Annotated in this window: 58 protein-coding genes (2 of these 58 cut by a window edge); 26 read left to right on the top strand and 32 right to left on the bottom strand. The window is 34.3% G+C overall.

Annotated elements, in window-relative coordinates; translation table 11 throughout:
• Positions 1-115, bottom strand: the beginning of a protein-coding gene (locus tag J8M14_RS08970; RefSeq protein ID WP_211074247.1) for a hypothetical protein. 260 nt of this gene lie to the left of the window's left edge; 115 of the gene's 375 nt are visible here — the first part of the coding sequence; the start codon lies at positions 113-115; its stop codon lies off the left edge, out of view.
• A gap of 77 nt (positions 116-192) precedes the next feature.
• On the opposite strand from J8M14_RS08970, the gene J8M14_RS08965 reads away from it, so the two are divergent.
• The 7 genes from J8M14_RS08965 (at position 193) to J8M14_RS08935 (ending at position 7,505) form a co-directional block, all read left to right on the top strand.
• A complete protein-coding gene (locus tag J8M14_RS08965; protein WP_211074246.1) occupies positions 193-534 on the top strand; it encodes a MerR family transcriptional regulator in 342 nt (113 codons plus the stop codon).
• A gap of 178 nt (positions 535-712) precedes the next feature.
• Positions 713-979, top strand: a complete 267-nt coding sequence (locus J8M14_RS08960) for a hypothetical protein (RefSeq protein ID WP_211074245.1) — start codon at positions 713-715, stop codon at positions 977-979.
• A 25-nt stretch (positions 980-1,004) separates the two neighbouring features.
• The gene (locus J8M14_RS08955) at positions 1,005-1,289 is read left to right on the top strand and encodes an ADP-ribosylglycohydrolase family protein (protein ID WP_211074289.1); all 285 of its coding nucleotides are present in this window, start codon (positions 1,005-1,007) and stop codon (positions 1,287-1,289) included.
• 26 nt (positions 1,290-1,315) lie between these two features.
• Entirely contained in the window at positions 1,316-2,425 is a 1,110-nt protein-coding gene (locus J8M14_RS08950) for a Gfo/Idh/MocA family oxidoreductase (RefSeq protein WP_247672594.1), read from the top strand.
• Between the two features lie 9 nt (positions 2,426-2,434).
• Positions 2,435-5,053 carry a glycoside hydrolase family 31 protein gene (locus tag J8M14_RS08945; RefSeq protein ID WP_211074244.1) on the top strand — a complete coding sequence of 873 codons (2,619 nt, stop codon included), beginning with the start codon at positions 2,435-2,437 and terminating at the stop codon, positions 5,051-5,053.
• A 72-nt stretch (positions 5,054-5,125) separates the two neighbouring features.
• Positions 5,126-6,916, top strand: coding sequence for a S41 family peptidase (locus J8M14_RS08940; protein WP_211074243.1), 1,791 nt, complete (start codon positions 5,126-5,128; stop codon positions 6,914-6,916).
• A gap of 67 nt (positions 6,917-6,983) precedes the next feature.
• On the top strand, positions 6,984-7,505 hold the full coding sequence (locus J8M14_RS08935; protein WP_211074242.1) for a CvpA family protein: 522 nt from the start codon (positions 6,984-6,986) through the stop codon (positions 7,503-7,505).
• 14 nt (positions 7,506-7,519) lie between these two features.
• Here J8M14_RS08935 and J8M14_RS08930 read toward each other — a convergent pair whose 3' ends face one another.
• The 4 genes from J8M14_RS08930 to J8M14_RS08915 form a co-directional block, all read right to left on the bottom strand.
• Positions 7,520-9,373, bottom strand: coding sequence for a SulP family inorganic anion transporter (locus J8M14_RS08930; protein ID WP_211074241.1), 1,854 nt, complete (start codon positions 9,371-9,373; stop codon positions 7,520-7,522).
• 111 nt (positions 9,374-9,484) lie between these two features.
• Entirely contained in the window at positions 9,485-10,117 is a 633-nt protein-coding gene (locus J8M14_RS08925) for a carbonic anhydrase family protein (protein WP_211074240.1), read from the bottom strand.
• A 20-nt stretch (positions 10,118-10,137) separates the two neighbouring features.
• Positions 10,138-11,703, bottom strand: coding sequence for a SulP family inorganic anion transporter (locus J8M14_RS08920; RefSeq protein ID WP_247672593.1), 1,566 nt, complete (start codon positions 11,701-11,703; stop codon positions 10,138-10,140).
• A 156-nt stretch (positions 11,704-11,859) separates the two neighbouring features.
• Positions 11,860-12,120 carry a hypothetical protein gene (locus tag J8M14_RS08915; RefSeq protein WP_211074238.1) on the bottom strand — a complete coding sequence of 87 codons (261 nt, stop codon included), beginning with the start codon at positions 12,118-12,120 and terminating at the stop codon, positions 11,860-11,862.
• A 234-nt stretch (positions 12,121-12,354) separates the two neighbouring features.
• Here J8M14_RS08915 and J8M14_RS08910 point away from each other — a divergent pair, with 234 nt between their 5' ends.
• The gene (locus J8M14_RS08910) at positions 12,355-13,560 is read left to right on the top strand and encodes a DUF418 domain-containing protein (RefSeq protein ID WP_211074237.1); all 1,206 of its coding nucleotides are present in this window, start codon (positions 12,355-12,357) and stop codon (positions 13,558-13,560) included.
• A gap of 2 nt (positions 13,561-13,562) precedes the next feature.
• Here the strand turns inward: J8M14_RS08910 and J8M14_RS08905 are convergent, their stop codons facing one another.
• The 9 genes from J8M14_RS08905 to J8M14_RS08865 form a co-directional block, all read right to left on the bottom strand.
• The gene (locus tag J8M14_RS08905) at positions 13,563-14,312 is read right to left on the bottom strand and encodes an SH3 domain-containing protein (RefSeq protein WP_348772836.1); all 750 of its coding nucleotides are present in this window, start codon (positions 14,310-14,312) and stop codon (positions 13,563-13,565) included.
• Positions 14,313-14,324: 12 nt separating this feature from the next.
• A complete protein-coding gene (locus J8M14_RS08900) occupies positions 14,325-16,091 on the bottom strand; it encodes a BatD family protein (RefSeq protein WP_211074235.1) in 1,767 nt (588 codons plus the stop codon).
• A gap of 87 nt (positions 16,092-16,178) precedes the next feature.
• Positions 16,179-17,075 carry a tetratricopeptide repeat protein gene (locus J8M14_RS08895; protein ID WP_211074234.1) on the bottom strand — a complete coding sequence of 299 codons (897 nt, stop codon included), beginning with the start codon at positions 17,073-17,075 and terminating at the stop codon, positions 16,179-16,181.
• A gap of 1 nt (position 17,076) precedes the next feature.
• Positions 17,077-18,111 (bottom strand): VWA domain-containing protein, encoded by a 1,035-nt coding sequence (locus tag J8M14_RS08890; RefSeq protein WP_211074233.1) that lies wholly within the window; start codon positions 18,109-18,111, stop codon positions 17,077-17,079.
• A gap of 7 nt (positions 18,112-18,118) precedes the next feature.
• Positions 18,119-18,640, bottom strand: a complete 522-nt coding sequence (locus J8M14_RS08885) for an NAD(P)H-dependent oxidoreductase (protein ID WP_211074232.1) — start codon at positions 18,638-18,640, stop codon at positions 18,119-18,121.
• Positions 18,641-18,642: 2 nt separating this feature from the next.
• On the bottom strand, positions 18,643-19,647 hold the full coding sequence (locus J8M14_RS08880; protein WP_211074231.1) for a VWA domain-containing protein: 1,005 nt from the start codon (positions 19,645-19,647) through the stop codon (positions 18,643-18,645).
• Between the two features lie 2 nt (positions 19,648-19,649).
• A complete protein-coding gene (locus J8M14_RS08875) occupies positions 19,650-21,311 on the bottom strand; it encodes an LPXTG cell wall anchor domain-containing protein (protein WP_211074230.1) in 1,662 nt (553 codons plus the stop codon).
• Positions 21,312-21,324: 13 nt separating this feature from the next.
• Positions 21,325-22,191 carry a DUF58 domain-containing protein gene (locus J8M14_RS08870; protein ID WP_211074287.1) on the bottom strand — a complete coding sequence of 289 codons (867 nt, stop codon included), beginning with the start codon at positions 22,189-22,191 and terminating at the stop codon, positions 21,325-21,327.
• Between the two features lie 90 nt (positions 22,192-22,281).
• Complete coding sequence (locus tag J8M14_RS08865; RefSeq protein ID WP_211074229.1) at positions 22,282-23,283, bottom strand: MoxR family ATPase; 1,002 nt, start codon at positions 23,281-23,283, stop codon at positions 22,282-22,284.
• A 258-nt stretch (positions 23,284-23,541) separates the two neighbouring features.
• On the opposite strand from J8M14_RS08865, the gene J8M14_RS08860 reads away from it, so the two are divergent.
• The 7 genes from J8M14_RS08860 (at position 23,542) to J8M14_RS08830 (ending at position 30,270) form a co-directional block, all read left to right on the top strand.
• Positions 23,542-24,294 carry an SDR family NAD(P)-dependent oxidoreductase gene (locus J8M14_RS08860; protein ID WP_211074228.1) on the top strand — a complete coding sequence of 251 codons (753 nt, stop codon included), beginning with the start codon at positions 23,542-23,544 and terminating at the stop codon, positions 24,292-24,294.
• Between the two features lie 85 nt (positions 24,295-24,379).
• Positions 24,380-25,516: an ATP-binding protein gene (locus J8M14_RS08855; protein WP_211074227.1), complete on the top strand. Its 1,137-nt coding sequence runs from the start codon at positions 24,380-24,382 to the stop codon at positions 25,514-25,516.
• 2 nt (positions 25,517-25,518) lie between these two features.
• Complete coding sequence (locus J8M14_RS08850) at positions 25,519-26,247, top strand: metallophosphoesterase family protein (protein WP_211074226.1); 729 nt, start codon at positions 25,519-25,521, stop codon at positions 26,245-26,247.
• 138 nt (positions 26,248-26,385) lie between these two features.
• Positions 26,386-26,919 (top strand): hypothetical protein, encoded by a 534-nt coding sequence (locus J8M14_RS08845; RefSeq protein WP_211074225.1) that lies wholly within the window; start codon positions 26,386-26,388, stop codon positions 26,917-26,919.
• A gap of 220 nt (positions 26,920-27,139) precedes the next feature.
• Positions 27,140-27,862, top strand: a complete 723-nt coding sequence (locus J8M14_RS08840) for a hypothetical protein (protein WP_211074224.1) — start codon at positions 27,140-27,142, stop codon at positions 27,860-27,862.
• 105 nt (positions 27,863-27,967) lie between these two features.
• Positions 27,968-29,104, top strand: a complete 1,137-nt coding sequence (locus tag J8M14_RS08835) for an SPFH domain-containing protein (RefSeq protein WP_211074223.1) — start codon at positions 27,968-27,970, stop codon at positions 29,102-29,104.
• 59 nt (positions 29,105-29,163) lie between these two features.
• The gene (locus tag J8M14_RS08830) at positions 29,164-30,270 is read left to right on the top strand and encodes a DNA helicase PriA (RefSeq protein WP_211074222.1); all 1,107 of its coding nucleotides are present in this window, start codon (positions 29,164-29,166) and stop codon (positions 30,268-30,270) included.
• Positions 30,271-30,279: 9 nt separating this feature from the next.
• Here J8M14_RS08830 and J8M14_RS08825 read toward each other — a convergent pair whose 3' ends face one another.
• The 7 genes from J8M14_RS08825 to J8M14_RS08795 all read right to left on the bottom strand — a co-directional run bounded on the left by J8M14_RS08825 (position 30,280) and on the right by J8M14_RS08795 (position 39,059).
• Positions 30,280-30,804 (bottom strand): hypothetical protein, encoded by a 525-nt coding sequence (locus J8M14_RS08825; RefSeq protein WP_211074221.1) that lies wholly within the window; start codon positions 30,802-30,804, stop codon positions 30,280-30,282.
• A 67-nt stretch (positions 30,805-30,871) separates the two neighbouring features.
• Entirely contained in the window at positions 30,872-34,576 is a 3,705-nt protein-coding gene (locus J8M14_RS08820; protein WP_211074220.1) for a T9SS type A sorting domain-containing protein, read from the bottom strand.
• Between the two features lie 76 nt (positions 34,577-34,652).
• Positions 34,653-35,024 (bottom strand): hypothetical protein, encoded by a 372-nt coding sequence (locus tag J8M14_RS08815; RefSeq protein ID WP_211074219.1) that lies wholly within the window; start codon positions 35,022-35,024, stop codon positions 34,653-34,655.
• 146 nt (positions 35,025-35,170) lie between these two features.
• A complete protein-coding gene (locus J8M14_RS08810) occupies positions 35,171-36,724 on the bottom strand; it encodes an aldehyde dehydrogenase family protein (RefSeq protein WP_211074218.1) in 1,554 nt (517 codons plus the stop codon).
• Between the two features lie 136 nt (positions 36,725-36,860).
• The gene (locus J8M14_RS08805) at positions 36,861-37,400 is read right to left on the bottom strand and encodes a 3-hydroxyanthranilate 3,4-dioxygenase (RefSeq protein WP_211074217.1); all 540 of its coding nucleotides are present in this window, start codon (positions 37,398-37,400) and stop codon (positions 36,861-36,863) included.
• A gap of 134 nt (positions 37,401-37,534) precedes the next feature.
• Positions 37,535-37,747 (bottom strand): hypothetical protein, encoded by a 213-nt coding sequence (locus J8M14_RS08800; protein ID WP_211074216.1) that lies wholly within the window; start codon positions 37,745-37,747, stop codon positions 37,535-37,537.
• Between the two features lie 382 nt (positions 37,748-38,129).
• Complete coding sequence (locus tag J8M14_RS08795) at positions 38,130-39,059, bottom strand: nicotinic acid mononucleotide adenyltransferase (RefSeq protein WP_211074215.1); 930 nt, start codon at positions 39,057-39,059, stop codon at positions 38,130-38,132.
• Positions 39,060-39,183: 124 nt separating this feature from the next.
• Between J8M14_RS08795 and J8M14_RS08790 the strand changes: the two genes are divergently transcribed.
• The 9 genes from J8M14_RS08790 to J8M14_RS08750 all read left to right on the top strand — a co-directional run bounded on the left by J8M14_RS08790 (position 39,184) and on the right by J8M14_RS08750 (position 45,889).
• Positions 39,184-40,179, top strand: coding sequence for an NAD(P)H-dependent glycerol-3-phosphate dehydrogenase (locus tag J8M14_RS08790; protein ID WP_211074214.1), 996 nt, complete (start codon positions 39,184-39,186; stop codon positions 40,177-40,179).
• A gap of 39 nt (positions 40,180-40,218) precedes the next feature.
• Positions 40,219-40,674: a nuclear transport factor 2 family protein gene (locus tag J8M14_RS08785; RefSeq protein ID WP_211074213.1), complete on the top strand. Its 456-nt coding sequence runs from the start codon at positions 40,219-40,221 to the stop codon at positions 40,672-40,674.
• A gap of 16 nt (positions 40,675-40,690) precedes the next feature.
• Complete coding sequence (locus J8M14_RS08780; protein ID WP_211074212.1) at positions 40,691-41,542, top strand: sulfurtransferase; 852 nt, start codon at positions 40,691-40,693, stop codon at positions 41,540-41,542.
• 29 nt (positions 41,543-41,571) lie between these two features.
• Entirely contained in the window at positions 41,572-42,672 is a 1,101-nt protein-coding gene (locus tag J8M14_RS08775; protein ID WP_211074211.1) for a glycoside hydrolase family 3 N-terminal domain-containing protein, read from the top strand.
• Between the two features lie 119 nt (positions 42,673-42,791).
• Positions 42,792-43,160 carry a hypothetical protein gene (locus tag J8M14_RS08770; protein WP_247672592.1) on the top strand — a complete coding sequence of 123 codons (369 nt, stop codon included), beginning with the start codon at positions 42,792-42,794 and terminating at the stop codon, positions 43,158-43,160.
• Positions 43,161-43,191: 31 nt separating this feature from the next.
• Positions 43,192-44,049 carry an alpha/beta hydrolase gene (locus tag J8M14_RS08765; RefSeq protein ID WP_211074210.1) on the top strand — a complete coding sequence of 286 codons (858 nt, stop codon included), beginning with the start codon at positions 43,192-43,194 and terminating at the stop codon, positions 44,047-44,049.
• A gap of 240 nt (positions 44,050-44,289) precedes the next feature.
• Positions 44,290-44,724, top strand: a complete 435-nt coding sequence (locus tag J8M14_RS08760; protein WP_211074209.1) for a nuclear transport factor 2 family protein — start codon at positions 44,290-44,292, stop codon at positions 44,722-44,724.
• A 40-nt stretch (positions 44,725-44,764) separates the two neighbouring features.
• On the top strand, positions 44,765-45,157 hold the full coding sequence (locus J8M14_RS08755; protein WP_211074208.1) for a nuclear transport factor 2 family protein: 393 nt from the start codon (positions 44,765-44,767) through the stop codon (positions 45,155-45,157).
• A gap of 24 nt (positions 45,158-45,181) precedes the next feature.
• Complete coding sequence (locus J8M14_RS08750; RefSeq protein ID WP_211074207.1) at positions 45,182-45,889, top strand: SGNH/GDSL hydrolase family protein; 708 nt, start codon at positions 45,182-45,184, stop codon at positions 45,887-45,889.
• 16 nt (positions 45,890-45,905) lie between these two features.
• Here J8M14_RS08750 and dprA read toward each other — a convergent pair whose 3' ends face one another.
• Positions 45,906-47,009 (bottom strand): DNA-processing protein DprA, encoded by a 1,104-nt coding sequence (dprA, locus tag J8M14_RS08745; protein ID WP_211074206.1) that lies wholly within the window; start codon positions 47,007-47,009, stop codon positions 45,906-45,908.
• 143 nt (positions 47,010-47,152) lie between these two features.
• Here dprA and J8M14_RS08740 point away from each other — a divergent pair, with 143 nt between their 5' ends.
• Both J8M14_RS08740 and J8M14_RS08735 read left to right on the top strand, forming a co-directional pair.
• Complete coding sequence (locus tag J8M14_RS08740; RefSeq protein WP_211074205.1) at positions 47,153-48,139, top strand: SPOR domain-containing protein; 987 nt, start codon at positions 47,153-47,155, stop codon at positions 48,137-48,139.
• A 187-nt stretch (positions 48,140-48,326) separates the two neighbouring features.
• Positions 48,327-48,836, top strand: coding sequence for an acyl-CoA thioesterase (locus tag J8M14_RS08735; RefSeq protein ID WP_211074204.1), 510 nt, complete (start codon positions 48,327-48,329; stop codon positions 48,834-48,836).
• On the opposite strand, the gene J8M14_RS08730 is transcribed toward J8M14_RS08735, so the two are convergent.
• The 10 genes from J8M14_RS08730 to J8M14_RS08685 form a co-directional block, all read right to left on the bottom strand.
• Positions 48,833-50,551 (bottom strand): NAD(P)/FAD-dependent oxidoreductase, encoded by a 1,719-nt coding sequence (locus J8M14_RS08730; protein WP_211074203.1) that lies wholly within the window; start codon positions 50,549-50,551, stop codon positions 48,833-48,835. The two genes, J8M14_RS08735 and J8M14_RS08730, sit on opposite strands and share 4 nt — an antisense overlap.
• Before the next feature lie 5 nt (positions 50,552-50,556).
• Positions 50,557-51,147, bottom strand: a complete 591-nt coding sequence (locus tag J8M14_RS08725) for a hypothetical protein (protein WP_211074202.1) — start codon at positions 51,145-51,147, stop codon at positions 50,557-50,559.
• 133 nt (positions 51,148-51,280) lie between these two features.
• On the bottom strand, positions 51,281-52,054 hold the full coding sequence (locus tag J8M14_RS08720) for a sulfite exporter TauE/SafE family protein (RefSeq protein ID WP_211074201.1): 774 nt from the start codon (positions 52,052-52,054) through the stop codon (positions 51,281-51,283).
• A 1-nt stretch (position 52,055) separates the two neighbouring features.
• A complete protein-coding gene (locus J8M14_RS08715; protein ID WP_211074200.1) occupies positions 52,056-52,928 on the bottom strand; it encodes a hypothetical protein in 873 nt (290 codons plus the stop codon).
• On the bottom strand, positions 52,900-53,448 hold the full coding sequence (locus J8M14_RS08710) for a hypothetical protein (RefSeq protein WP_211074199.1): 549 nt from the start codon (positions 53,446-53,448) through the stop codon (positions 52,900-52,902). The genes J8M14_RS08715 and J8M14_RS08710 overlap by 29 nt, the downstream gene beginning before the upstream one ends.
• Positions 53,449-53,457: 9 nt before the next feature.
• Positions 53,458-54,177, bottom strand: coding sequence for a phytanoyl-CoA dioxygenase family protein (locus J8M14_RS08705; protein WP_211074198.1), 720 nt, complete (start codon positions 54,175-54,177; stop codon positions 53,458-53,460).
• Between the two features lie 19 nt (positions 54,178-54,196).
• A complete protein-coding gene (locus J8M14_RS08700; RefSeq protein ID WP_211074197.1) occupies positions 54,197-55,426 on the bottom strand; it encodes a peptidoglycan DD-metalloendopeptidase family protein in 1,230 nt (409 codons plus the stop codon).
• On the bottom strand, positions 55,423-56,196 hold the full coding sequence (locus J8M14_RS08695; protein WP_247672591.1) for a DUF4292 domain-containing protein: 774 nt from the start codon (positions 56,194-56,196) through the stop codon (positions 55,423-55,425). Before J8M14_RS08695 ends, J8M14_RS08700 begins: the two co-directional genes overlap by 4 nt.
• 6 nt (positions 56,197-56,202) lie before the next feature.
• A complete protein-coding gene (locus tag J8M14_RS08690) occupies positions 56,203-57,486 on the bottom strand; it encodes a tetratricopeptide repeat protein (RefSeq protein ID WP_211074196.1) in 1,284 nt (427 codons plus the stop codon).
• Between the two features lie 109 nt (positions 57,487-57,595).
• Positions 57,596-57,671, bottom strand: the final stretch of a protein-coding gene (locus J8M14_RS08685; RefSeq protein ID WP_211074195.1) for a sugar phosphate nucleotidyltransferase. It continues 941 nt past the right edge of the window; 76 of the gene's 1,017 nt are visible here — the last part of the coding sequence; the start codon falls outside the window, past its right edge — the gene reads right to left on this strand; it ends in the stop codon at positions 57,596-57,598.

The raw sequence follows: 57,671 nt of genomic DNA, 5'->3' as shown, positions 1-57,671 counted from the left end.
CCATAAATTCTAATCCAATTACTTTTGGGATAGCAGTAACAATCAATAATAAAATCGGTATTACCCAAATAAACCTTAGACGATTTCTTCTTGCATTTGTGTCCTTTGTATTCATAATATCCATTTTAATTATTATTTTGGACAAATATAAACAGTGGACTATAGTCAATGGTCAAATAAAAATGTGGGAAAATGAAAATTGGCGAATTATCTAAGCAGACTGGAGTGTCGAGAGACACGATTCGTTTCTACGAAGGAAAGGAAATGCTAACGAATATTACTCGGCCATTCGAGTGGAATGATTACAAGGATTATAGCGAAGAAAATGTGAAACGGATTCAAATAATAAAGTATCTTCAACGCTTTTCATTCAAGTTAAAAGAAATTAAGGAGCTACTCGACCAAAAAGATGCAAACCCAAATAAGTGCATTGATAAAAGCAAGATTTTTAGGAGTAAACTTCAAATTATAGAAAAGGAGATTGACGAATTAAAAAAAACACGAGACGCACTATTGGAGATTATTAATGATTAAAGAAAAACAAGAGATAACACGGTGTATAATTAATTACGGCGGAATTTTCCAATCAGAAATTCACTTGCATTAATTATCTTTAGCAACAACAGAAAGTACCTGCGCACTTTCTCCCGACTAATCATACACAAAACTGTTAACTTTAATGCTGAGACAGAAACTTTATAAAAAATCATTAATGAAAAAAAATAAACTGTCTGAATTGACTAACGAAGAGTTGCTATTTGAAAAAAAGAAATTGAAAAAGAGGAAAATAGTAAATGCAACATTGATTGGATTTCTTGCAGGAATATTCTTCATTGGAATTGCAGCATTGGTTAGCAAACCAAATGCTTTAGGAATAATTCCAATGTTAATTCCAATATTTTTAATTTATAAACTGGTAAATAATTCTAAAAAAGATAAGAATCTAGAAGAATTACTAAAAGAACGTAATTTGAATTAAGTAATAAGAGAAATCTTAGAAGGAAATTGGGAGTCTGGGAAATGATGGATATGTTGTAAATTCTGTTCCGTTAGCAATTGCAGTCGCCAATAAAATTCAAGAAATCGGAATTGAAGAAATGTATTCTCAGTTAATTAAAATTGGAGGAGATACAGATTCGAATTGCACCATTGCAGGCCAAATAGCTGGATCATTAATTGGCAGAAAAGGAATACCGGAAAAATTGATCAATAAGTTAAGTCATTTGAATGAATATGATTGGATTGAAATGACAATTAAAAGTTTAATAAAAAAAGAAGACTGGGTATAACAGTTGAGCTACATAAAAATCAAATAATGATGCAATATAAAATTCTGTTTATCTTATTAACACAGTTATTAATTACAAAAGTTTATAGTCAAAAAGAACCATTAAAGGTAGGTGTAGTTGGTCTTACCCATACCCATGTTCATTGGATTTTTGGCAGTGAACCAAGAGGTGATATAAAAATTGTTGGAATCGTAGAACCTAATACAGAACTGGCCCGGCAATATGCCGATCAATACAAATTCTCGATGACTCTTGTTTATAATTCTATTGAAGAAATGTTAGCTAAAACCAAGCCAGAGGCAGTAACTGCTTTTGGAACCATATTCGAGCATTTAGAAGTAGTACAGGCAGCAGCACCCAAGGGAATTCATGTAATGGTTGAGAAACCGCTGGCAGTCAATATGGAACACGCCGTAAAAATGAAAGAATTAGCAAAAAAACATAATATTCATTTGCTAACCAATTACGAAACCACCTGGTATCCAACCACCCATAAAGCGTATGAGCTAGCTAAAAAACAAAACGCCATTGGCGATATTAGAAAAATAATGGTACACGACGGTCACAAAGGTCCTAAAAAGATTGGGGTAAATAAAGAATTTTTAGATTGGCTAACAGATCCTGTTCAAAATGGTGGTGGAGCCGAAATAGATTTTGGTTGCTATGGTGCTAATTTATTAACTTGGTTTATGAATGGGAAACGACCGAATAGTGTAACAGCAATCTCGCAGCAGTTACAACCAGAAAACAATCCAAAAGTTAATGATGAATCCATAATCTTATTACAATACGATAAGACTGTAGCTGTTATACAAGGTTCCTGGAACTGGCCTATTGGTAGAAAAGATATGGAAATTTATGGTGTAAAAGGTGTCATCTATGCAGATAATAGACATGACTTACGCATGCGTATTTCAGAAGGTTATGATGGATTTGATGAACAAGCTATGAAATTAGAAGAAAGAGAAGCACCCTTTGACGATCCCTTCGCACTTTTGGCTGCGGTTGTTAAAAATAACGTACAACTTGAAGCGTATGATTTAAATGCGCTAGATAATAATATGATTGTTGTTGAAATTCTAGATGCTGCAAGGAAAAGTGCTGAGCTAAATAAAACTATTCATCTAAAAAAATAATAAAATATTATGACCCTGAAGAGTTTTCCACTTATTTTGATACTAATCCTAATACATATCAAAGCTTTTTCTTTTCAAGATCCAAAAGCCAATACTAGTGCCGTAGTCATTTCTGATAAAGCTCGTTTTACAGTATTAACTCCAGGTGTTATAAGAATGGAGTGGGATAATGAGAAAAAATTCGAAGATAGAGCTTCTTTTACTATAATTAATCGGCATACTGAAGTTCCAAAATTTAATGTTGCACATGAAAATGAATGGTTAGTCATAAAGACTCATATAATTGAACTTCGTTATAAAAAGGGTTCTGGACAGTTTTCTGAATCTAATATTAAAGTTTCATTTGCTATAAATGAAAAAGAATTGACTTGGACACCAGGTATGAAAAATAGTGGAAACCTTTTCGGAACAACCCGTACTTTAGATGGTTGTGATGGAGGTAATACATGGGATGGAGAGCCAATTGCTCTTGAAGATGGTATTATTTCACGAGATGGATGGTATGTATTAGATGACTCTTCTAATTTTCACTTTGACAATTCTGAATGGAATTGGGTTTCAGAAACAAAAAATGCCTCTGAACAAGATTGGTATTTTTTTGCCTATGGATATGACTTTAAAAAAGCACTAAAAAATTATACCACAATTGCCGGAAAAATCCCTTTACCGCCTCGATATGCATTCGGATATTGGTGGTCTCGTTACTGGGCTTATTCTGATAGAGAATTTAAAGAACTGCTAGCTGACTTCAGAAGATATGATATACCAATCGATGTCTTGATTATAGATATGGATTGGCATCTTACTCACGGAGGGTTAAAAAATATTAAGAATCCTAAAAAAGATCCTTTTGGAGAATTGCTGGGATGGACAGGTTATACCTGGAATAAAGCTTTATTTCCGGAACCTAAAAAATTTATTGAATGGACCAATAAAGAAAAGCTAAAGACTGCTCTCAACCTTCACCCGGCTTCTGGTATAGCGGCTTTAGAATCGCAATATGAAGAATTTGCCAAGAATTACGAATTCGACACCTCTAATAAAGAGTGGATTCCTTATAAAATGGCAGAAAAAAAATGGGCCGAGACCTATTTTAATACAATATTGAAACCTTATGAAGATTGGGGAGTAGATTTTTGGTGGCTGGATTGGCAACAGTACCCTACCAGTAAAGTTGTGAAAGACTTAAACAATACTTGGTGGTTAAACTACACTTTTTTTTCTAGTATGGCAGATAGAACAAGTAAACGCCCTTTACTTTTTCATCGTTGGGGGGGCTTAGGTAACCACCGTTATCAAATAGGGTTTTCTGGTGATTATAAAATTTCGTGGGAGTCCCTAAAATATCAACCTTATTTTACTCATACTGCATCTAATGTAGGATATGGCTATTGGAGTCACGATATAGGCGGACATGCCTCTGGTGATCTGGATAGCGATGCTGAGTTATATACGCGTTGGCTGCAATTTGGGATTTTCAGCCCTATCCTGAGGACGCATAGCGCTAAAATATCTTCAATAGAGCGAAGATTTTGGATGTATCCTAATGAACTTCAACACATGCGTGAACTTATTAATCTTAGGTATGCTTTAGCACCTTACACATATACAATGGCCAGAAAAACGTATGATGATGGTATATCGCTCTGCAGACCAATGTACTACGAACATTCAAAAAATGAGAATGCCTATACATTCAAATATCAATATATGTATGGAGACCAAATGCTTTTTTCACCAATCTATGAACCTGTTGGAGATGATTTAATTGTGGAGCAAGAAGTGTGGTTGCCTAAAGGAACATGGTATCAGTGGTCTACCGGACAAAGAATTGAAGGAGGAAAAGTTGTCAAGAAAAATTATACATTAAAAGAATTACCGCTTTATGTAAAAGAAGGCTCTATTATACCTATGTATCCAAAAATATCTAATCTACAAGAAATACCAAATCATCTAGTATTAAAGGTATTTCCCGGAGAAAAAGGTTCGTTTAATTTATATGAAGATCAAGGAGAAAATGAAAATTATAAATCAAATTCCTTTTCATTGACAAAGATTACTCAATCCGAAAATGAAAACCTAAAAACGATAACTATTGAACCGCCTAAAGGAAGTTATCAAGGTATGCCAGAATCCAGAAGCTATGAACTTAAATTACCAATAAGTTTCCCTCCTGCTATAGTTAAAGTAAATGAAGAAGAATATAAGTATTCAGAGAACAAATCATTCAAAAGTTGGACTTATGACGGTCAAGAACTAACCACTAGTATTTTAATCCCTGAGCAATCCATCTCAGGTAAGGTAGAGATTCAAATTACGTACGCAAAAGAGTATATGGATAAAAAAGGGTTACTCTATGGAAAAAAAGGAGCCTTTAAAAGACTTCAGGAAACTATAAGTTTGATGAAAATTGAAATAGCTCGCGAAAATTGGTGGGCTCTACTTTCTGATAGAGTTTTTGGCGCGGAACAGGTTCCAGTCAAAATTAATTACAACCCTCATACCATAATAAACGAGTTAGAAACATTTGAAAAAATTCAGAAAGAAATCTTGAAGGATATGCGCAATCATCGTGATGCAAGAAAAAAAATTACAGATAAAATTCTAGCGCCTTTAGAAAAATATTGATAACTATAATTTTAAATAGAAATTGATGGAATAACTAATGCTAGCAAAGAATTGTTCCAAAAAGTAATAAAAATGAGAAATGTATTATTTTACCTTCTAACAATATTATTAGCAAATGTTTTTGGGTATAGTCAAACTACGGTAACTTTTACCGTAGAGGATTTACCCCAAATTACAAATCAAAAAGTGGGAATAAGAGGAAATATACCACCACTCGATTGGTCAAAATCCATTGTCCTAAAAAAAGAAGGTAAAGCCTACACGATTGACATCAATTTTCCTGCTTCTGAAAAGGAACTGGAGTTTAAATTTGTGTTATTCAACAATGACAAAAAACCCACCTGGGAGAATACACAAAACAGGACATTAACACTAGAAGGAGATCAGGCTAATCAAATATCTCATCACAAATGGAATAGAGAGCAAATCATTGATATAAGCACATTAGGTAAAATTGATATACAAGGACTTAAAAAAGATTTTGAGTTCATTAAAACAATGGTTCTTAATGTTCATCCGGGAACATATCGATATAATAGCAAAGATCAAATTTTAAGTGCATTGGAAGAATTAAAAGACAAGTTTAGTAGTCCCATTACATATCAAGAGGCATATTTGGCAATTTCTAAACTTACCGCACAATTAAAATGCGACCATACCAAGCCTGGTTTCAACAATCAAGGAAAAGTCATTAATTCTATTATCCATTATCAAGCAGATAAAGTTCCATTTACCTTTCGTTGGGTTGGAGAGGAGATGGTTATTCTCCAAAATGCTTCAAAAAATGAATTGCTACAGCGAGGTACAAAGGTACTCTCAATCAATCAGGTTCCTGTTACTGAAATCCGTAATGAAATACTCAAATACATTGGTGCTGACGGAGCAACCGATAAAAACCGTATTTACAAAACCCAAGTAAACGGTTACGATTTTAGATATAATGCTTTTGACATTTTCTACCCGCTGTTATATCCTCTCACCAATCAAAAAATTTCATTAGAAATTCAACAACCTAATCAAGAAGATGTTAAGTCTGTTCTAGTCTCTACCTTGACAAGAGAGGGAAGATTTAAGATTCTGACTGAACATTATGAAACATTCCCAAAGTCGAGAGATGATATGTGGAGCTTTAAAGTACTTTCTGATAATGTTGCAATACTTACCTTGAATTCGTTTGGTCTTAATGGTTGGAAAGCAATGACAATTGATTATAAAACATTTTTAGCGAATGCGTTCAAACAAATTGACAAACAAAAAATCGATCACTTGATAATTGATATTCGAGAAAATACTGGTGGAAATGATGAAATGGCCGAAGAGCTATTTAATTATCTTGCTAATGATAATTACAATTTTGAAAGAGAAGGAAGAACACGATATGTAAATTTTCCCGAGTCTTTAAAACCTCATATTAGAACTTGGGGGGATAGTCCTTGGTATTTTAATTTGGAGCCTGAAAACAAGAAGCCTATAAATGGTTATTATGTGTTTAAAGAAAACTTTTCCTCAGGACGAAAAAAAAGTAATAAAAAGGTCTTTAAAGGAAAATCATATTTATTGACAAGTGCAGCAAATACCTCATTGGCGTTTTATACAGCCTATAGATTCAAATATCAAAATATCGGTATGGTCATTGGACAAGAAACCGGTGGAAATTTGAACGATATTAATGGAGGGCAAATAGTTTTTTTAACGCTCCCTAATTCAGGTATAGAAATAGACTTTCCGGTTATGGGTGGTTTCAGTACAGAAAAACAACCTGATACTGGGGTAATTCCAAATATAGAAACAGAGTATAAAATTCAAGATATTATTGATCAAACTGATATAGAAGTAAAAGAAGTTATGAGGTTGATAAACTAATACGGCACACAACGACACAATGTATAAGGGATAAATCAATTATATTTGGTACAACATATACATATAGATGAACTACATTGATATTATTTTAGGAATCCTATTGCTTTGGGGACTAGTAAGAGGATTTATGAAAGGCTTATTCGTCTCTTTAGCTTCTTTAATTGCTCTGGTTGCAGGAATTTATATAGCAATTCACTTTTCTCATATTATCGGTGAATATTTACAGCAATATGTTGATTGGCAGGAAGGTGTGATGAAACTAGCTGCTTTTGCAATTACTTTCCTACTTGTGGTAATTTTAATATCATTAGCTGGAAAATTACTGACCAAAATTGCAGATTATGCTGCTTTAGGGATTGTAAATAAATTATTAGGTGCAGTTTTTGGTGTTTTGAAGTTTGCTTTTATAGCCAGTGTGGTATTAATGTTTGTAGACGCAGTAAATCAAAAAGTGACTTTTATCAAACAGGAAACCTTGAACTCTTCGATTCTTTATACTCCAGTAAGAACATTGGCCCCAGCAGTGTTACCCAGTATATTAAAAGAAGCTTCGACGGAAAGTACCGAAACATCTGAAGAAGAAAAATAAATAATATTTTAGGCTTATACTGTATCTTCTACAACTTCTTTCAGATAAGAAATACAATCGTCAAAATTATCAAACACAAAATCTTCGGGGATAAGATCAGGTATAATATCTATGTTTTTTACTAGATATAATGGTTGCCTTTGTATCCCTACGATATGGGTCTTTATTCTTCTTTGTTCTAAACCTAAAATAATTTCCTCCAATGTATATACTCCGGATTGATCCATATATGGCACCCGATCCATACGTAATATTACATGAGTAGCAGTTTCTGGTATCTGATTAGCTAGTTGTTGTAACTCACTGGTAGCTCCAAAGAACACTGGGCCGTTAAGATGTTTGATAAATATTTCTTCTTTTAGTTCTTTTGGGAAACTGATCTCATCTTTCCACAACTTTTCTTTATTGTTATTTTCTGCACCGCTTAAGGATTCTACCTTAGATTCCCTTGCAGTTACATCCCCCATCTTTTTCATAAACATTAGGGAAGCTAGCACCAATCCTATACCTACAGCATATACCAAATCCCAAAAAACAGATAAAAACAGTACTATCAGCATAATTGCTACTTCAACCCAAGGCATACTTGGTATAGCTTTTAATCCTTTGTAATCCATAACTCCAATACCGACAGTAATTAAAATCCCTGCAAGAACTGCTGCCGGAATTTGTGACGCCACCGGACCTAATGCCAATAATATAATTAACAATAGAACCCCAGCAATCATTCCTGATAATTTGGTTTTACCACCAGCATTAATATTAACCACAGTTCTTATAGTTGCACCGGCTCCGGGTATTCCTCCAAAAACTGCAGCTATACTATTCCCAATTCCCTGCCCCACTAATTCCTTGTTAGGATTATGTTTGGTTTTGGTCATATTATCTGCTACTACAGAAGTTAATAATGAATCTATAGCTCCTAAAAAAGATAACGATAATGCAGTAAAGAAATATGGTGTAATAGCTCCTAAACTAAAATTAGAAAATATAGAAAAATTTATCTCCGGAAAACCACTTGGGATTTTTTCAATAGGCCTATAATCCAATCCAAAGCCAAAAGCAACTCCAGATACTATTAATAATGATACCAAAGTACTTGGAACTGCTGTAGTGATTCTTTTAAATCCATAAATAATTACAATCGTAGTCAAGCAAAGAATAAGCTCCAAATAGTTAATATTTGATAATGCTCTAGGAAGGCTTTTAAGAGATCCTAAAACACCAGATGCTTCACTTCCTGCCAATGCAACTGCTTCAAGATGAATTTCTTCTTCTGTAATTTTTTCAGCTCTTCTTATCGTTTCCTTAAAATCTTCAAGTACCAAAATTCCTTCTCCTGCTTCTTGTTTTAGGATTTTATCAAGGATTACTTCTTCTGATTGTGGTTTAAACTTTTCTACAAATGCTTCATCTTCTTTGGGGTAATACCCTAAAGCCGGTAAAAACTGTGTGATTAGGATCATTACTCCTATGGCTGTCATAAATCCTGATACTACAGGATACGGGATATATCTGATATACTTTCCTATACCAATAGCACCCAATCCAATTTGCATTAGTCCGGCTAAAAGAAAAATAGTCAAAATTGCAGGTAAGGCTTTTTCTACATCTCCGTTATTCGCTCCGATCAATCCAGCAATCACTAACATGCTTACCGCTGTCATTGGAGCTGTAGGACCTGATATCTGGGTATTTGTTCCTCCGAACAATGCTGCAAAAAAGCTAATAAAAATAGCCCCATATAATCCAGCACTTGGTCCTAAACCCGAAGACACACCAAATGCCAAAGCTAACGGTAGAGCTACAATTCCTGCAGTCAGACCACCAAAGGCATCTCCTCTTAAATTCTTAAAAAATCCTTTCATAAGATATGATTGTTTGGATTTATAACAATGATAGTAAAGCTATCAAAAAAAACCATAAAAAAGCCGATGTAGCAATAACATCGGCTTTTTTAGCAAAAATTTAGGAGTTTGTTATCCTTCAAAAAAGGTCACACTCCCATCAGAGATATCATACATACCTCCCATAATGATGATCTCTTTATTATCCTCCATCTCTTTTAGAACTTCACTGTCTTTTCTGATGTTATCTATGGTAAATAAAACATTCTTTACAGCCACTTGGTTTACAAAATCAATATTCTTAGAGTTTCTTTGAGCAGCATCTGCTGGTTCACTGACAGCTTCTACTGCGGGTTTGATTTTACTCAATAAAGCTGTTAAATTACCCATTTTGGCGTCATCACAAGCGCCTTTTACCGCTCCACAGCTAGTATGCCCTAATACAAGCACTAATTTTGTTCCTGCTAATTTACAAGCAAACTCCATGCTTCCTAAAATATCTTCGTTCACAAAATTACCAGCCACTCGTGCACTAAAAATATCTCCTATTCCCTGATCAAAAATTAATTCTGAAGATACTCTAGAGTCGATACAGCTTAAAATTGTAGCAAACGGAAATTGACCACTTTTGGTATCTCCCACTTGTTCCAGAAGATTTCTATCAGCCATGTTTTTTTTAGTAAATCTTTCATTCCCTTCTTTAAGCAATTGCAGTGCTGTTTGCGGAGTAATCGCCGCCTGAGTTTCTTTAGTATGCGCTTTCATATTTTTTTGTCTATTTTAGTTTATGTGGTTTTAGGTCTTAGCCTAAAAAATTCAATATAACTATCAGGGTTTTCTATCTCTCCCCTTTCAGAAATCAACTTAATATCAATATTTCTATTCTTTGCTTTTTCAGAGAAATCTTCTAATATCTCAATAATATCATTATCCAGGTATCGCGTATTTCTAACATCTAATGTAAGATAGGTATCTTCTGGTAAACGATCAAGCTCTTTTAAGATAGCTCCTTTGTTAAAAAACGTCACTTCTTCTGCCAAGGTCATATTTACCTTGTGAACACCATTGCTAACATCTTCTATGTGTAAGAAATGTGAGTTTTTATAGCTTTTAAACAAGATTACTACAATACCTACCAAAAGTCCTAATCCAATCCCATATAATAAATCAATAAAAACGATACCCAATATTGTAACCATAAAAGGTACAAATTGCTTACGCCCGGATGCCCACATTGCTTTAAAGGTTGAAGGTTTTGCTAATTTATATCCAACAACAAATAATACAGCTGCCAATACAGATAATGGTATCATATTGAGCAATCTTGGAATCAATATCACTGAAATCAATAAAAAGAATCCATGAACAATCGCAGACATTTTTGTTTTACCTCCAGATTGAATATTCGCCGAACTACGTACAATTACCTGGGTAATTGGTAGCCCTCCAATAAATCCAGAAATCATATTACCTGTTCCTTGAGCCAGTAGCTCACGATTAGTTGGTGTTACTCGTTTTTCCGGATCCAATTTATCGGTTGCCTCTACACAAAGAAGAGTTTCTAAACTTGCTACTAACGCAATAGTAAATGCTGTAATCCATACATCCGGACTAAAAATCACACCAAAATTTGGGAAACTAAACTGTCCTAAAAATGAGGATACATCCCCTGGAATAGGCACACTCACCAAGTGTTCTTCGGATATTTCAAGACTAGAGCCTTTGGACATAACAAAGAAAACAATACCTATTACTACAGCAACCAGTGGTCCCTGAACCAATTGAAATACTTTAGCTTTTTTTACTAATACTTTATCCCACAGTATTAAAATTCCCAATCCTACTACTGCTACCAAAGTAGAACCTAAGCTTATAGATTTTAGGGCGCTAATGATTCCTGAAAAAGTATTCTCTCCATCTGTTTGAAAAAATGCAAAATCCCCTTCAGTAGCACTATCATATCCAAAGAAATGTGGAATTTGTTTTAGAATAATAATAATCCCGATTCCTGTAAGCATCCCTTTGATTACTGAAGAAGGAAAATAATATCCAATAATACCGGCTTTAAGTATTCCAAAAACGATTTGAATTGCTCCTCCCAATACTACGGCTACCAAAAAGTTTTCAAAGCCACCTAATGCGCCTATCGAAGTTAATACAATTGCAGCTAACCCTGCAGCAGGGCCACTTACCCCAATCTGGGAGCCACTCATAGCTCCTACAACAATTCCTCCAACAATTCCGGCAATTAATCCCGAAAAAAGAGGGGCTCCACTGGCAAGTGCAATACCTAAACATAATGGTAATGCAACGAAAAACACAACAATACTTGCTGGAAGATCGTTTTTCATATTTTTAAAAACACTCATAGTTATATCATAATTTAGTTGTCGTTCTATAATAGTTTTTTAGAACAATTAAAAAGGTAATTTGGATAATAATTTTAAGTACACAAAGACTCTTCAAACAATATCAAAGAGCATTTAGTGGAATCAATTAAAGCTGTATTAAATAAACTGTAAAAATTCTGGAGGTGGTGTCTTGTGTTCCAGATAAACTGATGTATTATGTGTATAAAAATCAGGATAAGACTTGATAAAAATATCCGCAAGAGCAGATTCTTTATCATCAAAAAATTGAGAAATCTTATCTTTTTCTTTATGATCTTCTTTCTCAGAGCTTTCTTTCTCTTTTTGCTCAGAATTGTCTGTTTCCTCCAGAACCATTGACGTTTTTTCATCACAGGAATAGAAATTTATCAATCCCATGCTGTAATTCGCAATGTTAAGGAGAAATCCAAAAACAATTAAAAACTTTGCAATTTGAAGCTTTGTGAACACTCTTAATATAAATTAGAAACGCTAAAATAACAGTATTACTTTCAAATCTTGTTAAATGAATTGTAAAATTAGTGAAACGACTGGGAATTTTAAACAAAGTTTAGTATCAGTCACTTTTCTAATCCTGTAACATTCCGACTAAAGTATTATCTTTATTATAGTTTGGAAAAGAATCCTTCACATAGAATAGTAATCATTGATGCTCTAAGAGGGTTTGCATTAGGTGGTGTTGCACTAGTTCATATGACCGAACAATACATTGCTTCTCCTCCACCAGATGGATTGATGGAAGTAACCAATGGGATCTTAGATCAAATCTTTCAAGGTATTATCGGTTTTTTGATTATTGGTAAATTCTTTGCCCTTTTCTCCATATTATTCGGGCTTAGTTTTTTTATACAAATGGAATCTACATCAAATAAAGGTAAAAACTATTCCAAACGATTTCTTTGGAGGTCATTTTTATTGTTGCTCATTGGATATACCCATCATCTATTTTATAAAGGAGATATTCTTACTATTTATGCTCTATTAGCTCCTTTTTTGATTCCATTTTATCGAATTAAAAATACATGGATATTATTAGTTGCAGGGTTAATGCTGGTCAGTGTTCCAAGGTTTATTTCATTTAGTATTTTTGGATCCGAAAGTGCTTTTGGTTTACCTTCTTTTATGGACGCAAACAGTGAATTCAATACATCCTATATACGCACTCTTAAAGAAGGAAGTATTGGAGAAGTTTTCTCAGCCAATGCAAGAATCGGAATGCTTCAAAAGATGGATTTTCAGGTTGGTTTTTTTGCTAGGTTCTACTTAACCTATGGTTATTTTTTAATTGGGCTTTGGTTAGGTAAAATCAGTCTTTTTGAAAAAGTACAGGAATACATTCCGAAAATAAAGAATTGGCTTAGGTGGTCTATTTTATTTTTTGTTATAGCTCTAATCATTACAGGTGGAGTATTTGCTTTATCTCCACAGCCCGTTGATTTTAAACATTGGTTACATGTAATAGCTATAAATGCGTATGACTGGTCAAATATCTGTCTGACTGCTATCATCTTGTGTAGTTTTATATTGTTATATCAAAAGAATCGTGGGAATAAGATCTTGTCCTTTTTTGCTCCTTATGGAAGAATGGCTCTTACCAATTATATCCTTCAATCCATAATCGGAACTTTTATATTATTTGGATGGGGACTTGGATATCTAGGAAAAATACGCGTCTCATACCTTGTAATTATAGCTATTGTTCTTATAAGCCTGCAAACCATTGGTAGTAGGGTATGGTTACATTATTTTAGGTATGGGCCATTAGAATGGATATGGAGATGTACTACAATAGGTAAGATACAGCCTTTAAAAAAATAAACCTATAACTCCTTAAGATCAGCTGCAGGAATCCAACCTATTTTTCCATCCGCCAACTTGATTTTTTTCCAATCATTTACAGTTTCTGTAACCTGTACTTTAGTTCCTTCGTGTAGTTCGAATACTTCTTCACTTCTAAGATTCGGTTCACTTTTAATAATAGTTTCCTGAGCAAATATGATAGCATATTGATTATTTTGGATAAGATCGTATTGCCTAAATCCAAATACGATACCCATTAAACCCACAGCTAATATTAACCAAGAACTAATAAAGAATAGTCTTTTTCTGGATGAAATCTGAGCGGTATAGTAGAGAATGAATAGTATTACAAATAGTAGCATACATATTACAGATATCCAGGCCCAACCATCAAAACTAAGCATATTAGTAAATCCATTGATTGTACGGGATATAAAACCTTCAGGAATTACATCTATAGCATCTATAGTAGCATTTTGGGCAAAAGCCAAATTGTTCTTAACATCTTCATCTCCAGGAGATAATTCTAACGCTTTTTCGTAATAATAGATACTTGGTCCAATATTACTTAATTTATAATTAGCATTACCTAAGTTATAATATAAAGAAGCTGATTCTTGACCGGCATCCAAAATCGATTTATACGCATCTATTGCTTCTTGGTACTTGTCTTGATTATAGAGTTTATTTGCCTTATCAAAAGTTACATCCTGCTGAGCAAAACCTATACTCGCTATTAAAAGAATAAATATCTGTAATATCTTTTTCACTTTTCTATCCATTTACAATTGTCTGTCAATTGAAGCTATTACCCTAGAAGCTTTATCATAATCCTGTTGCATCGCCGATGTTGACGATGGCGTATACCTAGCAAATTCGCAACTTTCTAATAAAGCAATAAACTCTATTGCTACTGCATCTTCTACTTCTTTTTCTTTTAACAAACGCTGAATTCTATCCTTACTCATTTCACTGGTTTGGATATGCAATTTTGCCTTAAGATAATTATGTAAAGCTCGTTCCATAGCAATATAGAACTCTTTTTGATTACCCAAATTCTTTTTAGCCTCGGAAAGATATTTTCGGGCTAGTTTATCTGCTTTTCGGATTCGGTTACCGCTGATATCACTTCTTCTCTCTTCTCTTCTCTTCCCGAAGAACAAAAACAATGGAATTGCTAATAGCGGTGCTGTTAATGCCACCCAATATGCTGTGGATTTAAAGAAATGTTCTTTGGTTATAGGTTGAAGATCAGCATTCAATTTTAAAAACCTGAATTGGCTTCCGGTTTGCGTAACTTGTTTTTTTCCTGTTCCGCTCGCTTCCGATGTTGTAACAACATTTCCCCCATCAGGCCCAGTTTTGACATTAATTACAATTTCATCAGAAGTGACTCTTTTATAACTTTCAGTTTTTAAATCAAAATATGAGAACGAAATTGGCGGTATTGGATATTTACCTTTATACTGTGGAACTAAAGTATAAGTGTCGGAGATGTTTCCGCTCATACCAGTAAGGTTGGTTCTCACTCTTTCGGTATGTTCTGGTTCATATTGTTCTAATCCGCTTGGTACATTTAACTTAGGAAGATCAAATAATTTTAAATTTCCGTTACCCGAAACTAAAACTTTAGCTTCTAAAGATTCTGTTGCGTCTAGTGATGTTTTATTGGGTACTACCTTAAAATCAAAAGAACCCACAGCTCCAGAGAAATCATCAGGTTTTCCTTGAATTGGTAAAGGTTTCACATTGATTGTCCTATTACCGGCTGCAACAGTTTTATTGACCGTAGAATATAATCTTCCTCCAAAAATATCTCGTCTGTTTGTAGGAACATCTACTGAAATAGATAAGGTTAACGGTTCTATATTTAACTTACCTGTTTTCTGCGGATATAAGACAGTTTTACGTAACACTACGAATCGATATCGTTCTCCTTTATACTGTCCGTTCTCGATTTTGAGTTGTTTCATATCGATAGCCTGACTCCAGAAATCACTGTATTTAGGGCTATCCATTTCTCTCCAATTACTTACACTAATTCGTTCACTCACATATAACTTATACACTACAGTAATAGCCTCATTAAGGTAAGGATCAGCTTTAGAAACCTCGGCAACCAAATGTAAATTTTCACTGGCAACAAAATCACTATTATTACCATCCTTAGGTTTATCAACTGCTGCAGTTACCTCTACCGTAACCGGTAGAGTTTTATAGAGCTGTCCATCGATCTCAATAGAAGCTTGTTTTATCGTAAATTTACCTCTACGTGTTGGAGACAAAAAATAACTGAACGTTTTGGCATAAGATCTCTTACCATTGATCCAGGAATTACTAATGGACTGATTAGGTCCTCCCACAACTTTAAACCCTGTAAAGCTAGGAGGAGTAAAATTATCTCCGTCCTTATTCATCTCAAAATCTACACGCAACCTCTCGTTCACTCCCAGTCTTTTCTTACTTACTTTGGCCTCAAACTTCACCTGAGCCATAGCAAGCTGTGAAAAAGCAATGCATACGGTAAGAAGAATTAATTTTAATTTCATCACAATGTCTTTTGTGTCATTTCCACTTTGGTGGAAATATATCTCATTATATTAACAGAATTCCGTCTTCGCAGAATTAATAATTTACTACCAATCTTTATCGGTTCTGGTCTTTGTTCCTTTTACTTTTTTAGCATTTATTTTGTCCTGAACCTTCTTTTCTTCATTATTCATAGCTTCCAGAAGGCTTTTTACCTGCTGAGGAGATAATTGCCCCTGAACCTGCTGTGGCTGTTGTTTCTGATCTTCAGGCTTACCTTCTCCTTCTTTTTGATCCTTGTTTTTATCCTCTTCATCCTTAGGCTCTCCTTTTTCATCTTTTTCTTCTTCGCCTTCCTTATCCTCTTTATCTTCTCCTTGATCTCCTTTATCCTTTTGATCGCCTTCTTTATCTTTCTTTTCCTCTTCGCCCTCGTCTTTTTTATCGTCCTTGTTATCTCCTTCCTGGTCTTTGTTATCTTTATCTTGATCCTTGTTCTCGTCTTTATTATCCTTATCCTGATCTTTGTTCTGATCATTCTCCTGCTGTTGTTGTTCAAGCATTTTTTTGGCTAAAGCCAAATTATAACGAGTCTCATCATCCTTAGGATTATTACGCAATGCATTTTTATATGCATCTACAGCTTCTTTATATTTTTTTTGTTCCATAAAGGTATTACCCTGGTTATGGAAGGCTTTGTGTTTTTCGGTTTTGGTGGTTGCTATTTTTGCCGTTTCTATATATCGCTCTGTAGCCTCATCATATTTTTCAGAATTATAATAGGCGTTTGCCAAATTATACTTTGCCGTAGCATCTACAGGATTCTTTGCTATCGCCTTTCTATATTCTCCTTCAGCTTTAGGAAAATTACCATCTTTGATTAACATTTCATTTCCTGTAGCTACATATTGTTTAGCTTCAGCAATATCTTTCTCTAGATCTTTCTCCTGAGAAAAGGTAATCCCAAACTGAAAACAAAGTATAATTATTAAATATCTCTTCATCTTACTGCTCATTAAACAGGTTTAATTTTTTTACCCACAATGTTTTTCTTTCTAATAAGAAAATATCTAAAAACAACAATAATAATCCCGCCATTAGAAACCACTGGAACTGATCTTTGAAATCTGCAAATTGCTTGGCTTCGAATTCTTTTTTATCCATATTCTGTAGAATTTCAGTTACTTCTTCTACAACAGCACTCGTACTTCTACCATCAATGTATGTGCCATTTGCTTCATTGGCAATTTCCTGCAAAGTTGTCGGGTTTAATTTAGTAATTACTGTCTCTCCCTGACTATTTTTCTTATACGCTTGTACAATTCCGTTGCGTTTAATCGGTATTGGGTTTCCTTTTTCAGTTCCTACTCCAATGGTAAAAATCTTGATTCCTTCTTTGGCCGCTTCTTCTGCAATAGTCGTTGTATTTCCTTCGTGGTCTTCTCCATCACTAATCAAAAATAATACTCGATTAGTCTGTTCTTCGTCGTTATAATAGGTTTTTGCTAACTCAATCGCCTCATTAATGGCAGTTCCTTGAGAAGATAGCATATCTGTATTCATGGACTGCAAGAACATCTTACCGGATGCATAATCTGTGGTAATTGGCAACTGAGGATATGCACTGCCTGCATAAGCAATGATCCCAATGCGGTCACTTGCCAAATTGTTAATGATCTGTGTTACTAATTGTTTAGATTTCTCTAATCGATTAGGTGCAATGTCTTCTGCCAGCATACTTCTTGATACATCAATGGCAAATACCACATCTACGCCTTCGCGTTTCACGGTCTCTAGCTTTGTACCCACTTTTGGGTTCACCAAGGCTACCACAAAACAAGCCAAGGCTAAACTAATCACAATGATTTTTAGAATAGATTTAAAAATCGACTGATTTGGGCTTAGTTTTTTTAGCAGATCTTTATCCGCAAATTTCTTCTGAGTGGTTTTTTTCCAAACTAAAACTCCTAAAAATAGTAGTATCAGTACCGGAATACCCAATAACAACCAGAAATATATTTTTTCTTCTAATAAGTACATATTATAATTATGCTTCTATCTTATTCTTTATTTTTAATGCAAATGCATTTATCTTTTCTTTTACTTCCATAGGAAGTTCTCCATTATTAACCCATGTATGTATATCTCCTGCATAGTTCATTCCTAAATAATCTGCACTTCTAGAAAAAGGTAAGTTAAACTTATCCGGCAGATCATTATCATTACTGCAGCTTACAACAGCCATATTCTTTCCTCTTAGCATTCGGCCATAATCCTTTTCATTTTTCAGAAAATCTGATATTCGATCCAAAAAAACTTTCATCAATCCACTCATAGTATACCAATAGATTGGAGTTGCAAACACTATAGTATCATAATTTTGGACTAATCCTTTGAATAAAAAGTTAAAATCATCATCTACATTCTTAAAATCATAATCGTAATGCCCAATTTCTTTTTGATTTAAATCAACAAATTCAAAGCCAGTCATGTCTTTTAAATAAGCTACAACTTTAGACGTGTCTCCATTACTTCTGGAGCTAGCTTGTATAATGATTCCTTTATTCATATTTATATAAAACTTCTAAAAACAGTATACCTCAACAAAAATTCTACAAAAATCAGAAAACCTGCTAATAACACCAGTGATCTGAATTTTTCTTCATAATTATAGAATTTAAACTCTTCTACATCCGTCTTCTCTAACTTATCAATTTCTTCGTATATCTGTTCCAGTTTTTTATTGTCCGTAGCACGGAAGTATTTGCCTCCTGTAACTTTAGCAATTTCTTTTAATAGTTCTTCATCAATTTCTACCCTAGATCTTCCATACTGAAAAGAACCATTGGGTAAAATCGCCACTGGAGTTAATGCCATACCATTTGTACCTAAGCCGATGGTATAGGCTTTGATACCATATTCAACAGCCAATTCTGAAGCTATTTTAGGGTCTATAAATCCTGCATTGTTAGAGCCATCAGTAAGTAGAATGATTACTTTACTCTTCGCCTTACTATCTTTAAGCCTATTTACAGAGGTTGCCAGCCCCATACCAATTGCAGTTCCATTTTCCAGAACATTATCATAGCGTACATCATTCATAGCGCTTAGCACAATTGACTTGTCACTAGTAATTGGTGTTTTGGTAAAGCTTTCTCCCGCATAAACTACTAAACCAATACGGTCATTAGGTCGGTCTTTTATAAATTCTGCAGCAACTTTCTTTAAAGCTTCCAGACGATTTGGTCTTAGATCCTTTGCTAACATACTCGCAGAAACATCAATAGACATTACGATATCAATACCTTTAGTGGTTTTAGTTTTAGTAGATACATCCACCGTCCTTGGTCTTGCCAAAGCGGTTATGATCAAGGCTAATGCAACCAGCCTTAATAAAAACAATATAGGTTTAAGCTTAGTCAACCAGCTACCGGATATCTTAAACCCTTTAACACTGGATATTTTTAATTCTGCCTGTTGTCTATTTCTTTTCAAAATAAACCATGCTACTGCTAAAGGCAGCAGTAAAAACAACCAAAAAAACTGTGGGCTCTCAAATGTAAAATTTTCAAACATGGTTATTTGGTAGTTCTAAGTTCAACTGAATTAATAATTCTCTGCGCAACATCTTTGGCATAACGGTCCTCAATATCATAAATCACTGTGATCTGCTGAAAACCTCCTTTTTCACCAAAATTCAGCATCATATATTCACATTTTTTATTGTATTTATCAATAGGGTTTTTCACATCAAAGTTTCCAAAAACCTTAATTCCTTTAGCTCCTCCTAATGTTTGATATTCTTCATTTTTTACAGTGATATTCTTACCCCCTTGGCCTTCGAGATAACCAACAACTCCCTCTACAGCTTTTTCAAGGTCTACTTTGGTTTCTTTCTGATACGACATTGTAGTTACCACAACATAAAAATTACTCAAAATACTACCATAGACAAAAGTTTCATTTCCTTTTAGGATTTGTTTTTGCTCTTCGGTAAGTTTAAAGTTATTTCTTATTAACACCTTTGGAGTAGATATGGTTACGGAAGGTGATCCATATGCACTAGAAATCCATTCAGTCTCTGCTAATTCCTTGGTTGGATGGCCTAATAAGGTATCCTTAACCAAATCATAACCTTTGATAATAATAAATATCCCCAGTGTAATTGCTATCACTCCTACTCCCGCAATGCTTCCAAAAATTATCTTCTTTCTTTGCTTCTTTAGAGCGGCAGTTCTTCGATATTCCTCATCCGCCAGCAATTCTTCTTCTGTTGGTTCCGGAATTGCCTCTTTAGTTTCATTGATCACACGTTCGATAACACTACGATCTGCTTTTGCAGTACCAATATCGGGCTTAGACTTGGCAAACTTTGCCATATCTGCAGTTTTCAATACGGTTTTAAGCTCGTCAATTGTATGTTTATCAAGGTTTAATGACCCTGATCTTATTTCTTCATCAAGCCTCTCTATTAATTCATCAGTCGTACTTTCCATGGCATGATCATATACTTCTTCATCGATATACTTACGTGCGGTATCACTTAATTGCGAATAATACTCTTTATGCGAATCTTGCTCCAACAAATGAGACTCATCAATTTTCTGAAGCGCAAGCATGGCTCTTTCGTACGGAGGAAGTTCTTCTTCCTTGGCTGCTTTCTTCTTTTTTCTTCTAAGGATAAAAAACGCAATTAGCCCTAAAATCAGCAAAGGAATCCCAATCCATAACAACCATTTTTTCCAGTTAATCACTAAAGGAGCATCTACCTCAACCAAAGGTTTGATCTCATACATCTTCTGCTTGGTTGTATCTACAAGAACATCGCGTACCTCAACCTTCATTGAATCTGTAAAAAACACACGCTCACCAATGGCTATTTTCTGTCTTGGAATAGTATATTGACCAGAATCAAATTGTGTTAATGCATACTCTTTTATCAAGCTGAATCGATTACCATTTTTGGTAGTGTCCGTTGTATAGGATTCGATTACTTCTAAAGGAGAGAATGTTTGTCCCTCAGGAAAAACCACAATCTCAGTAGAGTCTGCTTCGACCTGCATTTTATATCGAATCTCTTCACCTATTTCAATAGATGTTGAATCAATAGTTGCTGTGACCTGTGCTAAGCCCTCTTCAGCAAATAACAGAAACAAAGATATTATGAAAAACATCCCCCTTACCACCTTCAAAGGGGTAACGTATGCTTTATTTTTACTTCGTAATTCGTAATTCTTCATTCGTAATTCTCCCTTATCCTCTTCTTTTAAAATATCCTAACAATTTTTTTACGTAGCTTTCATCTACTCTACTGCTTAATGAACCTGCTCCACTACGGGTAAAACTATCTTTAAAGTAATCCACACGCTCTTGATAATATTTACCATAATTGATACGAGTCTTTTTGGAACCCGTATTTACCAATAACAACTCTCCGGTTTCTTCATCTTCCATCTGTACCATTCCTAGATTAGGAATTTCCTCTTCTCTTCTATCGTATACTCGTATCCCCGTTACATCGTGCTTACCTCCTACAATTTTAAGTGTCTGTTGGTAATCATCAGCAATAAAATCTGAAAGTACAAATACAATAGCCTTCTTTTTCATCACATTAGAGAGAAATTTTAAAGCTTCGGTAATATTAGTTTTTTTACTTTTCGGTTCGAATTCCAAAAGTTCTCTGATAATTCGAAGTACGTGAGATCTACCTTTTTTAGGAGGAATAAACAATTCGATTTCATCAGTAAATAAAATCAAACCAATCTTATCATTATTCTGAGTAGCTGAGAAAGCTAAAGTTGCTGCAATCTCCGTAATGATTCCTTTCTTAAACTGCTCTTGAGTACCAAACAACTGAGATCCAGAAACATCTACCATCAACATCATTGTAAGTTCTCGCTCTTCTTCAAACACCTTTATGTAAGGCTCGTTATATCGTGCGGTTACATTCCAATCTATATTACGGACATCATCACCAAATTGATATTGGCGCACTTCGCTGAAAGTCATACCGCGCCCCTTGAAAGTAGAGTGATACTCACCTCCAAAGATATGGTCACTTAAGCGACGCGTCTTAATCTCAATTTTTCGAACCTTTTTTAATAACTCCTTAGTATCCATGGTATTCATTTACGATTGATGATTGACGATTTACGAAGTAAAGAATGCTATGCAAAGTATTCCAAAATCGTACTTCTAGAATCAAAAATCCTAAGGTACTTCAATCTCGTTAACGATCTTATTAATGATGTCTTCAGAAGTTACGTTTTCAGCTTCAGCTTCATAAGTGATGCCAATACGATGACGCAATACGTCTAGAATCACTGCACGTACATCTTCTGGAATTACGTATCCTCTTCTTTTTATAAATGCATAACATTTTGCTGCAGTGGCCAAGTTGATACTACCACGAGGAGATGCTCCAAAATTGATCAATGGTTTTAATTCTTCCAAACCATATTTTTCAGGATAACGGGTAGCAAAAATGATATCTAAAATATATTTCTCGATCTTCTCATCCATATATACTTCACGAACAGCTTTCTGAGCATTCAGTATTTGTTCTATAGAAACAACAGGATTTACTTTTTCAAAAGATCCTTTCAGGTTAGCGCGAACAATTAATTGTTCTTCATCTAGTTTTGGATAATCGATAACAGTTTTCAGCATAAAACGGTCAACCTGTGCTTCTGGTAAAGGATATGTACCTTCTTGTTCTACAGGGTTTTGAGTAGCCATTACTAAAAACGGTTTGTCTAAAACAAAGGTTTCATCTCCAATGGTAACTTGCTTTTCCTGCATCGCTTCCAGCAATGCACTCTGTACCTTTGCCGGAGCACGGTTAATTTCATCTGCTAATACGAAATTGGCGAAAATAGGACCTTTCTTAATAGAAAAATCATTTTCTTTCATATTAAAAATCAACGTACCCACTACATCGGCTGGTAACAAATCCGGAGTAAACTGGATTCTGCTAAAACTTCCGTGAACAGCCTTGGACAGTGTATTAATTGCCAAGGTTTTTGCTAAACCGGGAACACCTTCTAACAAAATATGCCCTTGTCCTAATAATCCAATGAGCAATCGTTCAACCATATGTTTCTGACCTACAATTACCTTATTCATCTCCAAGGTCAATAAATCTACAAAAGCAGATTCTTTCTCTATCTTCTGATTGATTGAAGCAATATCAATAGAACTATTTTCTTCCATCTATTTTTTATTTTTTTAAAGCCGTGAATTTAATATTAGTTATCCAACATTGCAAATTGCTGAAATAATTTTCGCCACCTTGTTAATTCTTGGTTAAATCTGATTATAATAATTGACACAAGGCTCAAATTTTACAGTATATTTAAGCTTCTTTTTGGAAAAAACAAGACATAGCAATTTTCATCGTTTTCACGATGATTATACCAAAAGACGCAAGACATTTTTATGTGTTGCAATTTTTTTTAATAAATCTTTTTTATGAAAACAGCATTAATCACAGGTGCCACAAGCGGAATAGGTAAATCTACTGCTATAGCATTAGCAAAACACAATATAAATCTAATCCTCTGCGGAAGACGAAAGGAAAGACTACTTGAATTACAGCAAGAATTAAGCAAAGTTGTCAAAGTTCATACCTTATCTTTTGATGTAAGAGATAAAGACAAGGTTTTTGAAGCTATAGCGAGTCTTCCTTCAGAATTTAATAAAATTGATATCCTAATTAATAATGCCGGTAATGCTCACGGATTAGATCCTATTCAGACAGGAAGAGTCGATGACTGGGATGCGATGATCGATATTAATGTCAAAGGATTATTATATGTTTCTAAAGTAGTAATCCCAAAAATGATCGAGCAAAAATCCGGACACATTATTAACATTGGCTCTATTGCAGGGAAAGAAGTATATCCTAACGGAAATATATATTGTGCAAGTAAGCACGCTGTGGACGCTATCAATAAAGGAATGCTAATCGATCTAAATCAATATGGAATTCGTGTAGGTGCCATACATCCCGGATTAGTAGAAACCGAATTTAGCAATGTGCGTTTTAAAGGTGATGATGAAAGAGCTGATAACGTTTATAAAGGATTCGACCCATTAAAGCCAGAAGACATAGCAGATATTATTGCTTTTGTAGTCACACGCCCATATCATGTCAATATTTCTGATCTTATTGTGCTTCCTACTGCACAAGCAAGTGCTACAGTTTTAAACAAAAGTTTATAATTTCTTTATTCTCATTGCATTGCAAACCCAATAAAAATAGCTAAGTTTAGCTTGGGAAAAGTAATAATTGCTATTAGCAAAAGGAATGATTAACAAGCGTCTCCTCATAAAAAACCTACTGGCACATAATGACGAAAACAGTTTTTATGATAAGAAACGTAAGCTCAATATTGGCGAAAAGGAAGGCAAAGCCAAACTACTGAAACACATCTGTGCACTTGCTAATTCTAACCCAAAAAACAATTCCTACATTGTAATTGGTGTGGAAGATGAAGATAACCAAATCATAGGTGTCGATTTTTTTGATGATAGTAAAATTCAGAATTTAGTGAATGCCTATTTATCTAACCCTCCTATTGTTTCTTATGAAAACATTCCTTTTCCGCACTTGCCCTCAGAAAAGGTAGTTGGGCTGGTAACAATTCGTCCTCAAGGTGGTCAACTATGCTCGCTTCGCAAAAATATCTGGAAATATTATGGAGGTAGCGTCTTTTTTAGAGATGGAAGCATTAGTATGCCTAAAGTTTTTGATATTGAAATTAAAGATGTTAATTCTGAAATCGTTGAATCCATAGAAAGCCATGCTCAAAACAATATTGAACTGACTTTGGATGGGGTTTTTGATTTTATGAATTCCAGAAAAGATTATAGTCCAGCTTACAAAGTTTTTAAAGAATATTTTGTGGTTTGTTGGGCAGCAAAAGAAAAACGACAAAACGGAGAGGTATACTATTCCAGAGTTGATATAGAATTAATCAATGAACAGGTAAAATTGTTTTATTCTGAGCTAGATGAGGTAACCATTGAGTTATCTGAAGAGCATTTCAAAATTGTGGAGTATGTACAATTAGGGCTTCAGGACACTTATAATTATTATCCTCTGGAAGAGGTTGTCATTACTTTTAAGGATAATGTCAGTTATGATATAGAAAGTAAACTTTTGTTTGATCCACCTCAATTCAATCGCAAAACCTTACATCACCTCTACAACAGTAACAATGCTATAGTGGAAAAACTCAGAAATAAAATTCCATTATCAAAAAACGAAGAAAAAGATATTATCAACCTTCCTGCAACATATCTAATCTGTTATTTTAATGATTTTTCTGAAGCCAAAGAAAAACTTGAAGAAGTTAAACCATATCTAAAAAATTATAATGATAATGTATATTCTCTTTACAAAGAAAGTATGCGAATTTTAAGAAAAGTCAGATACAATTAATTATGAGTAGAACCCTTGTTATTGGAGATATTCACGGAGCGTTAAAAGCACTTAAACAACTTATAGACATAGCAAAAATCACACCTGATGATCGACTAATTTTTCTTGGTGATTATGTAGATGGTTGGAGTGATAGTGCTAAACTGGTTTCTTTTTTGATTAAACTAAAAACTACTCATAATTGTTTATTCATAAGAGGTAATCATGATGCACTATGTTATGATTGGCTGAAACAAGATGTATATAATCCGGAATGGATAAAACATGGCGGACAAGCTTCTATAGATTCTTATGGACAATTATCTAAAGAAGAAATTGAAGCTCATCTGGTTTTTTATGAAAACCTCACTAATTATTATATAGACGATCAAAACAGACTATTTTTACATGCAGGTTTTTCCAATCTTCATGGGCCGCATCGAGAATATTTTGATGAGACCTTTTACTGGGATAGAACGTTATGGGAAACCGCATTAGCTCTAAACCCTAAACTAGAAAAAACCGCATTGGAATATCCAAAACGCTTATTACTTTTTAAAGAAATATATATTGGCCATACTCCTGTAACCAGAATTAACCAAACTAAACCTATTAATGCAGCTTGCGTATGGAATATAGATACAGGCGCAGCTTTTAAAGGATCTCTAACCATGTTAGATGTTGATACAAAAGAGTTTTGGCAAAGTGATCCTGTTCACACCTTATACCCTAATGAGAATGGAAGAAATTAAAAATTATTCAATTTCAATAAAAACTTATATTCTATAATCCACCAGTACTGAGTGGATTTTTTTTGTACCTAATGTTAACCTCATCATTTTAATACATACTAAGTAACACACTTTAACTTTTAAAAAATGATAAGAATAATGAAAACAACAGTAAAATTCTTAACGTATCTAATGATGATTTTCACCTTGGTAATAACCTCAACATCCTGTGATGGAGAAGATGGTGCCAATGGAATAGATGGAGTAGAAGGTCCACAAGGGCCAGCTGGCCAAGATGGTAATGCCAATGTAATTGCTTCTCCTTGGTTTCAATCAAGTAGCTGGGTAAACAGTGGATCTCCTTCAGCTTATTTTGATAGATCTGCTCCAGAAGTTACCCAGGAAATCATTGATAATGGTGTAGTAATCGCTTACACAAAATTAGCTGGCGATTCTAATTATACAAGACCACTTCCTGCCACTACCTTAGATAGATTTTTCTGGAATTTCTTTATTACCGAACCTGAAAATATTCGTTTTACCGCTTTTACTTTGGATGGATCTAATATTAGCCCATCGAGTAATAATCAATTTAGATATGTAATTATCCCATCTTCAGAATTACTAAACAGATCTTCTATAGATCTTAATGATTATAATGCGGTAAAAGAGTTTTATAAGCTAAAAGACTAAATCCAATAGTATTCAATTACAAAACCCCAGGACTTCATAAGTTTCCTGGGGTTTCGTATTGTTAGGCTTCATCTAAAACTATTTTTTATGTATTTGATCTATTTTGTCTTAGCAGAAAGAATTGATATTTGTAGTATGTAGTGTTGACTAATACATATACTACCATCTTATAAAACTTTATAAAAATGATTACTTTGCAGTCAATTACACCATAACTGCTATGAAAGTATTTGATCATTCATTTACAAAAATCATAACAATACTAGCCATAGTATTGGCGCTTCTCAACATAGTAGTGATTAGTGGTTATACAGTCCATGAAAGAAGATTATCAAGGCTGTTTTCTATTGGTTGTTACTTTGTTCTTTTATTATTGTTTAAGGGTTATAAAGATAAAACAATAACGTATGTTTTTTTCTTACTCCTATTGGCCGATATTTTTAACTTGTATTATGAGCATCACATTTTGGGTAAATTAATTTCGGTTGTTAAAATTAGTGCATATTTTTTATTAGCAAAAAGCATATTCTCTAAGCTTAAATTACTTAGAAACACAAAACCCATACTGTTGTTTTTTGGAGGAATCGTAGTCGCTTTAAATTTAGTTTTTGCATTTCAGATCGTTTGGAATACTTCTGACGAAATGAATGATATTTTGGACTTGATTCTATTTCTTATCTATGGTATTGTAATTATTGGTACGATTATGATTTCTATACACTATAACTTTAGGTATCACACAAGAAGATCTATGTATTTCGTTTACTTTATTTTTGGATTAATCCTTTCAGATATTTCTTGGTTTATTGCCTATTTTTTAAAGCTTTTCTTTTCTTTTTATGCCGACATCTTGTTTTATTTAATAGCCCTGTATTGTATGGTACGATATGCTGTTGAGACTTCTAAAAATGATGATGTATTGTTATTCGATGATGAAGTGTAATTATGTTCAAATACATTCTTGTAGGGATTTATAAATCTTTGCAATTATTTTTAACCTATCTTACAATTTTGTAGCTTTAGAATTCAATTTTAAATCAACTCACCAATGGGAATTTTTGACGAAATAAAAAATAAACTTAGTAACGAATTTATAGATATCATAGAATGGTTCGATTACACTGATGATACCATTGTACATAGGTTTGAACGCTACCAAAATGAAATAAAAAATGGTGCTCAACTAATTGTTCGAGAAGGACAAACGGCAGTATTTATTAATGAAGGTCAGCTAGCTGATGTCTTTAAACCTGGAACATATACCCTTAATACTCAAAACTTACCCATTTTAACTACGCTTAAAGGCTGGAAATATGGTTTTAACAGCCCCTTTAAAGCTGAAGTTTATTTTGTGAACACTCATCTTTTTACTGATGAAAAATGGGGAACCAAAAACCCTATTACTCTAAATGATGATCGTTTTGGATTAGTAGAAATTAGAGCTTTTGGTACATATGCCTTTAAAATTAGTGATGCAGGTAAGTTTATTATTGATATTGTTGGAACGGATGCTAATTTTACCAATTTTGAAATCAATGAACATCTTAAGAGTTTAATATCTACTAGGTTTACAGATACTATTGGTGAAGCAAATCTTCCTATAGAATTATATGCTGCTAATACTACTGAATTATCCGAAACTTGTCAGGAAGTAATGCAGCCTGAATTTAATTCTGTTGGTATTTCTTTAGAAAAATTCTTTATTGAGAATGTTTCCATGCCAGAAGAACTAAAGAAAGAAATCTTTGAATACAGTAGAATTGATAAACTTGATCTTGATAAATTAACCAAATTCAAAACCGCAAAGGCTATCGAAGCAGCCGCTACCAATGAAGGTGGTACCGCAGGCGCTGGAATGGGAATGGGAATGGGATTCGTACTTGCACAACAAATGGGTGGTATGATGAATCCAATGACTGGTCAACAACAAGTTCAACCTCAACAAGCTTCTCCTGTTGCTCCTCCACCAATGCCTGCACAAGTACAATATTTTTATGCTGCTAATGGTCAGCAAGCCGGTCCTGTTTCTTTTGATCAACTTAAAGCTTTGTTTGCCAGCAGAACTGTAAACAAAGATTCTCTTATTTGGAAACAAGGAATGGTTAACTGGACAGCTCTTAAAGATATTGAGGAGTTAAAATCATTTTTAGGAGGCAGTACTCCACCGCCATTACCTGGAAGCTAATTATAAACAAATCTGGAATTACCTAATTAGATCCCAGCCTACGCTGGGATGACAATTTTATGGAGAGAGAAGAAGAAAAAAAAGCAGCTTCAGAACAAAAGAAATCCTGTGTCAATTGTGGTGCTGAGCTAAAATATAAACCAGGTACTACCGAGATTACCTGTGAGTATTGCGGCCATCAAGAAACAATTATTCAGGATCAGGATGGTTTTAAGGAGTTAGAACTAAAACCTTATCTGGATGAAATGGGGTCTCTTTCTCATTCTGAAGAGATTATGATACTTCATTGTAAAAACTGTGGTGCTAATCAACATATTGAGGAAAATTATAAGTCATTACATTGTGTCTACTGTACAATGCCTCTGATTATAGAAGATGCTTATAAAGAGGACTGGATCCTACCTGGAGCAGTACTCCCTTTTCAATTTGATCAGAAAAAATCTCATCAAATATTTTCTAAATGGGTAAAAGGCTTATGGTTCGCCCCTAATAATTTAAAAAAAGCAGCATTAGATCCTGAACATACAAAAGGGTTATATCTCCCTTATTGGACTTTTGATGCACAACTTTATGCTACTTACTCTGGAGAACGTGGAGATTATTACTATGTAAATGTCCCCTATACTACTACAGTAAACGGAAAGACTGTTCAGAGAACACGACAAGAACGTAGAACCAGATGGACCTCTGCACGCGGAGATGTTAGTGGTTTTGTAGATGATACTTTAGTCAAAGCATCTCATCAGCAGAAAACCCCTATTCCATCTAAAATCACAAATTGGAATCTAGATGGTTTAGAGCCTTTTAATACTAGCTTTTTAGCTGGATTTGTTACAGAAAAATATACGATTCCGCTTAAAGATGGTCATCTATCTTCTAACAAAGAAGCCGAGCGCATTGCACGTTCATGGGCGCGACATGATATCGGTGGTGATACTCAAAGGGTACATTCTATAAATATGAGTTTATCCGAAGAAACATTTAAGCATATCCTCCTACCGGTTTACATCAGTGCCTATCAATACAGTGGAAAAAAATATAACTTCTTTGTGAATGGTCAAACCGGAAGTATTTCCGGAAAAAGGCCTTACTCTTTTTGGAAGATCTTTTTCTTTGTGTTATTTATTGTGATTGTGATTGGGGTTATAGTATTTCTATCACAATAACATACTGTTTTATTTTTCTTCAAAACGAACGATCTCGTATACCGTATCGTTACCAAGATTTGGGCAAAGTCCTTCTTTTACCATGACCGACAGAATTTTACCTTTCATCATTTTGTTTTGCAAGGCATTAAGTTCCTTGGTATAAACACCATTAACAAACCCTAAGGTAATCTCTTGATTTTGTGATAACACGTTTACAATCCCGGGACCGGATTTAAGAATCCTTTCAATACTAATTTTTAAAGCAGCTTTATAGGGTCTATTGCAAATAGTCGTATTCTTATAGAATGCTATTACAGATCCTCTAAGGTGTATTGCACCAGGTTCTATTAAATCATTTTGTGGTAAACCGCCTGAAATGATCATTTTATCATTCATAGAATTATCACTTTTATTAATATCTGTCTTCGGCTTTACTTCATCAATATTTTCGATATTGGCTTTTTTTTCTTTCAGGGATTTTTCTTGTGCAACGGTATTGGATTTACAGGAAATAATCACCGCTATTATTATAAGGTAAAATAACTTATTCATAGTATAAAAATAACAAAAAAAGGGAGTTGAACATTCAACTCCCTTTTTTATATAATAAAACTTATTATTAATTTTTAGCTAATTTAAAAACACCTGTCATTGCTCCTGAGAATTTTGCAAAATAAAATCCTGTGGCATAATTTGAAGCATCCCAAACAAAGCTATTAGCAAGGTTAATATCCTTCTTAACTTCTACTAATCTTCCAACAGCATTAAAAATCTCAACGGTTGATTTCCCTCCAGATTTCGAGAATTTATCTCCAAAATTGAATATAAATTGACCTCTGGATGGATTAGGATAAACTGCCGCACTTTTAAACGCTTCTATAGTTGCCAATTCTGTTTCTCCTACTTCTACCCCAGCATCTGAACCTGAAACGTCTCCAAAAATTTGGAATCTTTGATCGATAGCAGGTAATCCAAATACTAATGATCCTGTAGACCAATCGGTTGCACCCGCTCCAAAAATATTAGTGAAATCAATAAATTGAGTTTCGTTTCCTACTGAATTAGCTTGAGATGCCCAGAACCAGCGATTACCACCTGGATTAAACGCCAAGTTTACATACACAGAGATCCAGTAATTACCACTTTCTAAAGTAACCACTTCTGGAAGGGTTAAATTTAAATTGGCATTATTGGGTTCTGATGTTGGAGCAAATTCTCCACTATTGTATACTTCCTCTCCTGGAACTCCGTTATTGTCATTATAGATTATTACCGTAACACTATTAAACTGTGGAGCTCCCTGAGATAATCCAAAAGCTAATACTCTATTAATATCCCATGTATTTCCTTCTGGTATTACAAAATCATCTGCGGATTGTGTTAAAGCATTAAAATCTACAAAATTTTGAGATGTTAAACTTTGAATTACAGGATTAACTTGTTCATAGATAGAAGGTTCAGATACTCTAACGGTAAATCCTTCAGAAACTTGCTCTTCTCCAGAAGTTGCAACCAAACCTATAGATGCTGATCCAAGAGAATTCGAAGTATACGATAACCTTAAGGTATTTCCTACCAAGGTTGCTGTAACCAATTCTGGATTTGTATTGGTAACTTCAACATTTATTGGTAATCCTTCAGATTGAACAAATAAACCTGTAATATCTATTTCTGTGTCTTCACTATTTTCATCTACTCCAAAATCATCTAATGAAAAAGCTACACTTAAAGTAGATTCTGGTAATTCATTAAATATTGGGAAACGAGCACTAAACATTCCTCTACCACCTGAAGCAATAGCAATAAATCCATCTTTTCTGGTTACTACCTCATCAGTAACAGCATTTCCAATTCTTACATTTTCTTTTCTCCAAACTGTATTTTGTCCATTCAATCTATTGGTATAGAATAACCCCGTACTAGTTGCAGCAAATATTCTTTGTGATCTAGCACCAAAAAACCCTCGACTACTACCAAAAAAAGCAGTACTGCGTACTGAAGGACCATTTCCAGATCCATCGGCATTCTCTTCAAGGTTACCACTTATGTTCGTCCAAGTTTCTCCTCCATCTTCTGTAATGAACACACTAGGAATACCATAGTTTGAAAAGGTAAGAATAACGCGATCTGAATTAGAGGGGTCCACATTAATATCGTTTACAAATCCAGCAGGTAATCCTTTTCCAGTGCTAATATCAACAGCTTGTTGTCCATCTACATTTGCATTATCCATTCTGAGTACCTGTCCAGCACTAGTACCATAATACAATCGGTTTGCTACTGGAAATTTAGATAAATCTAAGGCGGTAATTCTGCCTGCAGGTACTGTTGAAGTTTCAAGATTTACCCAGTTTACAGGAGTAGGAGCTAAGGAAGATAATGGTATATCGTCTAGATTGTTATTTCTCCAGATAGTATTTCCTGCCGGAAGATACATTACGTTATCATTGATAGGATCTAGTATAAATGGATTAATAAATGCAAATCCATTTGCACCTGCAGGATGCACGGTAGTAAAAGAAACTCTATTTCCTTCTTCGTCAAAGTTAAGACGACGTATTAATCCATTTTGAATAGAAGTATAACGTGTACTGCCATTATCTGCAATAGCATTATAACCACCATCAGCACCTAATTGTTCTGTCCACGGATCTGATGGATTAGAAGAATTTGTGAACCAAGTACCATTATCTTGAAATCCTGCTAAAAGATCTTCATTCTCACTTTGTGGATCGAAAGCTACGTGATAAGGGTGTGTGGTTACATAATCATTGTTTAATGATGTCCATGTTACTTGCTCTGCGTCATCATTTACTACAGTGATATCTTCGGTTAATGACAGTCCTCCATCATGTCCCGCAATTGCTTTATTAGGATTAGACGGGAAAAACACTAACGCATGTTGATCCGCATGTTGATTGGTATAAGAAGCTCCTCTACCTATAGTATTTAGCAGAACATCCAATTCACCAGGACCATTTCCTCCGATCCAAGTTTCAGCTCCAGCTGGAGTAGTAAATCCAGTATTCGATCTATATAGACATGTACCTCCTATAAAAACGATATTTGAATTTGTAGGGTGCACTTGGCATACCATATTATAACCTCCTTGAAGATTTAAATTACCAATACCAAAATTAATAGGTATGAAAAACGGTAAGTTTGCCGTAAGATCTACCCAAGTTTCTTCTGGGGTAGCAGCAGAAGCATCATATCTAAATAATACTGCTTGATTTGCTGGGTTTCTATCTTGTGTAAAGAAATACACTACATCTTCATTTGAATGATCCACTCCTATTTTACTTCGTCCATAAGCAGGAATAAAGTTTGGAGGCGTGATATTTGTCCAGGTTTCTCCATTGTCATTTGATGTTAAAAAACCTGTATTAGGTGCGCCATTAGACGATGTCGAAGCATAAAGTATACCGGTAGAAGTAATGCTCATTTCTGCAAAACTATCAAATCCTGTTTCTAACACTTCTTCAAAAGAATTTCCACCATCTTGTGATCTGAAAATCCCGTTAAATGTAGCTACAAATAAATCTCCATTTGTAGGGTTAATTACCAAATCATTAATAAGGTCAAATGGCGATTCAAACGCGCCTATATTCTGATTAAGAGTAGCTCTTACCTGTTCCCAGGTACGACCTCCGTCTTGCGATTTAAAAATTCCGTTCCCCTGAAAGAAAGCACCTCCTGCACTTATACCACTTCCAATACGTTCTCCCGAACTGTAATACCAAGTAAAACTTCTACCCGGTCGTGGATCTTGAACTATAGCCGTTACACTTGGATTTTGAAACGATCTTGTTACTTTTCTCCAGGTACTCCCTCCATTTTCAGATCTCCAAAGACCTCCAGAAACACCTCCTGCTAGAATTACATTTTCATTGTTTCGATCTACAGCTATTGCTCTAGTTCTTCCCCCTACATTGCCTGGGCCCCTATTCTTCCAATTAGAAAAACGAGCTCTTTTAGCAGATTTTGCTACTTTTTGAAGTGATTTTTGAGAATCGTCTCCAACTGCAATTTTGCTAGAAAATTTAATTTCTGCGGCTCTTATTCCCATAGGAACTTTACCGGTTGAAGGATCTTCTAATCTTTCGGCTTCCCAGTTAGCTCTTTCAATAGCGCTCTCTCGTTTAAGCTGGATACTTCGGTAATCTAACGCACCTTCTTCACTACTAAAAACTTGTTGATTTTTTAGTTTTTGTGATTTTACCTTTGACTTAACGCCGGATTGTTGGGCGTAGTTCATTGTGATAGTCCCCAACATGACTATCCCCCAAACCAAGTGTTTGGGAAAGTGTAATCCTGTTTTCATTTTAGAGTTAATTTGTGTGATCCCCAAAACTAACTAATTGAAAGGAAAACAATTGTTAAAATATTATAATATATTTTTAATTGGATTGAAGTAAAAATGTTCTGCTTTCCAGTATCACATGACAAAGATCAGCATCTACAATAATGGGAACAGTAGATGAAAAAGCCTGATATCCTTCTTTGGTAATTGTTATGAAATATGTTCCTCTTCGTTCAATAGCGCCAACAAAAGTATCAGAATTAGCAGTGTTTTGTAATGTTTCAGAATAGTCTCCATCGGTAGCAACTATTGTTACCCCTTCGACCAAAATTGCATCGGTAGTATTATCTCTTACAGTAATTTCTAGTCCCGGCCTTAAGTCATCGGTACATAAAATGGGATCTGCTGTCTCCTCATCAATACTACATCCTATAAAAACCACTAGTAAGATCAAAGCTAATTTTTTCATCGTTTCATATTTTCTAATCATTATATAGATGAATATAACGATTTAAGGTTGCGTTTGTTACTTTTTGAAAGTTACATACTAGAAGTTACTCAACAAAAAAAGCATCCTGAATCATCAAGATGCTTTTGTTTATTTTCTTTAATATACTATAAATCAAACTTAATACCCTGAGCTAATGGCAACTCTGTAGTGTAATTTATAGTATTGGTTTGACGACGCATATATACTTTCCAGGCATCAGATCCTGACTCACGCCCTCCTCCTGTTTCTTTCTCTCCTCCAAATGCTCCTCCGATCTCAGCTCCAGATGTCCCAATATTTACATTGGCTATACCACAATCAGAACCCGCATGTGATAAGAAACGCTCAGCTTCACGAAGGTTATTGGTCATAATTGCAGATGATAATCCTTGTGCTACTCCATTCTGAACATCTATCGCATTTTCTACATCGCCACTATATTTTAGAAGATATAATACTGGTGCAAAGGTTTCGTGTTGCACAATTTCAAATGAATTATCAGCCTCAGCAATTGCTGGTTTTACATAACAACCACTTTCATATCCATCTCCAGAAAGTACTCCTCCTTCAACTACAATGTTTCCTCCTTCTTCAACTACTTTTTCCAAAGCATTTTGATATCCTTTTACTGCATCTTTGTCAATTAATGGACCTACGTGATTATTTTGATCCAATGGGTTACCAATTCTTAGTTGTCCATAAGCATCAACAACTGCATTTTTTACTTTATCATAAATTGATTCATGAATAATCAATCTTCGGGTTGAAGTACATCTCTGTCCGGCAGTTCCTACTGCTCCAAAAACTGCACCTATCACAGTCATTTTTATATCTGCATCTGGAGTAACAATAATAGCATTATTTCCACCAAGTTCTAATAATGATTTACCAAGACGTTGTCCTACTGTAGCGGCTACAATTTTACCCATTCTAGTAGAACCTGTTGCAGAAATTAATGGAACTCGTTTATCTGTAGTCATCATCTCTCCTACTTTGTAATCTCCGTTAATCAAGCAAGAAATTCCTTCTGGCAAATTGTTTTCTTTTAAAACTCTAGCTATAATATTTTGGCAAGCAACTCCACAAAGTGGGGTTTTCTCACTTGGTTTCCAAACGCAAACATCTCCACAAATCCAAGCTAAAGCTGTATTCCAAGCCCAAACTGCCACAGGAAAATTAAACGCAGAAATGATTCCTACGATTCCAAGTGGGTGATATTGTTCATACATTCTGTGACCTGGACGCTCTGAATGCATAGTTAGCCCATGTAATTGTCTTGATAATCCTACTGCAAAATCACAGATATCAATCATTTCCTGAACTTCGCCAAGGCCTTCTTGATAAGATTTACCCATTTCATAGGAAACCAATTTCCCCAGAGGTTCCTTTAATTTTCTAAGCTCTTCTCCAAACTGCCTAACAATTTCTCCGCGTTGTGGAGCAGGCATTACTCTCCAGCTTTTGAAAGCTTCAGTAGCAGTTTGTATTACTTTTTCATAATCTGCTGCAGAAGTAGTTTCTACTTTACCAATCAATTCTCCATCTACTGGTGAGTATGATGAAATGGTTTCCTCGGATGAGAACCAGTTAGAACCTGTAGAAGTTCCTTTATTATGATCAGAAAGACCTAGCTGCTGAAGTGCTTCCTGAATACCAAAATCTAATATTGCTGTTGCCATGATTTATGTTGCTTTTAAAAAAGGTAAAGATACTTTGTTTTGAGAATACATCAAATTTTGATTGATTTTAATATTTGTTTTGAGTAAATTTTCAATAAAAACATTAAAAAATAATCATTTTGATAATTTAGATACGTTATTCTTCAGAAACGAAACGCTTATCTGTAGCCATTATGGTCCCACAATTATTGCAAGTTCTATGCTCTTTGCTTCCATAAAAATCTTTAAAGTGTTTTAGAAAATCTTTTTCAATATCATTTAGTTTAAAATATACTTCGTGCAATTTATTATTACAGTTATCACAAAACCATAACAATCCATCTTCGGCTTCCATATCTACACGTTTTCTTTCTATAACTAGCCCAATAGAACCTTCATGTCTAACTGGAGAATGTGGTACTTTGGCCGGATGTAGATACATATCCCCAGGGCCTAGTTTCATTGTTTTCTTTTCACCGTCTTCCTGGATATGCACTTCGATTTCACCTTCTAACTGATAAAAAAGTTCTTCGGTTTCATTATAATGATAATCTTTTCTGGCATTTGGACCGGCTACAATCATTACTATGTAATCTCCTGCATCCTTATATAAATTTTTATTACCTACAGGAGGTTTTAAGGTATCTCTATTCTCTTCAATCCATTGATTAAGATTAAATGGTTTTTGGATGGACATATGATCTAATTTTAGAATTATAAAATTACGTAATTGGAAAAGAAATGTTCCTTAAAATTGAATCAATTCTAAACTGTTGAAGAAATAAAAAGTTAGAAAAAGAAAAGCGGACCGAAATCCGCTTTTTTTAAATCTTAGCAACCAGTATCCTCATATTCTAAGCTTCCGTCTGTTGGACATGGAATAGAGCACGGTTGTGTAATAAAAATAGGAAAAGTGCTACCTGCAGGTGTAAAAACACAAGAACAACAATCCTCAAAAAAGGGGAATCCTCCTCCTTGAATAGATTTTTGCTGATTTTTACTTAGTTCTTTTGTACTGTCGATGTTTAAAATTTTCTTAAGCATAATTTTAAGTTGATTTGTTAAAGTATTAAAGTTAAAAAATATTAGAGTCCGGTTTTTATTTTTTTGAACTTTCTTTCTTAATATCAAATAATTAGACTTTAATAAAGCATCTTAACATAATGGAAATATATCCGGAATCAATAAGGAAGATTTTTGGTATGAAAGGTTTCTCAGGAGTTAGTTCAGTAAAGTGTTTTTTTATATAAAATCTTCGTTTTAATTAAAAACATCCCACTACACATCAGGATTAGTATGGTTACATATTTTCGCTTTTACAAAAATGTTACTCCACTAAAAAGAAATCGCCCAGACAAGATAATTCTTGCAGAGCGATTTCCAACTAAATAACCAACCAAAAAATTTTAATGCCTAGTGCTTATATCTATAATTGCTTTTTGAGTTTCATAAAATCTGATTTTTTCATTCTTTTTGTCTGGTTCTGGGTTGGCTTACCATCTTTAGAACTCTTGAAAGCAATGTATCCTCTACCTGTAAATTCGTAAACTGTACCTGACGAAGGATGTAACAATTCTATTTTACTATCATTGATAACGGTTAACTCAAAGAAATCATTGCCCAAGTAGTCGTAATCAAGTGTTAAAATTTTCCTATAGAAATTATTTGACACATCTGATATCTCATAATACCCTTCGTAATCATAGAATATATTGCCGATTGAAGTTCCGTTTCCATCTTCAGAACTTCTAAAATTATCTCCAGAACCATAATATAAAAACTGTAAATAGTTTTCGTTATCAAACTCATTCAGAGCTCCAAAATCACTAGTGAATGTTTTTTCCCAGGTTTCATATTCCTGTAAGAAATAATGAATATTATCATAAAAAACTTTATCATAATCAAAATTACTTCTTTGATAACCTACTAGATAATAACTAGTATTTGTAATCCCATCATATAAACGTATCTCATTACTTGATGCTTGTGTCACTCTGAGATTATAAACCCCATCGATGTCGTGATCAATTTCCAATTGCATATTATACGTATCATAATATCCAACATCCAGCCCAAAACCACCACCATTACTACCGATTCCTACTAAATTATTATTAGCATAGAACGCTCCGTTCTTAAAAGAAACCGTAAATGCTTTCTGAAAAAATGGAATTTCGCCATTACCCTGAGTACGTTCTATATCTATATACCAAATCTCATAACTATTTAGTAATTCATTCAAAGTAATACCAGGTTCTTCTATAAAGATATCATCTTCTACAATAACCTCTGCAACACAAGAAGTTAACAACAAGGAACCTATCATAAAAGCCGAAAGTAATTTTAAAGTCTTCATAAGCTGTGTGTTTTTAAAATTCATCAATATAAAACCAAAACACGTGCCAAAATTTCAATATACTGATTACCAGTAGTTTATTTTGAAATGTATTTTCCTTATTTTTGACCTACAATATGTTTTGATGGAAAAAAATCCTAAAATTGCAGTATTTGGTGGCGGAAGTTGGGCAACCGCTATTGTAAAAATGTTATCCGAAAACCAAAAAAAAATCGGATGGTATATGAGAAGTGTTTATGCTATTGAACATCTCAAAAGGCAACAACACAATCCCAATTACCTAAGTTCTGTAGAATTTCACTTAGAACAACTAAAACTTACTAATGATATTAATGAAGCAGTGGAGTATGCAGATTATTTGATCTTTGCAATACCTTCAGCTTTTTTACACGGTGAGTTACAGAAAATGACTGCTTCATTAAAAGATAAAGTGATTTTTTCTGCAATAAAAGGCATTGTCCCGGAGACGGGGTTAATTGTTGGAGAGCATTTTCATGAGAAATATGATATCCCTTTTAACAATATTGGTGTTATTACAGGTCCTTGTCATGCAGAAGAAGTAGCTCTAGAACGACTTTCATATTTAACTATTGCAAGTAATGACGAGGAAAAAGCTAAAATCATTGCTAAAAATCTAAGCAGTTACTATATAAAATGTAAAACTAGTGATGATATTATTGGAACTGAGTATGCTGCAGTACTAAAAAATATTTATGCCGTAGCTGCAGGAATTGCCCACGGACTAGGATATGGCGATAATTTTCAAAGTGTGCTCATGAGTAATGCCATCCGAGAAATGAAGCGTTTTATCAAACGAGTACATAAGATGAAACGTAACATCAATAATTCTGCTTACTTGGGAGATTTACTGGTTACCGGCTATTCGATTTTCTCCCGTAATCGTATGTTTGGTAATATGATCGGTAAAGGATATACTGTAAAAAGTGCCCAAATGGAAATGAATATGATTGCTGAAGGATATTATGCAGCCAAAACCGCATATGAGTTAGATGCCGCAAAAGCTGCTCGCACACCGATCATTGATGCCGTACATGATATTCTGTACGAAAATAAAAATCCTAAAAAAGTATTTAAGAAATTGGCCGAAAAGCTTGATTAACAATCCTTATCTTTATAGCTCTTACTATTATCACAAATTATGAAGGAGCTTATAGAAACTTTCTACACAGCATTAAATAATCGAGATGCTAAAACCATGATATCCTGTTATCACGATGATATCATTTTTGAAGATCCCGGATTTGGCAAACTCAAAGGTGAAAGAGCCAAGAAAATGTGGCAAATGCTTTGTAAAAATGCCAAAAACTTTAAAGTTGAATACTCCAAAGTTGAAGCCAATGAGGAAAACGGATCGGCCCATTGGGAAGCCTGGTATACATTTAGTAAAACCGGTCGATCAGTTCATAATATCATAGATGCCAAATTCGAATTCAAAGATGGCAAAATCATAAAACATACCGATCATTTTAATCTACATCGATGGTCATCGCAAGCCGTTGGTTGGAAAGGCAAATTATTAGGAGGTACAGGTTTTTTTAAAAAGAAATTGCAGCAACAAACAAATAGAATGTTAGATAAATTTCAAATAGATTAATTCTTAAAACACAACCATGCACGCATTGGAGCTTACCAAACCCGTAGTCTCTGTAGCTTGGCTCTCGGAGCATATTGATCATCCTGATCTCATCATTCTAGACGCAACTATAAAAAAAGCTGCCTCAGATAAAAAAACTAAAAATGCTGATTATCAGATAAAAAACACTCGTTTTTTTGATATTAAAGGTTCTTTTTCTGATAAAGAAACGAACATTCCAAATATGCTTCCTGCTCCAGAAATTTTTGCAAAAGCGTGCGAAGATCTTGGTGTCAATAACCATCATACTATTATTGTCTATGATAAACATGGGATCTATTCCAGTGTCAGGGTTTGGTGGATGTTTAAAACTATGGGATACGATAATGTTGCGGTGCTTGATGGAGGGTTACCAGCTTGGCAAAAAGCCAACCTGCCAGTCGAAGATTCCGAAAAAGCCAAAAAAACCTTTGCAGGTGGAAATTTTGTAACAGATTTTCGCCCAAATCTAGTTTGCAATGCACAAGATATTTTATCTGAAATGAATAATACAGATACTATCATTCTGGATGCTAGATCAGATGGTAGATTTAGAGCAGTAGATCCAGAACCTAGAGCAGATTTAAAAGGTGGCCATATCCCAAATTCTAAAAGCTTACCTTATACAAAGCTACTAGAAGATGGCAAAATACTTCCAGAAGAAGAGTTAAGAGATATTTTCAAAAATTTTAATATTGAAAATAAAAAACTGATCTTTACCTGTGGATCAGGTATTACAGCCTGTATCATTTTATTAGCGGCAGAGCTTACAGGATATCAAAACGTTTCAGTGTATGATGGCTCATGGAGTGAATGGGGACAACTGAAAGGTGTTCCGATTGAATGCTAGTATGATTAAATTAACAATTACTTCTTTTTATGAGATATATTTTATCACTTTTTATCTTTTTAAGCCTTTGTCAATTAGCTACTGCCCAAAACAAAACTTTCGATTTACAAGATTTCTATACAGATAACCCACAACTAGATGCTAAAGTAGATTCTATTTTTAATACGCTTACTGATCAACAAAAAGTAGCACAGATGATCATCAGCTGTACTGGTGAGTTAGGGAAGCCTGAAAAAGTAGTGAAAAAACTTGCCAAAAATGATCTTATTGGTGGAGCGGTTTTTCTTAAAGGAAGTAAAAAAAGACATACCGAAACGATTCAAGAACTTAATGCTATTTCTGCCAAAAATAATACGATCCCTCTCCTATTTAGTATGGATGCCGAACCTAGTTTGTTTAGTAGTAGGATTTATGGAGCTCCGGATGTAGGTAAAACAATAGACATTAAAACTGAAGCACAATCAGATGAAGTTGTCAATGTTATTAATCACGAACTCAAAGAAATTGGAGTGCATCATAATTATGCTCCGGTTCTGGATATGAGCCCGAACAACGAAGCGATTAAATCTCGCAGTTATGGAAGTCATAAAGACTCTGTAATTAATCTAGCTAATCGATTTATTAAATGTACTCAAGAAGGAGGAATTATTGCTACCGCAAAACACTTTCCTGGTCATGGGTTAGTAAAAGGTGATACTCATAAACAAAGTGTATATATTGATGGCGAACTACAAGAAGTAGATAACTATAGACCCATTATTGAAGATGGAGTTTTATCCATTATGGTCGCTCATATCACGGTTAATAATAATGAAACGTTTGGTACAAATGGGTTGCCCTCTAGCTGTTCGCGTAGGATTATTACCGATTTACTAAAAAATGGCATGTGTTTTGAAGGCATAGTGATTTCTGATGCTTTAAACATTATGAAAGCCGTTACGATTTTGGACAATGCACCTCTTTTAGCCTCCAAGGCGGGTTGTGATATGATCTTGATGCCACAGGATGAAGAAAAGACCCTAAAATCAATTCTTGCCGAAATGAAAACCGATCCTGATTACAAAAACCAGGTAACAAAGTCTGTAAAAAAGATATTAAGACTTAAGGTCTGTTCTGGAATTATATTTTAAAACCTCATTAAGCCTTGTTGTAAAATCTATAATGCAAATATGTATATTTTGTATAGGTTTGTTTGCTTGTTGGTTATCTTTAAAAACAAACCACGAAAGAAATAATTAAACATAAATCCATGAAGAAAATTGAAAATATATTTAGAGCAATACTGATTTGGCTACCTTCATTAGTAATTTCTATATTTTTTGTTTTAAACGCTATCGAAAAAATATTTCATTCCGATCAAATGGATAAAATTGTTACAAATAATGCAGTAGTAATAATTGTCGGTATCTTTCTGTTAATATCAACAGCCCTGTTCCTTTATAATAAAACTATAACTGCAGGAACGACACTTTTAGCTTCATATATGACCTTTATTGTGTTTGTTCATATATATAAAGAGAAACCATTTGAAGTCACAATACTTATAGTTATGTGCACCATTTTTGCAGCATATCTTAGAACACCTAATTTATTTGTTCAGAAAAGCCAAAACCAATAGCCAAATCATTATCACAATTCAAAAAAACACAATGAAACAATCAAGTCTGCTACTATTTGTTCTATTCTTATTTGGATATTCTTATGCCCAAGTAAAAAAGAACAATACATTCGATACCCCTTATGGTGATAACAAAACTGTTGGAAAATATGCAGAAATAAATGATGCTAAAATCTATTATGAGGAATATGGAAAAGGAGAACCATTACTCCTCATACACGGAAATGGAGCAAATATTAAATCAATGCAATATCAAATTGAATATTTCAAAAATAAATATAGAGTTATCATTGCGGATAGCAGAGGACACGGAAAGTCAGAATTAAAAACAGACTCATTAACGTATACCCAAATCACAAAAGATTGGGATGCACTTGTCAACCACCTAAAACTAGATTCTCTGAATATTATCGGTTGGAGCGATGGCGGTATTATTGGGCTAAAAATGGGAATTAGCAAACGATCTAAAATCAAGAAAATTATTACAATGGGTGCTAATTTAAGACCCGATACTACTGCAGTTAATAGTTGGGCACCTGAAAGTGTTAGAAAGGATATTCTAAAATCCAAACAGATGATCGCAAAAGGCGATACTTCTAAAAATTGGCAACTAGAACTACAGCTAGATGAAATGTTAGTTTACCAACCAAATATTAGTCGTTCTGATTTAAAAAAGATAAATGCCTCGGTCCTAATTATGGTAGGTGATAGAGATATTATAAAAAATGAACACGCCGTTGAAATGTTTAATAATCTTTCTAAAGGGCAACTTTGTATTATGCCCGGAATTAATCACGGAGCACCCAGAAATAATCCACTAATATTTAATGAAATAGCAAATCGGTTTTTAACTGAATCTTTTGATTATTCATCTGGAAAGCTACGATAGCTACCAATTTACTATATTGTACCTGTGTCTTTCTGGATGTAAATATGCTATACTTGGGAGGTTGTCATAATCAAACATAGTAAAAACGAATATGAATCCAATACTCAAAAATATTCTGGCTGTTCTTGAAGACATAGTTCTGGGAAGTATAGTAAACATGGAAATCATTACTTTAAGTTGAAATACTATTAATGATTAACTATACCACAAAACAGAATTTAACTTAAAAAACAACATACCATGAGAACACTAATTGTTTTTCTATTTATACTTTTTACAATAATCCAAAATTCGTTTGCACAAAACAATGCTGGAATAGAGAGAGCTGCTTTAGACTATATCGAAGGTTTTTATGAAGGAGATACCACCAAAATAAAAAGAAGTATTCATCCAGATCTGTCTAAATTTGGATATGGACGTGATAAAAAAACTAAGAAATATAAAAAAGGTAACTCTATGTCATATGATAAAGCAATTGATTTTGCTCGTGAAGTGGCAAATAATCCAAAATGGGCTGCACCGAAGGATGCAGTAAAAAAGATTGAAATTTTGGATGTTCAAGATAAGATTGCCTGCGTAAAATTAACGCTATACTGGGGAATTGACTATTTACTTATGACAAAAAATGATAATAAGTGGATGATTACTAAAGTCTTATGGCAATCTGTAGATTAACAAAAAACACACAATACTAATTTTAAAAAATCAACCACTAATGAGTAACTCAAAGGGATTAGCCTTATGGCACCAATTTGTAGAGAATAGAGATACAACCAAACTAGATGATCTTATTGCTGATAAAGCGGTACTGTATTCTCCCGTCGTATGGACGCCCCTACAAGGAAAGAATATCGTAAGTACGTATCTTATTGCAGCCTGTAAAATTATTGCTACAGAAGATTTTACATATGTGAGAGAAGTTGCCGACCATGAGCATGCAATACTAGAATTTTCTACTGTAATTGATGGTATTTCTGTAGAAGGTGTAGATATGTTACAATTTAATGATCAAGGAAAGTTAACTGAAATCAAGGTGATGGTGCGCCCATTAAAAGCTATGAACATCGTGCATCAAAAAATGGGTGAATTTTTGGCTAAGATGAAATAATGATTATCTTATATTAAAAGAACCATGTTTTCAAAAACACTCTCTTTTATCTATATAATTCTGTTTATATGTTTAGCATGTTCTGATGATGTTGATATTGTCTTTGAATCTGTTGAACCACCAATACCAGAAGAAGTTAAAAACTTCTCTTTTTTGGCATTGGGAGATTCATATACTATTGGCCAGGGTGTAGGAGAAAATGATAGTTGGCCGTTTCAGTTAAAAAATCGAACAGAAACGGAGGATCAGAAAATCGATAAACTTACTATAATCGCAAAAACTGGATGGACTACCAAAAATCTATTAAATGCTATAGAAACAGAAAACCCTCCTAATCATGATTTAGTAACTTTACTTATTGGGGTCAATAATCAATTTCAAGGAATAGATTTCTCAATATTTCAGACAGAATTTGATTTATTACTCGATAAAGCCATAACATTAGCCAATAGTAATAAAAATGTTATTGTAGTTTCTATACCTGATTATGGAGTAACTCCTTTTGGAGCCGATAATAGTGAAATCATAGCTCAAGAACTAGACAATTACAACATATATATACAACAGCGATGTATTGCAAACCAGGTATCTTTTGTAGACATAACCACAATTTCCAGGGAATTAGGGGATTCAGAAATGGCTTTAGCCAATGATAATCTGCATCCTAGCGGTTTTCAATACAGTAAGTGGGTTGAGAAAATTCTTCCTTTAGCAAAAGAAATTTTACAATAATGATTAACCAATTTAGTTACACCACCTCAAAAAGCTTCCCCGGAAGGGGTTTTATAACACCTTTGAGTTCCATATTCAGAAGAATTGAAGCAACTTTAAACGTAGGAATATGACATTGTAATGCGATTACATCTAGTAACTCTTTGCCATTATCATTAAGGAATTTCCAGATTTTCTTTTCTTCTGCATCCAATTCTACGAATAGTTTTTTCTGAACCAAAGGTTGTTTCTTCTCTTCCAACTCCCAATTTAACATATAAATTAAGTCCGCCGCACTGGTAAGCATATGTGCACGCTGAGTTTTGATTAGCGTATTACAACCTTTGCTAAAAGGATCCTGTGCACGACCAGGAACAGCAAATACATCACGATTGTATGAGTTTGCGATTTCCGCAGTAACTAATGAACCTCCCTTATCTGCACTTTCGATTACTACTGTGGCTTCACTAAGTCCTGCAATAATTCGGTTTCGCCCTAAGAAATTCTTGCGATCAAACGTATCTGTACTCCAGAAATCTGTAAAGAAACCTCCATTTTCTTCTACTTGAGCAACATATTTTTTGTGTACTTTTGGGTAAATCTGATTTAACCCATGAGCCAGACAACCAATCGTCTGAAGATTATGTTTAACCGCAGCACGATGTGCTGTGATATCAACTCCATAAGCAAAACCAGAAACAATGACAGGATTTAAAGGAACGATCGTTTCAATTAACTCTTCGCAGAACTGAACCCCATAACTGGTAACTTTTCGTGTTCCCACTATACTAAGGATTCTCTGGTTTTTTAAATCAATATTTCCTGTACTAAATAATACTATTGGACTATCGATACAATGTTTTAGTTTATCAGGATAATCAGCTTGATCATAGATCAAATAATTGATATTGTTCTGCTCGATAAACTTCAGTTCATTTTCTGCAGATTTATGATGATCTGGATTATGGAGTTCTTTGATTTTTATGCTACCAATTCCGTCTATTTTCAACAAATTGGCTGGTTTTTCATTTAAGACACCTTCGGCAGAACCTACTTCGCGTATCAATTTTTTGATTGAACTATCTCCAAGATTAGGAACTTTTTTAAGGGTCAGGAGAGCAATTAATTTTTTGATGGTCATGTAATTGGTTATAAGTCAGCACAAGAAACGAAAAAAATAAAACTGTTAATAAATTAAGAAACGATACTTTAGATAACTCTCTATTTTTTTTACCTTTGAAATACTCAAAACTACTATTAAAATACTGGCATTACAGGGGGAAAATGAATAATACTGCAAAATACATAAGTGATTTATTATATAGATATGAATGTGTGATCGTTCCAGGTTTTGGTGCGTTTTTGACAAGACGTCAACCAGCGACAATCAATGAGTCCACAAATGCATTCTATCCTCCGCAAAAACTGATTTCTTTTAATAGTCAGCTTCAAAACAATGATGGTTTACTGGCTAATTACATTGCTTCTGCAGAAGGAGTTTCGTATACAGATGCTGTAGCTAAAATCCAGCGTTATGTTTTGTCGCTACAAGATAAAATGGCTAAGGGAAAACGAGTTGAGTTAGAAGGTATTGGTGCATTTTATACTTCTGTTGAAAACACACTGCAATTCGAACCTTCACAGGAGGTAAATTACCTTGCTGAAGCTTTTGGATTAAACTCTTTTGTCTCTCCGGTGATTGACAGAGAAGTAAAAAGAGAAGTATACAAAGAAGAGGTTGAAGCACTAGAAGAAGTAACTCCGATTACTTTTACTCCTGAAAAGCGCAGTGAACGCCCTTATCTTCAATATGCTGCAATTGCAGCTGTTTTTATTGGAGTATTTGGAGTATTTGGATTAAAACATATTAGCGATCAAAATATTCAGCATAATCAAAATCTGATTGTAGAAGCTAATAATGAAATCGAAAATAAAATTCAGGAAGCTACTTTTGAGATTTCTAATCCACTACCAGCTATAAATCTTAATTTTATTAAGGAAAATACTTCGGAAGACGAAAACTCTGCAACTGAAGAGATTACTTCTGGAAAATACCATATCGTAGCAGGTGCTTTTAGAATTCCTTCTAACGCTAAAAAGAAGGTAAGCGAACTAAAATCCAAAGGATATAATGCTCGTCTTATTGGTGTAAATAAGTATGGTCTTCATCAAGTAGTGTATGAGAGCTTCTCTGATCGTGTTGAAGCTTTACAAGCTTTGAACAAAATAAAAAGGGAAGAAACTCGTCGTGCCTGGATGCTGATTCAGTAATATAGTTTCAAGTAAATAAGTTTCTAAAAATCTAAGTTGTAAAGATAATTTTACTTCGAAAGCACTTTTTAGACTGAATTCCGCATTAATTATTTTAGAGATTCATCAAACATTCACTTGCTCAAATACTCCATCACTAATTTCCTCATGTACTGATTACCGACTATCTTTGCCGAAATTTTATTTTATGGAAGCCAGAACTCCTTCAGAATCAAGAACTATTCTTACAGATCTTGTCTTAACAGGTGAAACAAATCCTTTAAACAACCTTTTCGGAGGTGAATTATTGGCCCGTATGGATCGCGCAGCAGGAATTGCTGCAGGCAGACACTCCAGAAGAATTGTAGTTACTGCTTCTGTAAATCATGTGGCATTTAGTAAAGCTATCCCATTAGGAAGTGTTGTAACCGTAGAAGCAAAGGTTTCCAGGGCCTTTAAATCATCTATGGAGGTGTTTATTGATGTTTGGATAGAAGACCGCCAGAGTGGTGATAAAACGAAAGCAAACGAAGCTATTTATACTTTTGTGGCGATGAATGAAAATGGGAACCCTGTTCCAGTACCTCCAATAAAACCTGAAACTGAACTAGAAAAAGAGCGTTATGATGCCGCACTACGTCGTAAACAATTAAGTTTAGTACTTGCTGGCAGAATGAAACCTGCAGATGCTACCGAGTTGAAAGCGTTATTTGTTTAGTGGTCAAACCCACCAACACCAGCCGCAAGCCGATCTTTTTTGACTTGAATTTTCTGTAACATCCACTCGGGATACTCAGATGAGTCTTCGGCTTCATAGATTCGAATATTCTGCGTATCGTCAGGTTTCAATAAATCCCATTGTTTGCATTTTAGAATTTTTGCAGCTGTCTCCACCCCAGAATACCCTGCTCCTGCTACTCCATGAGAAAGCACACTAGCTCCACACATATATAAATTTTTGATTTCGGTTTCTGCTTTATAAGCAAAAGGCCCTATCTGTCGGAAGCTTTTCTCAGTTCCATATACACAACCATTAGTAGCGTTTATATAATACTCATTAGTAATCGGCGTGCCTAATTCTTTTTGTACAATTTTTTCACTCACACCGGGTAACGCTTTTTCCAAAGTATTGATCATCTTTTGAGTTAGACGCTCTTTAAACTCTAGATATTCCGCAGAACGAGGATCACTTTCATCTTTAAATTTATTGAAGGATTCGTGATTTATATAAGTGATCGCCTCTATGGTATGATATCTACCATCAAAACCAATCGGGTCTTTCAGCGTAGTACAACTAATAAACATTCCCGGAAATGTATCTCCTTCGGCTACATCCAGGGTGTTCATTTTTACATATAAATCATCCATATCCATATCATCCATCATCCAGATATTACCTGAATCTAATCCAGCCGCTCGAACATCCATATCTACAGTGACAAATAACATTAACGATGTACACGAATACGTTGTTTTAGCAAGGCGTCTTTGCAATTTGGCACTAATGTTTTCTTTTCCGATAAGGTCAAGATACGTTTTACCGGGATCTGCATTAGAAATTACTCTTTTTGCCAAAATCTGTTCTCCGGTATGCAATTCTACACCAATTGCGCTTTTCTTTTTATCGCCTTCTACCAAAATACGTTTTACTCCACAACTTGTCCTTACTTCACCACCATGTTTCTTTACAGCATTAGTCATTGCCTTTACCATAGCTCCACCCCCACCCATAGGGTAATATCCTCCACTGGAGTAATGCCCCATAACCGCTGCGTGCAAAGGAAAACTAGCTTTACCCGGAGGTAATCCGTGATCTCCGAATTGGATATTGAGTACTTTTTGCAGTAACGGATCTTTAATATGCCAATTAATTACCCTTTTAAGACTAAACAAAGCATATTTACCCATATGTTTAGTACGAAACGGAATCGTAATATGATCCCAAAACCCTTTCATCTTAGGAATTAATTGTAATTGATAGGTTACATTTTTGATAAGCGTCAGATACTTTTTCAATCGCTTTTTTTCCTTCGGGAAACGTTCTGAGAGTGCTTCGTGTACATTGTCAAAACCAGCTGGCATATCGATACGCTGCTCACCGATCCAACAATGCTCATATGCTTTAGGATTCATTCTAAAGAAAACCATATCATTAGCAATGCCTAATCCTTCATATAAATCACTGGTAGATTCACCTTTTTCCAAAAGCCCTACATAATGCACCCCGGGTGTAAAACGATATCCATTAAGATAAAAACTATGGCACCATCCACCTGGAACATCGTGCTGCTCTAAAACCAAAACTCGTTGACCTGCACGAGCCAAACAAATTGCTGCAGACAGTCCTCCTGCCCCAGAGCCAATAATTATAGTATCGTATTTTTGATTTGATTCAGTTTCTGGAGAAATTTCTGCGTAGTTTTCGTTTTTCATGCATTTTAGTTTTTCCTTTTTTTTATAATCCAATTTTCAAACAAGTCATTAAAATCTTTTACTCCGTTTGGTTCGAGAAAAACAACTTTATGAATTATTCTTGCAGGTATTTTATCCGTCATAATAGCTAGTGGCCACAATTGACTTAAATAATCAGGCACAATAAATTGCTCCTTATTAATTTTGCCTCTCAAACTGTTCGAATAATAAACTTTGTTATCATTGAGTAGTTTAAATCTTATTTCGGTCTCAAAATTACCATTGTAAGCTACTGACAAAGTTTTTAGCATTCCTTTTGGTTTAAGCTTGTCAAATTCATAACTATTACCGCAGTCAGAACTTTCCCAATATTCAATAGGTAACCAAATTCCATTTTCATCTTTTGCCTCTTGAATTAAAAATAACCTCCAATCTTGAGTAAATATTTGAAGTGAGTCAGTCGTTTTATTCTTAACATAAATTGAATGTTTTCCGTTTTCTTTATTTTCAGCAATCAATATCAACTCCTTTTTTGTCGATTCTTGTTTTTTGAATTTAACGTCTATTTTTTCATTCGTAACAAAATCAATTGCAATTCGGTTTTGATTTATTGCCATTTCCGATTTTTGAGCATTTAAGCTAATAGTCAGAAATAGTATTAAAGTTTCAATTATGTATTTTAATCTTTTCATACTACACAACACAGGAAAAGTACAATCTCCTCTGTTTTCAGGTAAAAATAGGGTTATTTTAGATTAATCCAGCCCCCAATGCAATTGAAATCGTGATTAGCATAATAGCTACAATTGCCTGCAAAAACTGTAAAGTCATTTTTTTCAGTAAAATATTGCCCAGATATGCTCCGGCAATAGCTGAAAGTGTAGCGCAAATCACTAACGTTAGATTTTCACCCAAGCCAGAAGTCGTAATCCTTGTAGCATAGACACTAAGTCTTGTAAAATCCACAAATGTAGATACTACCACCGCTGTACCGATAAAAGCTTCTTTTGATAAACCAGCTTTAATTAAGAATGCGGTTCTTAAAGCTCCTTGATTACCAGAAAGACCACCAAAAAAACCACTCAAAGCCCCACCTAAAGGAAGTTTATCCTTTCCAAACTGCAAGTTCTTAAAATATGGAATCAAATCCATACTAGCAAAGATGATCAGCAATATAGAAATGATAAACTTTACAGGATATACTTCGAAAGTTCTGTCAAAAGCTTCGTAGACAAAAAGTGGTTTTACATCCGGAATGTGCAACAGCAGCCAAGCGCCAGCCATCGCTGCAATCACTGCAGGAATTCCAAAACGTAATAAAACTCCTTTATCAGCATTTTTACCTACTAAAAACAACTTGAATACATTATTAAAGAAGTGTACTAAACCCGTCAGCGCAATAGCAATTTCTACCGGAAAAAAAATCATCAATACCGGAGTCAAAATCGTTCCTAGTCCAAAACCGGAAAAAAAGGTTAGAATTGAAACCAAAAAAGCAACTATGGAGATGATTATGATTTCCATTTTACAACTTTTTCTCTGAAATTTGTATTAACAACGTGTCTTTTAGCTCTTTCAGTTGTTCCGGATAAATTTGACGAATTTCTTCAACATAATCTCTTTGACAATAATATCCGTCATTATAGTTCTGTATCGCTGTTTCTATGGAAATCATCGCCTTATCATGTTCTTCTTTAGAAACTTGTAATAATGCTTTATAATAATGGCTATCTGCAGAAATACCGTTATAATATTGAAGCGCTTTATCAATATAGAATTCGGATTTTTCCATTTCAGAATTCTCATAATATACAATACCTAAGTACAAAAATGCATTGGGTTCTACCCAATCTTCACTAGAGTCTTCAGTAACTTTAGCTATATGCTTATTAAAATAATGAGCAGAACTTTGATAATCTTTTAAACCAAGATACGCAACACCCCGCCAATAATCTACACTATGCCCCTGCGGTGCATCAATAAAATCAGGTGTTAAAGTATCGCTAGCGTCAAAATCTGCTATAGCCTTTTTATAATCTCGATAAAACCATAAATACAAATATCCTCTCCAAGGTTGCCAAATCTTAGGGTTACATTCTACAGCTTTATCAAATCTTGGCTTCCACTCATGTGGCAATCCTCTTTTAAGATATGCTACAGAAAGCTCACGTAAGGCATCACAATTTGTTGAATCCAATTCAATAATCTCATCAAGTAATGTCATGCTCTCAGGGCTTCCTTGTAGCGGTCCGTGATGGTCTTTAACAAATTCTTTTTGGAACAACTCCATTGATTTTTGCTTCCGTTCTAATGAAGAAAGGTCATTATAGCTATTTCCACATGAGCATATCAAAAGAAGCACTGATATGCTAAGGAAGTATTTCTGTAATTGTTCCATTTTCTATTTTGAATAATAAATACATATAATAATTGACGTCAGTATCACTTACTGTTTGCCAATTCTCTTCTTGTAATGATAAACTTACCAGCTGATCTACCAAATTAGAATTTAGGGTAGTAACCCCTAAATCCGAATTCAATTCTGTTATGATTAGATTCCCTGTTTTGCCTTTGCAATTCATATTGAACCTCAAACTTAGATAGCCATTATCTTTATAATTCTGGTCTTTAAAACTTGTTTTGATAGTCTTCTTAAATTCTAACTTACTTTTTCTGTAAATTTTTGGAGCAGCACTACTATAAAACCCATACATCCTTCCACCTTTACAAAGCTGAAAATCGTCAGTTCTTATTGCCTTATCTGATTCAATTTTTCCTATGTAGTGCGGATATTTTTCTTCATTAACAGCATACTTCCCTTTCATATGATAATATCCATACCCTATTAATCCCGCAATAAAAACAATTATTGTTAAGACGATAAAGCCTAAAATTTTAAGCGTTTTTTTCCAATTCATAAGTGGTTTCTAATTTAACTCTATTCTTTCTAACCATTCCAGAGGTTTTATCAATTCTTTATTACTGAACTCCATATGAATCACCCTTCGTTGTTTATGATTTGTTGTTCGGTTCGATGCATGAAAAGTTAGGGGTTTCATTAACATAACCCCTCCTTTTTTGACTTCACAAATGATTTCTTTTTTATTTGACCAATCTATATTTTCCTTTCTTAGAACTCCGTTTTTATTCGATTCAGAAATCACTTTTAGTGCTCCATTATGTTTATCTGTATCATCTAGATGAACTCTTACTGTTACAATATTATTTAATATTTCTAAAGGAGGTTGAACTCCATATTGCCCATTTTTATATGTCCAGTTCGTATAATTATCTACATCTGTTCTTTGATTCACGGAGATACTCAAATCCTGATGATATGCTACGAACCAATTAGATTGCTTTGGTTTATCAAAATAAATTGCTTTGGTTAAAAAACTGTTTGAACCCAATGATTCTTCAACTAATTCAATTAGGTTCTTATTAAAAAGAAGATTTTTTACTTGAGGAATGACATTAAAAAGCTGCCTTATAGCAAAAAGATCGTTGGTTTTTAAAAATGATTTGTTGTCTTGTTCAGCGTTCTGAATTACATTTAGAATATCAGCTATTTCTGAATTATTATATATTGGAGTAAGAACCGAATATCCCTTTTCTTCAAGCTCAATTCTATTATTCTTAAAACTCATTTTAATAATTATTAGAAAATCACATCCTATAAATCCAAGTCTGTGGGTTTAGTTTTTTAGCATTCTTGAAGACCAAAAACTTCATAATTGCCCTACCCGTTTTTGGGTTAGTTCTTACTTCTCCGATTGCCTGTTTGGTAGATACTTTTTGCCCCTCTTTTACCGTAATATTGTCCAAATTATAGTAGGTAGTCATATAATTTCCGTGACGAATGATTACGAGTCTTCCGGCGCCTTTTACTTTTTGTATACCGGTTACTTCACCTTCAAAAATAGCTCTAGCTTTTTCTCCTTTCCTGGTTTCGATTTCTACTCCGCTGCTATTAATTTGTATATTAGGGAGTGTAGGATGCGGTTGACGCCCAAATTTTTTGGTCAATCTTCCTGTTCCTACTGGCCAAGGTAATTTTCCTTTATTAGATGTAAATCCAGCAGCGAGTTTGGTTTCTTCTGGCGTTAACGCAAAAGTCGTTGCAGAACCCTTTTTACTTGCCTTTTTACCAGCTTTTTTATTGGCTTTGGCGATTGCCTCTCTAATTAATTTTTCGATAGCTTTATCCAATGCACTGGCCTGAGCTTCTTTTTGCTTGATCTGCTTGGTATATGTTCCTTGTTTTTTGCGAATGGTAGCCATTAAGGCCTGCTGCTCCATCTTTTCTTCGCGAAGTTTATCTTGTGCCTCACGATTTTCGTCTACCAAAACTTGTTTGCTTTTCTTTTGATCAGATAAATCTGTATTTAGTTTTTGTAATTCTTTTGTTCTGGTTTCTATTCCATCTGCCTGCTCCTTGCGATGTTCATTATATTGTTTCATATACTGAAGTCGCTTATAAGCCTGTGCAAAATCAGCAGAAGACAATAAAAACATAATCCTACTCTGTCGTGACTTACTTTTATAGGATTTAATAATCATTTTGGCATAATCTTCTTTTAGCACTTTTAGCTCTTTTCGATAAGCTTCCATTTTCTTAAAATTAGCATTGATCTCCCGAGTTAATAGATTAGCCTGCTGATTGGTGATTTTAATAAGATTCTGTCTGGTACTGATTTGAGCATTGATCGCCTCTACTTCATCCAATACAGAGCGTTCTTTTAGCTTATTATCTGCTCTTAACTGTTTCATTTGCTCAATCTCCTCTCGAAGTCGCTGACGCTCTTCTTCAAGTTGTTGTTGCTTGGCACTCTGAGAAAAGGAAGGTGTGCTAATCAATAGCAAACCTATTATATATGTGAATTGTAGTATTCTCATTGTATGGTGACCTCCTGATATCCTGATGGTATTTTAAACGGAAAACTTACCCGAGCATTGTAATCAACCGTTCTGTATTCTATATTAATTGTGGTTTTTTTGTTTTCCTGTAATGCTTCAATAAAGATTTCTTTTGGAAAATCCTGATTTCCTACTTTTTGATAACTCTGGTAATTAACCGATAAATTTCTGTTTTCTAAGGGTTGTTTTAACTGCTGCGCAGATATCTTAAAGCTATTGGGGTTGATAAGAAATAATCTTTCGAAAAGTTCTAATTCTTTTTTAGGTTGAAGTTGATAGTTTTGACCAGCAACTGATGATTTGTATTTATCATCCCGAAGATTGAACAAGGCTTGTCCAACAAGTAAATGCTGCACTTTATCATAATCCAATTCAGTTCCTAACCAATCACTCAGTAATTCAAAGTTTCCATCGAAATAAGTGTTATTGATCTTTTCATAGTAGCTTACTTTTTCTGGAGTAATTATAGCTTTTGCAAGAGTAATGCCCAGCAATTTGGCACTTACCCAAATGGTTTTATCCTTTTGCATTCTCAAAGTCACACTTGGACTAAAAGATTGTTTACCATCATCATATCTTACTTTGATTTTTGCGTTAAGCGTTTCAAAATTAAAAGATCTATTGTAGTGGTTAGCGATAATTTTTTCGGCACTCATCTTTTTGATTCCGGATGCTGTAACTGCTTTGGTTCCTTTACAAGAATTAAATAATATCAAGGAAAAACATAATAGATAAAATACTCTGTTCATTAACTGTTATGATTTTTTCTGAAGTTGGTAAGACCTTTCGAAATATTCTGAAGCTTTTGTTTCGTCTCCAAGTTTTAGATAAGCCTCCCCCATCTGCTTATAAAAATCTGCTTCCATTTTCTGATCATCGATTACGTAATCTATACCGGTGGTGAGAATTTCAACAGCTTGATCTGCCTGATTAAGATTAACAAGTGAAACGCCATTAACGAGATAGAAAATAGGTTGAGAGGGAAACATTTCTAATGCTAATTCACTTCCTATTTTGGCCTTTTCGTAACGTTTCAGATCTAATTGTAATAATAAAATTCTTTTTAAAAGCCCAAAATCATTAGCATTGGTTTTGATACCTCTTTCATAATAATTCAGCGCCAGTTCTTTATCATCTTTTTTATAATAAAAATGACCAAGTTCTGTTAAAACTTTGCTGTTATTCTGACCTTCAGAAAACACATTAGTTATCTCTTCTAATTGTGCCTCATACTGAGGGTTATCTTTTACAAATAACAGAAAATCACTAATCACTTTATACTTAGATTCATTATCTAGTTTATTACTGGCCAAAGCAATCTTCATTGACTCCACTGCCTTATCTGTTTTGTTATCGTCCAGATAAAATTTATACAACGCCAAGTGAACCAACTCTGATTTAGGTTGCTTCTTTAGCAAACGCTTTGCTGTATCAAAAGCTTTATTTTTCTGATTGTCCTGACTGTAGAGATAAATCAGGTTTAAATAATTTTGTTCATCATCAGGTTTCTCTTCTATCTTCTTCTCTAATCTAGCTATCTGATTAGTAGGATTAGTAATTTTTAGTGTTATTCTTTTACGTAATTGATCACGATAAGCATCTCTACCTCTTTCTTCTGTTAACTCATCCAACACATTTAGGGCATCATCATATCGTTGTTCTAGAAAATAGAGATTGGCCAATTGTTCTTTGAACATCGTATTGTAATCAACTAGTTTTTCAACTATTTCAATTGATTCCGGATATTTTCGCTCAGCAAAATACACCTCAAACAACAGTTCTAGAATATAGCGATCATCAGGTTTAGCTTCTACCACCTTTTTAAAATTATCTTCTGCTTTTTTGTATTGCTTAAGCTTCAAATAATTTTTACCTAATTCTGAATATAAAATGACAGGTTTAGGATTAATCTCTATACAAGTTTGTAAGGACTCAATCGCCTTATCATAATTAGTGATTGCTTTTTGTTTTAAAGCTTCAAAAAAGTTTTCCTGAAACCTATCAGAAACATTACCCAGATCATCAATATTGATCTGCATCTGAGGTTCTATTTCTTGAGAAAAGGTAGTACTTATACCTATTCCGAAGAATAAAAAACAAAACCCTATATATTTCCAATGTTTAATCATAAACCTCTCACATCATAAATTATTCCATAGTAGAATAGTCTCCAATACTAATAGTAGAATAGTTTCCGTCATACACAACGTGATTTCCCACCATA

The organism is Aquimarina sp. MMG016, assembly GCF_018100805.1.
Classification (GTDB): Bacteria; Bacteroidota; Bacteroidia; order Flavobacteriales; family Flavobacteriaceae; genus Aquimarina.
The sequence above is the reverse complement of the archived record's forward strand: the minus strand, read 5'-3'. Positions and strand labels throughout refer to the sequence as shown.

Excerpts from the sequence above, each read along its gene's own strand:
- J8M14_RS08760 (WP_211074209.1), top strand. The coding sequence starts at position 44,290 with ATGAGAACACTAATTGTTTTTCTATTTATACTTTTTACAATAATCCAA.
- J8M14_RS08805 (WP_211074217.1), bottom strand. The coding sequence starts at position 37,400 with ATGTCCATCCAAAAACCATTTAATCTTAATCAATGGATTGAAGAGAAT.
- J8M14_RS08755 (WP_211074208.1), top strand. The coding sequence starts at position 44,765 with ATGAGTAACTCAAAGGGATTAGCCTTATGGCACCAATTTGTAGAGAAT.
- J8M14_RS08815 (WP_211074219.1), bottom strand. The coding sequence starts at position 35,024 with ATGAAAAAATTAGCTTTGATCTTACTAGTGGTTTTTATAGGATGTAGT.
- J8M14_RS08885 (WP_211074232.1), bottom strand. The coding sequence starts at position 18,640 with ATGAATAAAGGAATCATTATACAAGCTAGCTCCAGAAGTAATGGAGAC.
- J8M14_RS08835 (WP_211074223.1), top strand. The coding sequence starts at position 27,968 with ATGGGAATTTTTGACGAAATAAAAAATAAACTTAGTAACGAATTTATA.
- J8M14_RS08870 (WP_211074287.1), bottom strand. The coding sequence starts at position 22,191 with ATGGATACTAAGGAGTTATTAAAAAAGGTTCGAAAAATTGAGATTAAG.
- J8M14_RS08965 (WP_211074246.1), top strand. The coding sequence starts at position 193 with ATGAAAATTGGCGAATTATCTAAGCAGACTGGAGTGTCGAGAGACACG.
- J8M14_RS08770 (WP_247672592.1), top strand. The coding sequence starts at position 42,792 with ATGAAGAAAATTGAAAATATATTTAGAGCAATACTGATTTGGCTACCT.
- J8M14_RS08935 (WP_211074242.1), top strand. The coding sequence starts at position 6,984 with ATGAACTACATTGATATTATTTTAGGAATCCTATTGCTTTGGGGACTA.
- J8M14_RS08775 (WP_211074211.1), top strand. The coding sequence starts at position 41,572 with ATGAGATATATTTTATCACTTTTTATCTTTTTAAGCCTTTGTCAATTA.
- J8M14_RS08930 (WP_211074241.1), bottom strand. The coding sequence starts at position 9,373 with ATGAAAGGATTTTTTAAGAATTTAAGAGGAGATGCCTTTGGTGGTCTG.
- J8M14_RS08710 (WP_211074199.1), bottom strand. The coding sequence starts at position 53,448 with ATGAATTGGAAAAAAACGCTTAAAATTTTAGGCTTTATCGTCTTAACA.
- J8M14_RS08730 (WP_211074203.1), bottom strand. The coding sequence starts at position 50,551 with ATGAAAAACGAAAACTACGCAGAAATTTCTCCAGAAACTGAATCAAAT.
- J8M14_RS08925 (WP_211074240.1), bottom strand. The coding sequence starts at position 10,117 with ATGAAAGCGCATACTAAAGAAACTCAGGCGGCGATTACTCCGCAAACA.
- J8M14_RS08780 (WP_211074212.1), top strand. The coding sequence starts at position 40,691 with ATGCACGCATTGGAGCTTACCAAACCCGTAGTCTCTGTAGCTTGGCTC.
- J8M14_RS08865 (WP_211074229.1), bottom strand. The coding sequence starts at position 23,283 with ATGGAAGAAAATAGTTCTATTGATATTGCTTCAATCAATCAGAAGATA.
- J8M14_RS08735 (WP_211074204.1), top strand. The coding sequence starts at position 48,327 with ATGGAAGCCAGAACTCCTTCAGAATCAAGAACTATTCTTACAGATCTT.
- J8M14_RS08855 (WP_211074227.1), top strand. The coding sequence starts at position 24,380 with ATGATTAACAAGCGTCTCCTCATAAAAAACCTACTGGCACATAATGAC.
- J8M14_RS08810 (WP_211074218.1), bottom strand. The coding sequence starts at position 36,724 with ATGGCAACAGCAATATTAGATTTTGGTATTCAGGAAGCACTTCAGCAG.
- J8M14_RS08950 (WP_247672594.1), top strand. The coding sequence starts at position 1,316 with ATGATGCAATATAAAATTCTGTTTATCTTATTAACACAGTTATTAATT.
- J8M14_RS08940 (WP_211074243.1), top strand. The coding sequence starts at position 5,126 with ATGAGAAATGTATTATTTTACCTTCTAACAATATTATTAGCAAATGTT.
- J8M14_RS08945 (WP_211074244.1), top strand. The coding sequence starts at position 2,435 with ATGACCCTGAAGAGTTTTCCACTTATTTTGATACTAATCCTAATACAT.
- J8M14_RS08690 (WP_211074196.1), bottom strand. The coding sequence starts at position 57,486 with ATGCAGATCAATATTGATGATCTGGGTAATGTTTCTGATAGGTTTCAG.
- J8M14_RS08800 (WP_211074216.1), bottom strand. The coding sequence starts at position 37,747 with ATGCTTAAGAAAATTTTAAACATCGACAGTACAAAAGAACTAAGTAAA.
- J8M14_RS08700 (WP_211074197.1), bottom strand. The coding sequence starts at position 55,426 with ATGAGAATACTACAATTCACATATATAATAGGTTTGCTATTGATTAGC.
- J8M14_RS08860 (WP_211074228.1), top strand. The coding sequence starts at position 23,542 with ATGAAAACAGCATTAATCACAGGTGCCACAAGCGGAATAGGTAAATCT.
- J8M14_RS08840 (WP_211074224.1), top strand. The coding sequence starts at position 27,140 with ATGAAAGTATTTGATCATTCATTTACAAAAATCATAACAATACTAGCC.
- J8M14_RS08845 (WP_211074225.1), top strand. The coding sequence starts at position 26,386 with ATGAAAACAACAGTAAAATTCTTAACGTATCTAATGATGATTTTCACC.
- J8M14_RS08765 (WP_211074210.1), top strand. The coding sequence starts at position 43,192 with ATGAAACAATCAAGTCTGCTACTATTTGTTCTATTCTTATTTGGATAT.
- J8M14_RS08750 (WP_211074207.1), top strand. The coding sequence starts at position 45,182 with ATGTTTTCAAAAACACTCTCTTTTATCTATATAATTCTGTTTATATGT.
- J8M14_RS08795 (WP_211074215.1), bottom strand. The coding sequence starts at position 39,059 with ATGAAGACTTTAAAATTACTTTCGGCTTTTATGATAGGTTCCTTGTTG.
- J8M14_RS08830 (WP_211074222.1), top strand. The coding sequence starts at position 29,164 with ATGGAGAGAGAAGAAGAAAAAAAAGCAGCTTCAGAACAAAAGAAATCC.
- J8M14_RS08960 (WP_211074245.1), top strand. The coding sequence starts at position 713 with ATGAAAAAAAATAAACTGTCTGAATTGACTAACGAAGAGTTGCTATTT.
- J8M14_RS08695 (WP_247672591.1), bottom strand. The coding sequence starts at position 56,196 with ATGAACAGAGTATTTTATCTATTATGTTTTTCCTTGATATTATTTAAT.
- J8M14_RS08715 (WP_211074200.1), bottom strand. The coding sequence starts at position 52,928 with ATGGAACAATTACAGAAATACTTCCTTAGCATATCAGTGCTTCTTTTG.
- J8M14_RS08705 (WP_211074198.1), bottom strand. The coding sequence starts at position 54,177 with ATGAGTTTTAAGAATAATAGAATTGAGCTTGAAGAAAAGGGATATTCG.
- J8M14_RS08720 (WP_211074201.1), bottom strand. The coding sequence starts at position 52,054 with ATGGAAATCATAATCATCTCCATAGTTGCTTTTTTGGTTTCAATTCTA.
- J8M14_RS08915 (WP_211074238.1), bottom strand. The coding sequence starts at position 12,120 with ATGGGATTGATAAATTTCTATTCCTGTGATGAAAAAACGTCAATGGTT.
- J8M14_RS08900 (WP_211074235.1), bottom strand. The coding sequence starts at position 16,091 with ATGAAATTAAAATTAATTCTTCTTACCGTATGCATTGCTTTTTCACAG.
- J8M14_RS08850 (WP_211074226.1), top strand. The coding sequence starts at position 25,519 with ATGAGTAGAACCCTTGTTATTGGAGATATTCACGGAGCGTTAAAAGCA.
- J8M14_RS08820 (WP_211074220.1), bottom strand. The coding sequence starts at position 34,576 with ATGAAAACAGGATTACACTTTCCCAAACACTTGGTTTGGGGGATAGTC.
- J8M14_RS08875 (WP_211074230.1), bottom strand. The coding sequence starts at position 21,311 with ATGAAGAATTACGAATTACGAAGTAAAAATAAAGCATACGTTACCCCT.
- J8M14_RS08740 (WP_211074205.1), top strand. The coding sequence starts at position 47,153 with ATGAATAATACTGCAAAATACATAAGTGATTTATTATATAGATATGAA.
- dprA (WP_211074206.1), bottom strand. The coding sequence starts at position 47,009 with ATGACCATCAAAAAATTAATTGCTCTCCTGACCCTTAAAAAAGTTCCT.
- J8M14_RS08890 (WP_211074233.1), bottom strand. The coding sequence starts at position 18,111 with ATGTACTTATTAGAAGAAAAAATATATTTCTGGTTGTTATTGGGTATT.
- J8M14_RS08725 (WP_211074202.1), bottom strand. The coding sequence starts at position 51,147 with ATGGCAATAAATCAAAACCGAATTGCAATTGATTTTGTTACGAATGAA.
- J8M14_RS08895 (WP_211074234.1), bottom strand. The coding sequence starts at position 17,075 with ATGAAGAGATATTTAATAATTATACTTTGTTTTCAGTTTGGGATTACC.
- J8M14_RS08825 (WP_211074221.1), bottom strand. The coding sequence starts at position 30,804 with ATGAATAAGTTATTTTACCTTATAATAATAGCGGTGATTATTTCCTGT.
- J8M14_RS08920 (WP_247672593.1), bottom strand. The coding sequence starts at position 11,703 with ATGAAAAACGATCTTCCAGCAAGTATTGTTGTGTTTTTCGTTGCATTA.
- J8M14_RS08880 (WP_211074231.1), bottom strand. The coding sequence starts at position 19,647 with ATGTTTGAAAATTTTACATTTGAGAGCCCACAGTTTTTTTGGTTGTTT.
- J8M14_RS08790 (WP_211074214.1), top strand. The coding sequence starts at position 39,184 with ATGGAAAAAAATCCTAAAATTGCAGTATTTGGTGGCGGAAGTTGGGCA.
- J8M14_RS08785 (WP_211074213.1), top strand. The coding sequence starts at position 40,219 with ATGAAGGAGCTTATAGAAACTTTCTACACAGCATTAAATAATCGAGAT.